Here is a 55,170-nt window from a genome sequence, read left to right as displayed (position 1 = left end):
GAAGCCGAGCAGGTGGGCAACCTGATCGCCGACGTGCTCGAGAATCCGGAAGATGCAGCGACGATCGAGCGCGTGCGCGCGCAGGTGGCCGATCTGACCAAGCGTTTTCCGGTCTATCGCTGATCCGGCATGCGCTGCCCGTTCTGCCGGCATGAAGACACGCAGGTCGTCGACTCGCGCGTGTCCGAAGATGGCGCCGCGATTCGCCGGCGCCGTCGCTGCTCGGCCTGCGACAAACGCTTCACGACGTACGAGCGGGTCGAGCTGAACCTGCCGGCCGTCGTGAAGAAGGACGGCAGCCGCACCGAATTCGACCGTCGCAAGATCGTCGCCAGCATGCAACTCGCGCTGCGCAAGCGGCCGGTGGCGGCCGACGCGATCGACGCGTCGGTTGCCCGCATCGAATATCAACTGCTCGCGACCGGCGAGCGTGAAGTACGTAGCGAGAAGCTCGGCGAACTCGTGATGAACGAGTTGCGCGGCCTCGATACGATCGCTTATGTCCGCTTTGCATCGGTTTACCGCCGGTTCGAGGACGTTTCCGAATTCGCCGACGTGATCGAAGAGTTCCGTCGCGCGTCCCCCTCCAAGCCTCCGCGTAAGCGCTGACGCGCTGCGTTCGTTCATCGTCTTCTCCGTAGATTCGGTTCGCGCCGATTGTGTCGGCCGCGGCCGCATGTCGCCAGTCGGCCGTTCGGCTAATGGCGCGGGTTCACACACGTCGCTACAGTCGTCGCATCACGTTGACGGAGGGCGATCGCGATGGAACTGCACCGGCAGACCGTTGGAAAAAGCATGCGATGGTGCGGCGGGTTCACGCTCGTCGAACTGATGGTTGCGATCGCGCTGGCAGCCGCGATCGGACTCTACGCGGCGCCCGCATTCGACCTGTGGCACATGCGCGAACGCGTGGATGCCCGCTCGCGCGCGCTGCTCGGCGCGCTTTCTTTCGCCCGCACCGAGGCGATGCGGCTCGGCGTGCGGGTCACGCTGTGCCGGGCCGGGGGCGACGGCGATTGCGTGCGCGCCGGCGAGCGGTGCGACCCCGCGGAATGGTCGTGCGGCTGGATCGTCAGCGGGCAATTCGACGGGCAATCTCGCGTGCTGCGGCGCTATCCGCGCGATGCCGACATCGTCGTCGCCGGTGCGGCGCACGATTTGGCGTTCGCGCCGCCGGCCGGGCAGGTGATCGGCGGGATCCGGCGTTTCGAGTTGCGCCCGCAGCGCGCGCTCGACGGCGACGACGCTCGCGTGTCGCGTTGCATCCGGATCGCGGCGGGCGGCCGAGCCCGCGTCGAGGCCGGCCGCTGCGACGCGGCATGACGCACATGCGAAGCCGCGGGCGGATGCACGGCACGTCGCTGCTCGAAGCCGTGCTGGCCATCGCGCTGCTCGCCATGGTGATGCTCGCCGTGGCCGGCAGTCAGCTAGCAATGGCGCGCGCACAGCGCGCGACGATGTGGCGGGAGCGCGCGCTATGGCTGGCCGATGCACGCATCGAGCGTCGGCACGCGGCGGCAGGCGTCGGCGACGACATCGCCGCGCTCGTGTCCGCATCATTGCCCGGCGGCACGATGACGCTCGACGACGGAGCAGCCGGTGTCCGCTACGTGATCGTCGGCTGGCGCGGCACCGACTCGGCCGCGTCGACGTCGGCGAGCTGCGAGCGCGCGGAGGCGATCGTCGAGCCGCCATCGTGTGTGCGAATTCCGTTTCGGGACGCCCATGCCGATTCACGCTGATTGCGGGCGCCGCAGCCGCGCACATACGCTGCTCGAAGTGCTGATCGCGATGACCGTCGGTCTGCTCGTGCTTGCCGCCGCCGGTGCGCTGTATCACGCGCAGCGCGTCGCGCAGCGGCGCGCGGAAGATGGATTCCGGATGCGCGATGCGGCCGCGACGGCCCTGACGCTGATCAGCCAGCAGATCCAGATGGCAGGGTTTCGGCCGCTCGATGTCGACGAGGCGTCGCCGCTGCCGCCGCTGTTCGGCTGTTCCGCCGGGCGTGTGCGCGGCGACGGCGCGCAGGTGCGCTGCGAAGCCGTGCGCGCGGCGTCGGATGCGGTGCTGATCCGGTATGTCGGCGATAGCGTGTCGACGTGGCCGACGGCGAGCGAGCAGGTGTCGGATTGTCTGGGGCAGGGTGTCGGCGCGCCAGCCGAGCGACCGATCGTGGAAAACCGTTTCGACGCGCATGTCGGTCCGTCGACAGGTGAACCCGAGCTGTACTGCGAAGGCAATGGTCGCCCGGGTACGCCGCAGCCCGTCGTGTCCGGAATCGACCAATTGCGCGTCCGCTACTTGTACCGCGAAGGCGGGCAGTTCGTCGACGCGAACACGATGGGCGTCGGCGACTGGCGCGATGTCGTGGCCGTGCATCTGTGCGTGCGCGCACGGGGCGAGCCGATGAACGAGCCCGCGCGTCACGTCGATTGCGACGGCCGCACCGCCGTGTCGAAAGATGGTCGCGCACGTCTGGTGCTGCATCGAATCGTCGCGTTGCGCAATTCAGCGGCTGCATTCGCCGATGCCATCCGCGATGGGGCGGAGGACCCTGAGGTGCTGCAATGATTTGCTCGAATGGAGGGGCCCGCACGTACACGGAGCGACGCATCGCACCCCGCACCAAGGGGCACGCCGACGCGTCCAGCGACATCCGGCACGCGGCGGGAGAATCGATCGGATTGAGCCGCAGGGCGACGCTCCCGTGCACGCGGTCCGCCACGCGCAACTGGCGTCGCGACGCAGGGCTTGCACTGCCTGCCGTGATCGCCGTCGGTGCAGCGGTCGCTGCGCTGACCGGTACATGGTTCGAATCCGCGCTGACGGAATCGCGTCGCACGCGTGCGTTGTCGGACCGGCTGATCGCATTCCACGCGGCCGATGCAGCGCTCGAAGCCTGTACCGCTCGATTGCTTCGTGGCGGCGCGCCGTACATCGACGCACCCGCATCGCGACGGGAGCCGGATGCGTGGCGGCGAGCGTCCGCGCTGGTCGCCGCCGAAGCGTTCAGCCCGTTTCCCGCGTGGCCGATGGCCGCGCAGCCGCCACGCTGCCTGATCGAGGCATGGCGCGGTGTGGGGCCGCAGGGTAGCCGTGCCTACCTCGTCACCGCGCGCGGCGTCGGCGGCCATGCGTCGAGTGCGGTGTGGCTGCAAAGCCAGATCGCGCTACGCGACGGACGGGTGGTCGTGCAGCGCTGGCGTCGCGTCGCGGCGGTGCATCGATGAAAGCGCTCGCGCCAATGCGCTGCGCGGCGGCGTTCACGTTGCTCGAATTAATGGTCGTGCTCGCGATCGTCGCCGTGCTGGCCGGCTGGGGTGTCCCTTCGTATCGCGAGCATGTCGCGCGTACGCATCGCGCATCCGCGGTCGCCGCGCTGTACCGTGCGGCGCAATATCTCGAAACGCTCGACGGCCCGCTGCCGCAGACGTTGCCGGACGCATACGCGCAGGCGCCGCCGGATGGGCAGCCGGTCTATCGCTTGCGGTTGACGCGACCGGCCGGCGACGATGCGCCGGCGGCCTACGAGCTCGTCGCGAGCCCGCTCGACACAGGCCCGATGCGCGACGACGCATGCGGCGCATTCACGCTGCGATCGGACGGGACGAAAGGAGCGACGGGATCGAACGACGCAGAACCGGCGGCACCGGAGCGGATGTGTTGGGGTGTGCGCTGATCAAGCGATCACGCATCGAAAAAACGCGTACCGCCGAACGGCCGTGTGCGCCCATCGTTGCGTGTCAGCCGTCGTTCGCGACAGGGCTGCGCTCGTCGCGCGCCTGCTTCCAGATCCGATAGACCTCCCACGCGGCGAAGCCGACGGTGCCCCACTTCAGCGCGGGGCCCGCGCTCGCGCGAAGCAGCGAGCGAACGGGCTTCGCCAGCACGAGCGACGCGAGCGAACTGAGCATCGGATACTGGTTGACGAGTTGGCCAAGATTCGCGTTCAGGTTCTTCGCGGACTGGCTGAACTTGTGGCTCGACAGGCCGGGGATGAGGATCTTGAGCCAACTGAACCGCGTGACGGCATGACGTACTTCGGCGGCGGCTTCGGCAAGCTCCAGCCGCTCGACCTCGGATCGCAGGATCAGCAATTCCTTGCGGAGCGCGCGATGCTGCGACGCACTCCACTTCGATCGCGACGGATGGGGGCGGGGCGGATGGCTCGTGACGTTCTGGCTCATGGCGCGTCGGCAAAGTAGGTGACAGGGGCGAACGCGACCGCGTTCATGACTTGCCGCGGAAAATCTCGCGGTCTTTCTCGAGCTCTGCGAGCGTTGCCTCGAACACGGTCGGCGCTTCGCGCAGCCCGGAGCGCGCCTTCAGCGCGCACGCGATCCCTGCGATCGCATACAACGCAGTGACCACCGCGAGCGATTGCCAGCGATAGGTGTCCCAGAACGCGATTGCGATGAGCACGGTCAGGCTGATGAGTGCCATCGTCGCGAGCATCATCGCCGCGAGCCCGAGGAACAGCACGCCCATCAGGCGTTCCTTTTCCTCGGCGAGTTCGATGCCGACCAGTTCCAGGCGCGTTTGCAGGAGGCCGATCGCGGAGCCGACGAGGCGGCGCAGCGGCCCGTGGCCGGACGGCTGCGAATGGGTATCTGTCGTCATGGATGGGGCGCTTGCGCGCGCAGTAAGCGGCTTGGTCAACGCCAGCCGGCGGCGGGCCGCGGGCAGGCTTCGGCACCCATGCGCCGCTGCGCGGCACATGGGGCGGAACGGCGCTGAGCGCGTTACTTGCGGTTGATCAGCAGACCGATCAGCACGCCGACGCCGGCGGCGATGCCGATCGACGTCCACGGATGCTCATGCACGTAATCGTCGGTTGCGCGCGCGGCCTTCTTGCCTTTCTCGACCACCACGACCTGGACGTCGGTTGCCTTTTCCTTGGCCTGCTTCAGGCGCGACATGGCTTTCTCGCGCAGCTCGGCCGCCCGGTCGCCCGTGGTGCTCGCTGCTTGCTTGAGCAGATCCTCGGCGTCCGCGAGAACGGTTTTGATATCCGACATCAGTTTCTCCTTGTTGATTTCCGACATTGCAACTCCCTTCATGCTGTCATGCTGCAGGTTCACATCGTAGCGAAACGCCTGCCTGCTGGCGAGCCGCGAAGACACACGGCGGCAGTGCAAGACTGCATGGTAAACGACTTGTAATCATCAACAGAGCCGCAAACGGTCCGAAAAGTTTCCTTCGCGGCCGCTCCACGCCGTTTCGCCGTCGGGCAAAAATGACAAAAAAGTATGAATATCAAACGTAATAATCGTTCGCATGTCCCATTGCTTCCCGTAAGCTGACGGACTGTCCCGCGCCGACAGCGCGCGGTTTCAACCAGCATCGTTCGAGGAGGGAACATCATGAGTCTGCGTCTTGGCGACATCGCACCGGATTTCGAGCAGGAATCGAGCCTGGGTCCGATCAAGTTTCACGAGTGGCTGGGCGACAGCTGGGGCGTCCTGTTCTCGCACCCGGCCGACTACACGCCGGTGTGCACGACCGAGCTCGGCCTGACCGCGAAGCTGAAGGGCGAATTCGAGAAGCGCAACGTGAAGGTGATCGCGCTGTCGGTCGACAACGTCGAATCGCACAAGGGCTGGATCAACGACATCAACGAAACGCAATCGACGGTCGTCGGCTTTCCGATCATCGCCGACGGCGACCGCAAGGTTTCGCAGCTGTACGACATGATCCACCCGAACGCGAACGAAACGCTGACGGTGCGCTCGCTGTTCGTGATCGATCCGAACAAGAAGGTGCGTCTGATCATCACGTATCCGGCCAGTACGGGGCGCAACTTCGACGAAGTGCTGCGCGTGATCGATTCGCTGCAGCTGACCGACAACTACAAGGTCGCGACGCCCGGCAACTGGAAGGATGGCGACGACGTCGTGATCGTGCCGTCGCTGCAGGATCCGGAAGAGTTGAAGAAGCGCTTCCCGAAGGGCTTCAACGCGGTGCGTCCGTACCTGCGCCTGACGCCGCAGCCGAACAAGTAAGCAGCGGCTCCCGAATCGGCCGCGCGTGACGAACGCGCATGCCGATGAAAACGGCCCGCCCGGCAGCGATGCCGGGCGGGCCGTGTCTTTTTTTCAGTATGACGGTAGCGAGGCGACGCGGACGGGCACCGCGTTCTCGCGCACGAATGCTCAGAAGAATGCCTGGATGCCCGTCTGCGCGCGACCGAGGATCAGCGCGTGGATATCGTGCGTGCCTTCATACGTATTGACCACTTCGAGGTTCACGAGGTGGCGCGCGACGCCGAACTCGTCCGAGATGCCGTTGCCGCCCAGCATGTCGCGCGCGAGCCGCGCGATGTCGAGCGCCTTGCCGCACGAGTTGCGCTTCATGATCGATGTGATCTCGACGGCCGCCGTACCTTCGTCCTTCATCCTGCCGAGCCGCAGCACGCCCTGCAGGCCGAGCGTGATTTCGGTCTGCATGTCGGCGAGCTTCTTCTGGATCAGCTGGTTCGCGGCGAGCGGCCGGCCGAACTGCTTGCGATCGAGCACGTACTGACGCGCGGTATGCCAGCACGATTCGGCCGCGCCGAGCGCGCCCCACGCGATCCCGTAGCGCGCCGAGTTCAGGCACGTGAACGGGCCGCGCAGGCCGCTCACGTTCGGCATCAGGTTCTCTTCCGGCACGAACACTTCGTCGAGGACGATCTCGCCGGTGATCGACGCGCGCAGCCCGACCTTGCCGTGAATCGCGGGCGCCGACAGGCCCTTCCAGCCTTTCTCCAGGATGAAGCCGCGGATCGCGTCCTTGCCGTTTTCCTCGAGCTTCGCCCACACGACGAACACGTCGGCGATCGGCGAGTTGGTGATCCACATCTTCGCGCCGGACAGCGAATAGCCGCCGGCCACCTTCTTCGCGCGCGTGACCATGCTGCCCGGGTCGGAGCCGTGGTTCGGCTCGGTCAGCCCGAAACAGCCGATCCATTCGCCGCTCGCGAGCTTCGGCAGGTATTTCTGCTTCTGCGCGTCCGAGCCGAACTCGAAGATGGGCACCATCACGAGCGACGACTGCACCGACATCATCGAGCGGTAGCCGGAATCGACCCGCTCGACTTCGCGCGCGATCAATCCGTAGCTGACGTAATTGAGGCCGGGGCCGCCGTATTCCTCGGGAATCGTCGGGCCGAGCAGGCCGACTTCGCCCATCTCGCGGAAGATCGCGGCGTCGGTGCGTTCGTGGCGGAACGCGTCGGTGACGCGCGGCGCGAGCTTGTCCCGCGCGTATGCGTGCGCGGCGTCGCGCACCATCCGCTCTTCCTCGGTCAGTTGCTGGTCGAGCAGCAGCGGATCGTCCCAATGAAAAGTTGCAGCGCTCATCGTGTCATCTCCTGTCCCCTGCACGCATCGCGTCGGGCTTCGTGCTGAAAGTTCGCTTGACTGGTGTTCCGCTCTGCGGAACAATGTTTTGCAAATCGAACCCAGTGTAGCATCAGATGACACGTTCAACCACCGACGAAACCACGATCGACGAACGCAAGTTCGTCGTTGCGCTCGCGCGCGGGCTCGATCTGCTGCGCGCGTTCCGGCCAGGCGAGACGATGCTCGGCAATCGCGAATTCGCGGAGCGCACCGGGCTGCCGAAGGCGACGGTGAACCGGCTCGCGTACACGCTGACCGTGCTCGGCTATCTGCGCTACGACGAGACGCTCGGGAAATATGCGCTGGACGCCGGCGTGCTGTCGCTCGGCTACGCGCTGCTCGCGGGCTCCGGCACGCTCGACGTCGCGCGGCCGCACATGCAGGCGCTCGCGCGCGAAATCGGTGCGGCCGTGTCGCTCGGCTGCCGCGACGGGCTCGACATGATCTATCTCGAAACGATCCGCAGCGAGACCGCGCTGACGCTCGGGCTCGCGCCCGGCTCGCGGCTGTCGATGCTGACGAGTTCGATGGGGCGCGCGTACCTGGCCGTGCAGCCGGAGGACGTGCGCCGCGCGCTGTATGCCGACCTGCACCGGGCGGCCGGCGGCGCGGCCGACGCGGATGCGCTCGTCGCGGCCGCGCAGCAGGCGGTCGCCGAGTTTGCGGATGGCGGATGCTGCTATTCGTTCCGCGCGTGGCACGCGGATGTGAACGCGGCGGCCGTGCCGTTTCGCGAGCCCCGCGAAGGACGCTGGCTGATCCTGAGTTGCAGCGGGCCCGCGTCGTCGATGGACGAAGACGTGTTCCGCACGCAGGTCGGGCCGAAGCTGAAGGCGCTCGCGCAGCGGCTCGGACAGACGGCCTGACCCACGCGCGGCGACCGGCGCGTCGCCGCGTTCTCCAAAGCGGGCCGCCGCCGGTTGCGCATCGCGCGAACGGCGCTCATCATCGTTCGCCAGCTTCCCGGCGATCGAGAGGTTCGCGATGCCACACCCGGAAACGATGGAAGGCGGATGCGCATGCGGCGCGATCCGCTACCGGATCGCCGGCATACCGGCCGACGCCGGCTTTTGCCACTGCCGGCTCTGCCAGCGCACGACAGGCGCGGCGGTCGTCGCGTCGGCGTCGGTGCCGATCGACGCATTCGAATACCTGCAGGGCGAGCCGACGGTCTATGCATCGAGCGCGTGGGGCGAGCGGCGTTTTTGCGGCCGCTGCGGCGCGCAGCTCGAGTACCGGCGGGCCGACGCGCCGACGACCGTGGAAATCAACTACGCAACGCTCGACGAGCCGTCGCGGCTGCATCCGGCGTGGCATGTCTGGTACGCGGATCGTTTCCCCGGCATCGACATCGACGACGATCTGCCGAAGTACGACGACGGTGGAAGAGAATAGGCGGCACGCCGGCGTGGGCGTCGAGGCGCCCGGTGTGCCGGTGCGTTGACGCCGAACCCGCACGCAAGCGCGTCGGATCCTTCTACGTGAACGAACAGGGGATCGCCTGGCGTCGAGCGGCGCTGCGTGCCGAAACCCGATTCCCGACGCAACACGACACCGCATCCGCGATCCGGCGGCGCGGCTGCTGCCGGCCCGTTCAGGCCGTGACGACCTTTGCGAACACCGGCCCCTGCATGAACCGCACGTCGTGCTGGCGCAGCAGTTCGCACTGCGTCTCGTCGACGACGCCGTCGAAGATCAGCGGAATCCGCACGCGCTGCGCATACGCGACCAGCGCCTTCACCATCCCGTCCCTCAGCGCGATGCCCGCATCCATCTTGATGTAGTCGGGCCGCGCCATGTCCGATTCCACCGCGAGGATCCGGCCCGGGTCGGGCAGCTTGTCCGCGACCTTGAAGCCGTGATGCTGGTAGCTGCGCGTCAGGTAGCCGAGGAAGGTCTTGTGCGCGACCGCGACGGCCGGCAACTCGATCACGACGCGCTCGGCCGGCAGCCCGAAGCGCTGCAGCACCGACGAGAAATGCTTGCCGTGGTCGTACTTCACGCTCTTGAGCAGCCGCTCGTGCACGCGCAGGAACAGCAACCCGTGACGTTGCGCGCCGAAGAAGTTGATCGCGTGAAGCGCGCGCGACAGCCGGTCGATCGCGACGAGCGTCTGGTCGTCGACGGCCGAGTCGACCGGGTCGTGCAGCGCGCCCGTGACGACCGTGACCGCCTGGAAGCCGAGCTCGTCGCCGTAGCGCTCGATCGCATCGGCGAACGATGTCGACTGCGGCGCGCCGGGCATCGTCACGTCGTAGATCGGCTCATACGCGCTCGTGAGCGTGCGTTCCGGCAGATTCGCGCACGCGGTGCCGCCTTCGGCAAGCGCGAGGTGTTCCCGCAGATACGGTAGTTGCCCGGCACGGGCGACCAGCTCGGGAATGTTGGGCGGAATCATCGGCGTCGAAAGGAAAAATGGCGGCCGAAAGGGCCGCCTCGTGTATCGATATTAGCAGCGCGCGCCAGACTCGGCTTGGCGTTTCGCTCATATGGTTATCCCATCCCCGAAGCATTGGCTAGGGTTTACGTTGATTTCACTATTCGTAATTGGTTTTACTATTCGTAAATCCAGCGATTTGTCGCCGATCAGGAAAAGCGGTGTTCGGCGCCCGGGACGGCGCCGTTTTTCGCATCGAATCAACAGGAAGCAAAGGAGCGAGACGTGGCGGTTGACAGGAAGTGGGCGCAGGCGCGCGGGCCGCGGCAGCGGCGGGCATCGGACACGAGCGGAACGGCGCGGCGCGCACCGGCGCGCGCGGCAGCACCGAGCGGCGGACGGCGGCCATGAGCATCGATTACCAGACGCTGAAGTTCGAATACCGGACGCGCGCAACGCGGGCCGCCGGCGACGACGCGGCCGTTCACCCGGTGATCGTCGTCGGCGCGGGCCCGGTGGGCTTGTCGGCCGCGATCGACCTCGCGCAGCAGGGCGTGCCGGTCGTGCTGCTGGACGACGACGACACGCTGTCCACCGGCTCGCGCGCGATCTGCTTCGCGAAGCGCACGCTCGAAATCTTCGACCGGCTCGGCTGCGGCCAGCGCTTCGTCGACAAGGGCGTGAGCTGGCACGTCGGCAAGGTGTTCCTGCAGGACGAACAGCTGTACGCGTTCGACCTGCTGCCCGAGGAAGGGCATGCGCGCCCCGCGTTCATCAACCTGCAGCAGTATTACGTCGAAGGGTATCTGGCCGAGCGCGCGTTCGAGCTGCCGAGCATCGACGTCCGCTGGAAGCACAAGGTGACGGGCGTCGTGCAGTCGGCGGAGCACGCGGCGCTGACCGTCGAGACGCCGGAAGGCGTCGAGACGCTGCGCGCGCAATACGTGATCGCCGCCGACGGCTCGCGCAGCCCGATGCGTGCGGCGATGGGCCTCGAGAGCCGCGGCCGAACGTTCAAGGATCGCTTCCTGATCGCCGACGTGAAGATGAAGGCGGAATTCCCGACCGAGCGCTGGTTCTGGTTCGATCCGCCGTTCCACCGCAACCAGTCGGTGCTGCTGCATCGCCAGCCCGACAACGTGTGGCGCATCGACTTCCAGCTCGGCTGGGACGCCGATCCGGTCGCCGAGAAGCAGCCGGAGCGCGTGATTCCACGCGTGCGCGCGCTGCTTGGGCGGGACGTCGAGTTCGAGCTGGAGTGGGTGAGCGTGTACACGTTCCGCTGCCAGCGCATGGATACGTTCCGTCACGGCCGCGTGCTGTTCGCAGGCGATTCGGCGCACGGCGTGTCGCCGTTCGGCGCGCGCGGCGCGAACAGCGGCGTGCAGGACGCGGACAACCTCGCGTGGAAGGTGAAGCTGGTGCTCGACGGCCGCGCGCACGATCGCCTGCTCGACACCTATGCGAGCGAGCGGGAATTCGCGGCGGACGAGAACATTCGCAATTCGACGCGCTCGACCGACTTCATCACGCCGAAGAGCGCGGTGTCGCGCGTATTCCGCGACGCGACGCTGAAGCTCGCGCGCGACTGCGAGTTCGCTCGCAAGCTCGTGAACAGTGGCCGCCTGTCGGTGCCGGCTGTGCTGACGGATTCGCCGCTGAATACGCCGGACCGCAACGGCGACACGTTTGCAGGCGCGATGCGCCCGGGCGCGGCGGCGGCCGATGCGCCGGTGCGCGCGCAGGGCGCGTCGGGCTGGCTGCTGCAGCATCTGCGCGGCGGCTTCACCGGCGTGCTGTTCGGGTTGCCGGGCGACGCGGCCGCGCTCGCGCAGGCGCTCGACGGCCTCGCGCTGCCGGTACGGCCCGTGCTCGTCGTGCCGGCCGGGCATGCGCAGCCGGTGGCCGGCGTCGACGTCGTGGAGGACGTCGACGGCTTCGCCGCGCAACGCTACGACGCGAAGCCCGGCACGTTCTATCTGCTGCGGCCCGACCAGCACGTGTGCGCGCGGATGCGCACGCTCGAGCGCCAGGCGATCGCCGACGCGCTGGCGCGCGCGAGCTGCGCACGCTGACACCATAACGACACCGGAGACACCGTCATGCCCCGACTCGACACCCGCCCGCGTCTCGCCGACCCGGACGCGTTCTACGAAGCGCTGATCGACATGCATCGCGACCTGTCGGATGCCGACAGCCAGCTCGTCAACGCGAAACTGATCCTGCTGCTCGCGAACCACATCGGCGACGCCGACGTGCTGCGCGAAGCGATGGCGCTCGCGCGTCAGGGCGTGACGCCGCCCGTGCATCCGGCCGCCGAGGTGGCGCAATGAGCGCCGCGCAAGCCGCTACGCGCGTGGTCGAAGTCGAGCGCGTGATCGACGACACGCAACGCCCGGGTTTTCACTGGATGTTGCTGATCCTGTGCGGGCTGTGCCTCGTGATCGACGGCTTCGATGCGCAGGCGATGGGCTACGTCGCGCCGAGCGTGATCGCCGAATGGGGCGTGCCGAAGCAGGCGCTCGGGCCCGTGTTCAGCGCGAGCCTGTTCGGGATGCTGCTCGGCGCGCTCGGATTGTCGGTGCTGGCCGACCGGATCGGCCGGCGCCCGGTGCTGATCGGCTCGACGCTGTTCTTCGCGGTGACGATGCTCGCGACGCCGTTCGCGGGCTCGATCCCGGTGCTGATCGCGCTGCGCTTCGTCACGGGCCTCGGCCTCGGCTGCATCATGCCGAACGCGATGGCGCTGGTCGGCGAGTTCAGTCCGGGCGCGCATCGCGTGAAGCGAATGATGATCGTGTCGTGCGGCTTCACGCTCGGCGCGGCGATCGGCGGCTTCATCAGCGCCGCGCTGATTCCGGCGCTCGGCTGGCGCTCGGTGTTCTTCGTCGGCGGCGCGGTGCCGCTCGTGCTCGCGATCGCGATGGCCGCGCGGCTGCCGGAGTCGCTGCAGTTCCTGGTGCTGAAAGGCCGCGACGCGCAGGCGCGCGACTGGCTCGCGGGTTTCGCGCCGCACGCCGGTATCGATGCGAACACGCGGCTTGCCGTGCGCGAGCGCGCGACGAGCGGCGCGCCGGTCGCCGAACTGTTCCGTGACGGCCGCCTGCCGGTCACGCTGCTGTTGTGGGCGATCAGCTTCATGAACCTGATCGACCTGTATTTCCTGTCGAACTGGCTGCCGACCGTGATGCGTGACGCGGGCTATTCGCCGGGCACGGCGGTGATCGTCGGCACGGTGCTGCAGACGGGCGGCGTGATCGGCACGCTGTCGCTCGGCTGGTTCATCGAGCGCTACGGCTTCGTGCGTGTGCTGTTCGCGTGCTTCGCGTGCGCGGCCGTGTCGGTCGGCCTGATCGGGTCGGTCGCGCATGCGCTGCCGTGGCTGCTGGTCGTCGTGTTCGCAGGCGGCTTCTGCGTGGTCGGCGGCCAGCCGGCCGTGAACGCGCTCGCCGGCCAGTATTACCCGACGTCGCTGCGCTCGACCGGCATCGGCTGGAGCCTCGGCATCGGCCGGATCGGCTCCGTGCTCGGGCCGCTCGTCGGCGGACAACTGATTGCACTGAACTGGACCAACGGCGCGCTGTTCCACGCGGCCGCGGTACCGGTGCTGTGCTCGGCGCTGTTCGTGCTGGGCCTGGCCGGCGTCACGCGGCGCGGCGGTGCGCAGGCGCCGAACGCCGCCATGAATTGATGGAGAAAGGAAACGATGACGTTTGACCTGTCGAAACCGGCGACCGCCGGCTACCTGAGCGGCTTCGCGAACCAATTCGCGACCGAGGCGCTGCCCGGCGCGTTGCCGCACGGCCGCAACTCGCCGCAGCGTGCGCCGTACGGGCTGTATGCGGAGCAGTTGTCGGGCACCGCGTTTACCGCGCCGCGCGCCCACAACCGCCGCTCGTGGCTGTACCGGATCCGGCCGGCGGCCGTGCACCGGCCGTTCGAGCCGTTCACGGGGCCGCAGCGGCTCGTGGCGGAATTCGGCGACTCGGCCGACGTGCCGCCGACGCCGCCGAACCAGCTGCGCTGGGATCCGCTGCCGATGCCGGTCGAGCCGACCGATTTCGTCGAAGGGCTCGTCACGATGGCCGGCAACGGCTCGGCGGCCGCGATGAACGGCTGCGCGATTCATCTGTATGCGGCGAACCGCTCGATGCAGGACCGTTTCTTCTACAGCGCGGACGGCGAGCTGCTGATCGTGCCGCAGCACGGGCGGCTCTTCATCGCGACGGAGTTCGGCCGCCTCGACGTCGAGCCTGCCGAGATCGCGGTGATTCCGCGCGGCGTGCGTTTTTCGGTCGCGCTGCCGGACGGCGCCGCGCGCGGCTACATCTGCGAGAACTTCGGCGCGTTGCTGCGCCTGCCGGACCTCGGCCCGATCGGCTCGAACGGGCTCGCGAACCCGCGCGACTTCCTGACGCCGCAGGCTGCGTACGAGGATCGCGAAGGCGCGTTCGAACTCGTCGCGAAGCTGAACGGGCGCTTGTGGCGCGCGGACATCGGCCATTCGCCGTTCGACGTCGTCGCATGGCACGGCAACTACGCGCCGTACAAGTACGACCTGCGCCTGTTCAACACGATCGGCTCGATCAGCTTCGACCATCCCGATCCGTCGATCTTCCTCGTGCTGCAGTCGCCGAGCGACACGCCGGGCGTCGACACGATCGACTTCGTGATCTTCCCGCCGCGCTGGCTCGCGGCCGAGGATACGTTCCGCCCGCCGTGGTTCCACCGCAACGTCGCGAGCGAGTTCATGGGCCTCGTGCACGGCGCGTACGACGCGAAGGCCGAGGGCTTCGTGCCGGGCGGCGCGAGCCTGCACAACTGCATGTCGGGCCACGGGCCGGACGCGGACACGTTCGAGAAGGCGTCGGCGAGCGACACGACGAAGCCGCACAAGATCGACGCGACGATGGCGTTCATGTTCGAAACCCGCACGCTGATCCGGCCGACGCGCTATGCGCTCGACACCGCGCAGCTGCAGGCCGACTACTTCGAATGCTGGCAAGGCATCAAGAAACACTTCAATCCGGAGCAACGATGAGCGACACCCAAGACTGGCGCGCAACGCTCGACCCGGCTCGCAAGAGCTGGGTCGACGCCGCGAACGATCCCGCGTGCGATTTCCCGATCCAGAACCTGCCGTTCGGCATCTTCAGCGATGCGAAGCAGACGGCGCGCCGTGCGGGCGTCGCGCTCGGCGATCAGATCGTCGACCTCGCCGCGCTCGCGCGTGCGGGCCTCGTCGCGCTGCCGGCAGGCGCAGACGTGTTCGCTGCGCCGACGCTCAATGCGTTCATCTCGCTCGGCCGCGACGCATGGCGTGGCGTGCGCGTGCAGCTGTCCGACCTGTTCTCGCGCGATGACGCGCGGCTGCGCGACGATGCGGCATTGCGCGCGAAGGTGCTGGTGCCGCAGCGCGACGCGGCGCTGCATCTGCCGGTCGACATTCCCGGCTACACCGATTTCTATTCGTCGAAGGAGCATGCGACCAACGTCGGCTCGATGTTCCGCGATCCGAAGAATGCGCTGTTGCCGAACTGGTCGGAGATGCCGATCGGCTACAACGGCCGCGCGTCGTCGGTGGTCGTGAGCGGCACGCCGGTGCGGCGCCCGAGCGGGCAACTGAAGCTGCCGGACCACGAGCGTCCGGTGTTCGGCGCGTGCCGCAAGCTCGACATCGAACTGGAGACGGGCTTCATCGTCGGCAAGGGCAACGCGCTCGGCGAGCCGATCGCATGCGAGGACGCGGAAGCGCATATCTTCGGGATGGTGCTGCTGAACGACTGGAGCGCGCGCGACATCCAGCAGTGGGAATACGTGCCGCTCGGGCCGTTCAACTCGAAGGGCTTCGCGACGACGATCTCGCCGTGGATCGTCACGCTCGACGCGCTCGAACCGTTCCGCGTCGCGCAGCCCGAGCAATCGCCGCAGCCGCTCGCATATCTGCGGCACGCGGGCAAGCATGCGTTCGACATCGCGCTGGAAGTGACGCTGCGCGCCGAAGGGGCCGCCGAGGCGACGTCGGTCTGCCGCACGAACTTCAAGCACATGTACTGGACGATGGCGCAGCAGCTCGCGCATCACACGGTCGCGGGCTGCAACACGCGCGTGGGCGACCTGATGGGTTCGGGCACGATCAGCGGGCCGACGAAGGATTCGTTCGGCAGCCTGCTCGAACTGACGTGGAACGGCAAGGAGCCGGTCGCGCTGAACGGCGGCGGCAGCCGCACGTTCATCGAGGACGGCGACGAGCTCACGCTCGCCGGCTGGTGCCAGGGCGACGGTTATCGCGTCGGCTTCGGTACGTGTGCGGGGAAGATCCTGCCGGCGCGCAGCGCGTAACCGCGTAGCGGTACGGGCGCGCGGCACATCGCTCGCGCTTTCGAAGACAAGGCGGCCCGCATTGCGCGGGCCGTTTTCGTTGACCGGGAAGCGGCGCGTGCGGGCCGGTGCGCACCGGTGCACGATCATCAACGCCGACTGCGACTGCGACTGCGACTCCGACTTCAGCGTCGACGCCGCTCTGCATCAGACCGCGTGCTGCACGGCGCCGCGTCGTTCCCACAGCGCGGCCGCGACGAACGCAGCGACGCAGACGATCAGCACGCCGACCAGCGCGTTGCTGCCCAGTTGCTCCATCAACGCGCCGGCAACCAGCGGGCCGCCGAAGCTCGCGGCGCTCCACGACGCCGACACGAGCGAGCTCGCGGTGACGAGCGCCGCGCCGCGGAACCGTTCGCCGCACGCGACGAGCGACAGCGTGTAGATGCTGCCGGCCGCCGCGCCGAGCACGAACAGCAGCGGCCAGCACAGCCACGGATTCGCGATCACGAACGGCAGCAGCGGCAGGCCTGCGAGCACGATGCAGCCGGCGCCGAGGTGCACGCGTTCGCGGCCGAGCTTGTCCGCGAGCCAGCCGATCGGAAACTGCATCGCGGTATCGCCGAACAGCATGATCGACGCGAGCAGCACCGCGGTCGCGCTCGCGACGCCGTGATCCATCGCGTAGAGCGGCAGCAGCGACAGCGCGAGCGTGTCGAACAGTGCGAAGAAGCCGGTGCCGATGATCAGCGCGGGCATGCGCGGCAGCACGGCGAGCCAGCTGTCGTGCGCGGCGTGATGCGCATCGTCGCCGGCGAGCGGCGCGCGCCGGATCGTCGCGAGCGTCGGCAGCGCGAGCAGAAACAGCGCGCCGCACAGCCCGAAGCGGATGCTCGCCGCACCGGCGATCTGACTGACGAGCACGGGGCCGGCCATCTGGAACAGCGTGAAATTGGTCGCGTAGATCGCGACCACGCGGCCGCGCGTCGAATCGTCGGCGAGCTGGTTGACCCACGCCTCGCCGATCGTGAACAGCAGCATCAGCGCGGCGCCGCACAGCACGCGCAGCACGGCCCATACGACGAGATTCGACGTGAACTGCATCAGCGCGGTGGCCGCGGCGAGCAGCACGACCGACACGACGATCGCGCGGCGCGCGCCGATATGCCGCGCGAGCGCGGTAACGAACGGGACGATCGCGAGGCCGCCGAGGGCCTGCGCGGCCGTCAGCATGCCGACGATGTTGGTGCCGTGGCCGGCTTCGGTCAGCGCGAGCGCGGTGAGCGGCAGCGTGGCGCCGGTGCCAAGGCCGACTACCGCGACGCTCAGGATCAGCGCGACGAAATCACGGTTGAGAATGGCTTTCATCGGCCGGGATGCTACACCGCCGACATTGAAAGGTCCATGAAGGCGATCGGGATCGAATGGCGTTGCGTGCGCAGCGCGTTCGGCCGCGCGTCATGCGCGTCAGGTCGGCACGCTCACCGGGCGGCGTTCGAGCGACGCTGACCACAGCGTGAGCGCGAGCGCCGCGACGGCCATCGCGACGCCCACCCACGGCAGGTTGACGAGCGACACGCCCGAGCCGATCGCCATCCCGCCGAGCCACGCGCCCGTCGCGTTGCCGAGGTTGAAGGCACCCTGGTTCAGCGTCGACGCGAGGTTCGGCGCATCGCTCGCGCGATCGACGATCAGGATCTGCAGCGGTGGCACGATCGCGAACGCGAGGATGCCCCACACGAAGATCGTCGCGAGCGCCGCGAACGGCATGTGCATCGTGCCGGCGAACAGCGCGAGGACGACGCCGATCAGTGCGAGCGTCGCGATCAGCGACGGCATCCGGCGCCAGTCGGCCAGTTTGCCGCCGAGCGTGCCGCCGACGGTCAGGCCGAGGCCGAACAGCAGCAGCACGTACGTGACCTGGCGCGGCGAGAAGCCCGTCACGTCCTCGAGGATCGGCGTGATGTACGTGAACACGCTGAACAGGCTCGCCGACGCCAGCACGCTGATGCCGAGCACCATCAGCACCTGCGGGTGCTTCAGCACGCCGAATTCGCGCGTGATGCTAGTGTCGGGCATTGCGAGGTGCTTCGGCAGGCACACCGCGAGCGCGGCGGCCGCGGCGATGCCGATCCCGGTGACGGCCCAGAACGTCGCGCGCCAGCCGTACGCCTGGCCGAGTGCGGTGCCGAGCGGCACGCCGAGCACGTTCGCGAGCGTGAGGCCGGTGAACATCAGCGCGATCGCCTGCGCGCGCCGGTTCGGCGCGACGAGGTTGCTCGCGACGACCGAGCCGATCCCGAAGAACGCGCCGTGGCAGAACGCGGTGACGACGCGCGCGGCCATCAGCACCGCATAGCCGGGCGCGATCGCGCAGAACAGGTTGCCGGCGATGAACAGCCCGATCAGGCCCATCAGCGCGCGCTTGCGCGGCATCTTCGCGGTGACGATCGCGAGGATCGGCGCGCCGATCGTCACGCCGAGCGCGTAGCCCGACACGAGCATTCCGGCGGCCGGGATCGACACGCCGAGGTCGCGGGCGACGTTGGGCAGCAGCCCCATGATCACGAATTCGGTGGTACCGATTCCAAATGCGGCGACGGCAAGGGCGAAAAGGGGCAGGGGCATCGCGGTGGGCTATGGAAAAAGCGCGGCCCGAGGTCGGCGCGGGATGCGCGGGACGGGCAGGGCGGAGAGGCGTCAGCCGCGATTCTACTTCAGTGAAAACCCTTATGCTTGCGGCCAAAATTGCTGTTGCCGGTGTGCGACGGCGCGCGGATCGGTGCGCCACGGAGTGGGATTTCGCGGTGTCGGGCGGCGCGATGCGCGGCGAAATATCGGGGCGGAACGAAGCGGCCAAACCGGCGTTTCGCAGGAACGCGCGCCCTGTCGGCGGCCGGGAGATTTCGATCGGCGTGGGTCGGCGCCGTGCTCCAGTGCGGCGATATCGCCGGCGGCTCCGACGCATCGCCGTCGGGCGTTCGCTCAGCGGCCGGCACGCGTTCCGATCGATGCGCGTTCGGAGTCGGCGTCCGGCGCAGCGATCGTCGTTGCGGGTGACGCGTCGCCGTCCGTCGGCCGATCAGCGCTCCGGAAGTGTTTCGGTCGGTGCGGGTTCGGCGCCTGCGTCGGGCGCAGCGATCGCCGGTGAGGGTGACGAGCCGCCGACAGCACCAACGGAAGCCGCGGCGCCATCGGCTTCGGCCGTCGCTTGCGCATCCCAGCCGTTCTCGAACAGGCACGCTTCGATCGGCATCCGGGCGGCCCAACGCTCTTCCTCGAGCATCGGCTTCGCATAGAACGCGTCGACATGCCCGACGCAAAGCACGGCGATCGGCTTCGCGCCGACCGGCATGCGCAGCAGCGTGCGCAGCGCGTCGACGTCGAACAGCGACACCCAGCCCATCCCGAGCCCTTCGGCGCGCGCCGCGAGCCACATGTTCTGGATCGCGCAGGCGGCCGACGCGAGGTCCATCTCCGGCAGCGTGCGGCGGCCGAACACGTGGCGCTCGCGGTCGTCGGTCAGCGCGACGACCAGCAGTTCGCCGCATTCGCGCACGCCTTCGACTTTCAGCCGCATGAATTCGTCCTGCCGTTCGCCGAGCGCGTCGGCGGTCGCGCGGCGCTCGGCCTCCACCAGCGCATGGATCGCGGCGCGCAGCGCGGGATCCGTGATGCGGATGAAGCGCCACGGCTGCATGAAGCCGACGCTCGGCGCGTGGTGCGCCGCGCGCAGCAGCCGCGCGAGCGTGGCCGGATCGACGGGCGCCGGCGTGAAGTGGCGCATGTCGCGCCGTTCGAAGATCGCGCGGTAGACCGCGGCGATGGCGGAGTCGTCGAAACGCATGAGCGGCAGAAGCAGGGGAAGGTCGGCGCAACGATAGCAGACGATGCGCGTGCGGCGTTACATCAATCGAAACAAAATGACGAATCGCTGATGGTTGCGGCGGCGAAACGCTGCATCGGACATCGCACCGGACGCCGTCGTTCAGCGCCCCGCCGTGACGACGTTGGCCGGCGTGCCGGCGCGCCACGCGTCGATGTTCAGCAGCGTCGTGTGCGCGATCTCGGCAAGCGCCTCGCGCGTGAAGAACGCCTGGTGCGACGTGACGATCACGTTCGGAAACGTCAGCAGGCGCGCGAGCACGTCGTCCTGCAGCGGCAGATCGGAATGATCCTCGAAGAACAGGCCGCCTTCCTCCTCGTACACGTCGAGCCCGAGATGGCCGAGCTGGCCGCACTTGAGCGCGTCGATCAGCGCGTGCGCGTCGACGAGGCCGCCGCGGCCGGTGTTGATCAGCATCGCGCCGTGCTTCATCCGTGCGAGTGTGCGCGCATTGATCAGATGGTGCGTGGACGGCAGCAGCGGGCAGTGCAGGCTGACGATGTCGGCACGGTGCAGCAGTTCGTCGAGTTCGACGTAGCGCGCGCCGAACGCGATCAGTTCGTCGTCGTAAGGCGGCATCGAATGCGCGAGCACGTGCATTCCGAAGCCCATCATGATCTTCGCGAACACGCGGCCGATCAGCCCGGTGCCGATCACGCCGACGGTCTTGCCGTGCAGGTCGAAGCCGAGCAGGCCGTTCAGCGAGAAGTCGCCTTCGCGCGTGCGCGCAACGGCACGCGGCAGCCGGCGGTTGAGCGCGAGGATCAGCGCGACCGCATGCTCGGCGATCGCGTGAGGAGAATAGGCTGGCACGCGCACGACCGCGATGCCGAGCCGCTCGGCGGCCGCCAGATCGACGTGGTTGAAGCCGGCCGAGCGCAGCGCGATCAGCCGGGTGCCGCCGTCGGCGAGCCGCTCGAGCACGGCCGCGTCGACGGTGTCGTTGACGAACGGGCACACGACGTCATAGCCGTGCGCGAGGATCGCCGTTTCCGCGTCGAGGTGAGAAGGCTGGAAATGCAGCCGATAGCCGAACTGCCGGTTCGCGGCGGTAAACGAGTCGTCGTCGTACTGCCGGCTGCTGAACAGGATCACGCGCACGCTGCACCTCCGATGGCTGTCGCGTGCAGTCTACTGCAGCCCCGTGACGATATCGGCGCGATCGGGCGTGCGCGGCGGGCGCAGGAAGCCGTACTCGGTCCGTTCGCTGGCCGCCTGCATGCCGAAATGCTCGAGCGCGTGCTCGACGAAGCTGCGCGTGCGGGCCGGCACGTACTGCCGGTTCGGGTAGACGAGCGACAGCTGCGCGTCCGGGTCGTCGATCCGGTAGCCGGGCAGCAGCCGCACGAGCGTGCCGTTGGCGAGCGCGTCGGCCGCGCACGATTCGGGTAGCACTGCGATGCCCGACCCGGCGGCGGCCGCCGCCTGCACGAGCGCGAGCTGGTTGACCGTGCAGGTCGGACGCACGGTGATCGAATGCGTGACGCCGTCGTGGCCGACGAGCCGCCACGCCGGCGCATGCTGATGCGGCGCGAGCGCGACCCAGTCGTGGCCGGGCAGGTCGTCCGGTGCGCGCGGCTCGCCGCGCCGTTCGAGATACGCGGGCGCCGCGCACGCGACGAACGGGTTCGGCGGCAGCGCATGGCCGATCAGCGTCGGGTTGCCGTCGAGCCGGTCGCCGGTGACGATGCCGACGTCGTAGCCCGAATCGAGCACGTCGAGCGGCCCTTCGGCGACCGTGAGCTGCACGCGCAATTCGGGGTAGCGGTGCCGGAACCCGCTGACGAGCGGCGTCAACGCGAGCGGCGACAGCAGGCCCGACGCGACCACACGCAGCGTGCCGGCCGGCTCGCGCACCGCATGCGCGACGGACGCCTCGAGATGATCGAATTCCTCGAGCAGCGCGCGGCAGCCGTCGAGGTAGCGCAGGCCGGCCTCCGTCAGCGACAGGTTGCGCGTGGTGCGGTGGATCAGCCGCGTGTTCAGGTGAGACTCGAGCATCGCGATCGAGCGCGTGACGAGCGCGTTGGATACGCCTAGATGGTGCGCCGCGCGCCGGAAGCTCTGCTGCTCGGCGACGCAGACGAACACACGCATGGTCTGAATCTGGTTCATGGCTCGCGGATTTCTGGCCCGGTTGAATGATTATGGTTGTGATTTTCCGTTGCACGACCTGGAAAGCCGTCGCGCGACGCCCGGTTCTCGTTCGTATCGAAAAACCGGTTTTCGATTCTGCAGACGATTGTTCATTACGAGAGCGTTACTCGTCAACCTGTGAAAAGGGGCGGGTTGCGTAAAATCGAAATCGCGGGTATCGCTTTAACGCGCCGATGCCGGGTGGTGCACCGGCGATTGCGTGCGCCGCATTCAATTCGACTGCGGGTGAGTTGAATCTTTTCTATACGAATCAATGCCTTGCGTGTTGTGCGCGGTGGTGCGGCCTGTAATTGGGTGAAATCGCTCCCCAATTGATGCCGCGATAATGGATGTTTTTCTGCCGGTCCGGTTTTCGTGGACCGATTCCATCCGCGGGATTTTTATCGTGACGGCGGGTATTCCGGGCGATACGCGCGCCGTGTCGAACGCGCGCATCCGCGACTGGTCGCAATATTGCCGGAGAAAATCGCAGGCATCGCGCCGCGCGCGGAACCGCTTCGGCTGCGCGCCGCAATGCCGCGCGAATGCGCGACACGGTCGTGCGACCCGCGCGCGGCCGGCTGGCCCGGTCCGTCTACCGGGCCACCGTCACGCTGTCCGGCCGCGCGTGCCTCTTGCGCGCCGGCGCGGAACGCGGAATGATCGATGGGTTTCGCCATCCCGTGCGGCGAACGACGTCCGTGCGTTTTTTCCTTCCCCTTTTGCCCGCCATGTCCATCGATTACTCGCCGATTCCGTGTCCCGTCGTCGTGCCGCTCGACGCGATCCTGCCCGAAGAACCGCTGCTGATGATGGGGGCCGGCCCGGTTCCGATTCCGGCCGCCGTCGCCAAGGCGAACACGATCGTGATCAACCACCTCGGCGCGACGATGGCGAAGATCATCGAGCAGGTGAAAGAGATGGCGCGCTACGTGTTCCAGACCCGCACGAAGTGGGTGCTCGGCGTCGCCGGCCCCGGCTCCGCCGCGATGGAAATGGCGATCTCGAACCTCGCATGGCGCGGCACCCGCGTGCTGTCGATCCGCAACGGCTTCTTCAGCGCGCGGATGGCCGAGATGGCGACGCGCGTCGGCGCCGACGTCGCGACGCTCGAAGTGGCCGACCGCTCGGTCGCGAGCCTCGACGAGATCGCGGACGCGATCGCGCGCGAGCGGCCCGAGATCGTCACGATCGTGCAGGGCGAGACGTCGAATACCGTGTGGAATCGCGACCTGCGCGACATCGCTGCGCTTGCGAAGGCGGCCGGCGCGCTGGTCGTCGTCGACGCGGTGTGCACGCTGTCGACGATGCCGCTCGAAATGGACGCGTGGGGCATCGACGCGGTGATCACCGGTGGCCAGAAGGGACTGTCGTCGATCCCCGGCGTGTCGCTGATCGCGTTCTCCGACGCCGCATGGGAGCGGATGAAGCAGCGTCCGGAGCCGAACGCGCACTGGTGCCTCGACATGGCGCTCGCGGAGAACTTCTGGCACAACGCGGGCTATCACTACACGGCGCCGGTGTCGGGCGTGCTCGCGCTGCACGAGGCGCTGCGGCTCGTGTGCGCGGAAACGCTCGAAAGCCGCTTCGCGCGCCACCTGCGCTGCTCGCTGGCGCTGCAGGCGGGCGTCGAGGCGATGGGGCTCTCGCTCTATGCGCCGAAGGACTGCCGGCTCAATTCGGTGGTTGGGATCGAGACGCCCGAAGGGCTCACGCCCGGGATGGTGTGCGGGCACATCTCCAAACAGTATCAGGTCGAGATTTCGGGCTCGTTCGGGCTGCCGATCGTGCGGATCGGCCAGATGGGCGAGCAGTGCCGCGAACACAACCTTTTCCGCACGCTCCATGCGTTCGGCCGCACGATGGTCGACCTGAAGGTGCCGGTCGACTTGCCGGCCGGCGTGGCCGCGCTCGAGCAAGAGCTGTCGCGGCGGGGCACGTAAGCACGGCAGTGAGGCCGCGGCACGCATCGCGCCGCCGGCCATCGAAAGAATGGCGCGCGCGGCTCAGCCGCTCTGCATCGCGCGCCGGTACGCGTTCGGCGTCGTGCCGTGCGCGTCGCGAAAGCGATGGCTGAAGTGGCCCGCGTTCGCATAGCCGCAATCGGCCGCGATCTGCGCGAGCGGCAGCGCGGTCGTGCGCAGCAGCAGGCGCGCCCGTGCGAGCCGTTGCTCGGCGACCCATGCGTGCGGCGCGCGGCCGAACGACACCCGGAACATCCGCGAGAAGTGGTATTCGGACAGCGCGGCGACGTTCGCCAGTTCGCCGAGCGTCAGCGGTTGCGACAGGTAGCTGTCGATGTAGTCGCGCACGCGGCGGCGCACGGCCGGCGCAAGCCCGCCGCGGAACGGCGTGTCGGTGCGCGTCGCGCTCTGGCCGCGCAGCAGCATGCTCAGCACGTCGTGCGCGGCCTCGTTCGCGCGCAGCCGCCCGTCCGCATCGTCCCAGCGCTCGAGCGCGAGCGAACGCAGCTGCGCGGCCATGCGCGCATCCTCGAAATAGGTTCGGTCGGCGAGCTTCAGTTCGCGCGGCTCGCGGTCGAGTTCGCGGATCGCGCGCTGCGTGAAGTGCTCGGGCAGGAAGTACAGGTGGATGAAGTGCATCTCGCCGCGCACCCACCAGCGCGATTCGTGGTCGCCCGGCAGCGCGCACAACAGGCTCGGCGCGCCGTAGCGCGGCACGCGTTCGCGCTCGGTCCGATATCCGCCGTCGAGATAGCACGACAGCGTATGGTGGCCGGGCTGGTCGTAGATCGTCTCGCTTTCGTCGGTGATGCGCGTCCATTCGGCGATCGCGAGATGGTCGCCTAGCCACGTGAAGCGCTCGAGCGTCGCGTTCGCGTCGGCGAGCGTACGGCACACCGAGTGCAGGCCGAACGGCAACGCGTCGCCGGCGAGGGCGGCGGCGTGGTCGACGGGCGGGGCGTACAGGGGCGAACTCATGATGGGACGAGTATAAGCGCGCGCGATGCACGCCGCGCGGCGCCCGGAAAAAAACCGCAATTCCGGACAATCCGCACGGACGGTGCAGCCGCATAGTCGGTGTCCGTTTCACTCGTTCCGCTTCGTTGCCGCCATGAACCTGTCGCTTTATTTCGTCACCGTGCTGATCTGGGGCACCACCTGGATCGCGATCAAGTGGCAACTCGGCGCCGTGCCGCCGCCCGTGTCGATCGCGTGGCGTTTCTGGCTCGCGTCCGCCGTGCTGTTCGCGCTGCTGCGCGTGATGCGCCGGCCGGTGCGCCCGCCGCGCGAAGCGTGGCGCTATCTCGTCGCGCAGGGCGCCGCGCTGTTCTGCCTGAATTTCCTGTGCTTTTACTATGCCGAGCAGGTCGTGCCGAGCGGGCTCGTCGCGGTGATCTTCTCGACCGCGCCGTTGCTGAATTCGATCAACGGCCGGCTGTTCATGGGCCGCCCGCTGCGGCCGTCCGCGATCGCCGGCGCGCTGCTCGGACTGACCGGCATCGCGTGCCTGTTCTGGCAGCAGATGGCCGGCCACCTCGACGATCACGCGACCTGGGCGGGCCTCGCGATCGCGTTCGCCGGCACGATGTGTTTCTCGGCCGGCAACCTGCTGTCGAGCCGGATGCAGTCGATGGGGCTGCACCCGCTCGTGACCAACGGCTGGGCGATGCTGATCGGCGCGGCGATCCTGACGGTCGGCAGCGCGGCGGCCGGGCTGCCGTTCACGATCGACCCGAGCCCGCGCTATCTCGGCGCGCTGGTCTATCTCGCCGTGCCGGGCTCGGTGATCGGCTTCACCGCGTATCTGACGCTCGTCGGACGCATCGGGCCCGAGCGGGCCGCGTACTGCACGGTGCTGTTCCCGATCGTCGCGCTCGCCGTGTCGACGGTCTTCGAAGGCTACCAATGGTCGCCGCTGGCGGTGATCGGGCTGCTGCTCGTCGTGGCCGGCAATCTCGTCGCGTTCGATCTGGCGCGGCGGTTGTTCTTGAGGACCGCTTGAGCGGCTCGGCCGCCGGAAATGCAAAACGCCCGCGCGATGCGGGCGTTTTCTTTGCAGGGCCGGGATGCTGGCCGCATTGCGCATGCGGCAACGTGCGTCACGCCGCCGCACCGCTCCCCGCGACCCGCGCCTGCCGCTGATACAGCATCATCGACAGCGCGACGCCCGCCGCAGCCGCCACGGCCGCGAACAGGAACACCTGCGGATAGCCGAACGCGCCGGCCACATAGCCGGCAAGCGGGCCGGTGATGCCGAGCGACAGGTCGAGGAAAACCGAATACGCGGACAGCGCCGCGCCGCGGCTTGCGGGCGGCACCAGCGCGACCGCTTCGACGCCGAGCGCCGGGAAGATCAGCGCGAAGCCGAATCCCGTCAGCGCCGCGCCGACGAGCGCGACGTGCGGCACCGGCGCGAGCCACAGCAGCACGAGGCCCGAGCACTCGAACGCGAACGACACGATCGCGACGCGGAAGCCGCCGTAGGTCTTGATCGTGTTCGCGAACAGCAGGCGCGCGCCGATGAACAGCGTGCCGAACACGGTCAGCGACAGCGCGGCGTTTGGCCAGTGGCGCGCCGCGTAGTACAGCGTGACGAAGGTCGCGATCGAGCCGAAGCCGGCCGAGCCCAGCGCGAGGCCGAGGCCGTGCGGCAGCACGCGCGTGAACACGCTCGCATACGACATCCGCTCGCCATGCACGACCGGCACGGGATCGATCAGCCGCGCGAGATGGAAGCCCAGCGCGGCGAGCGCGATCACGATCACGCCGATCAGCGCCGGATTCAGCGTATGCGCGATCGCGACGCCGACCGGCGCGCCGAGCGCGAGCGCGCCGTAGGTCGCGATGCCGTTCCACGAGATCACCTTCGCGTTGTGCGCGACGCCGACGCGGCCGATGCCCCACAGGATCGCGCCGGTGCCGCACAGGCTTTCGCCGACGCCCAGCACGAGCCGGCTCGCGACCAGCAGCACGAGGCTCGCGACCGGCCAGTGCGCGAGCAGCAACGCGACGAGCAGCAGCACGCCGGACACGCCGCAGCCGATCAGGCCGCGCAGCACCGTTTGCTTCGGCCCGAGCGTGTCGGCCAAGCGCCCGGCGAGCGGGCGTGACGCGAGCGTCGCGAAATACTGGACGCTGATCGCACCGCCGGCGACGATCGCCGAAAAGCCGAGGTCGTCATGGACGAAGCCCGGCAGCACCGCGAGCGGCAGGCCGATGGTCAGGTAGCAGATGAACGTGAAGCAGACGACCGACACGATTTGCAGCGTGACGGCAACGCCGCTGCGCGGCGGTGTGGCGGAATCGGTTGACATGGGGTCGGAACAGATGAGCGAAACGGAACGGAAGACGGCGAAAAACGGAATCGGGATTTTCCCATGGAACCGGTTTTCCCGCAGGGACCGTTTAGTTAATCCGGACCCGTTTCATTGACGACGGCGCGCCGGCGCATCGGCGGCCGCACGCCCGAACCGCAAGCCCCGTAACGTTCGGGAAGCCCGCCGCACGGCGCTCGCGCGCATATCGCGGCAGTTATATGGGCCGCATGCGTGATGGGCTATGGGTTGCGGAATTTGGCGGTGATAGCGTGCAAACTGTCAGAAACACGTCGGCCGAGCGCCCCGCGCAGGCCGCCTTGCCCCCGCTTGAAGAATGATAGAGACATGAGTGAGCCGATCCGCTTCTACCATCGTCACGCGATCCGCGAAGTCAGCGGCGCGGACGTCACCCGCACCGTGCTGCAGTACCTGCGCGAGGATGCGCATTGCACCGGCACCAAGGAAGGCTGCGCGGAAGGCGACTGCGGCGCGTGCACGGTCGTCGTCGGCGAGCTGACCGACGCGGGCGCCGTCGCGTTCAAGGCCGTCAACGCTTGCATCCAGTTCCTGCCGACGCTCGACGGCAAGGCGCTGTTGACGGTCGAAGACCTGCGCCAGCCGGACGGTTCGCTGCACCCGGTGCAGCAGGCGATGGTCGATTGCCACGGCTCGCAATGCGGCTTCTGCACGCCGGGCTTCGTGATGTCGATGTGGGCGCTGTACGAAAAGCATGGCCACGAACGCTGCGGCAGCGCGTGCGAGAACGCGAAGTCCGTGCCGACGCGCACGGAAATCGCCGACGCGCTGACCGGCAACCTGTGCCGCTGCACCGGCTACCGGCCGATCGTCGACGCGGCGGTGCGGATGTTCGATGCGAACGGCGAAGGCGCACCCGCTGCGTCGGCGCCGGTCGACACGGCGGCGCTCGCGCGCACGCTCGCGTCGCTGAAGCGCGACGACACGTTCACGTACACGACGGCCGACGGCGCGCAGTTCGCGGCGCCGCGCACGCTCGACGCATTGGCCGCGCTGAAGGCGGCGCGCCCGGACGCGCGACTCCTTGCCGGCAGCACCGACATCGGCCTGTGGGTCACGAAACAGCTGCGCCGCCTCGACGACCTGATCTACGTCGGCCAGATCGCCGAACTGCAGCGGATCGTGCACGGCGACGACTGGATCGAGATCGGCGCGGGCGTGACGGTCGAAAACGCGTACGCGGCGCTCGCCGGCACGTATCCGGAGCTGACCGAGATGTGGAAGCGCTTCGCGTCGCTGCCGATCCGCAACGCGGGGACGCTCGGCGGCAACGTCGCGAACGGCTCGCCGATCGGCGACTCGATGCCGGGCCTGATCGCGCTCGGCGCGCGCGTCGTGCTGCGCGGCGGCGACACGGTGCGCGAGTTGCCGCTCGAGGCGCTGTACACGGGTTATCAGCAGAAGGACATGGCGCCGCACGAATTCGTCGTCGGCGTGAAGGTGCCGACCCGCACCGGCGCGCGCGCGAAGCTGCAGTTCCGCACGTACAAGCTGTCGAAGCGGTTCGACTCAGACATTTCCGCCGTGTGCGCGGCGTTCGCGTTCATCGCGGACGGCGAGCTGATCCGCGCGCCGCGTATCGCGTTCGGCGGAATGGCCGCGACGCCGAAGCGCGCGGCGCACGCGGAAAGCGTGCTCGACGGCGCGCAGTGGCACGAAGCGACCGCGCACGCCGCGATGCAGGCGCTCGAGCGCGACTACCAGCCGCTGTCCGACATGCGCGCGACGAGCGCGTATCGGCTCGATACCGCGAAGAACCTGATGTATCGCTTCTGGCTGGAGACGCGTCCGCACGACCCGCTGCCGCCGCAGGCGCTCAACGTGCGCGAAGTGGCCGCCGAAGCCGCCGCTGACGTTGCCGACGACGCGGTGCGCGTCTGACGACGGAGAATACCGAACATGAACCAGCAAGCAGAACCGTTCCTCAACACCCTCGACCCGCAGGCCGACGCCGCACAGGTGCACGTGTCGCGTCCGCACGAATCCGCGCACCTGCACGTGAGTGGCCGCGCGACCTACACCGACGACATTCCGCTCGTCGCCGGCACGCTGCATGCGGCGCTCGGGCTGTCCGCGAAGCCGCACGCGAAGATCGTGTCGATGAATTTCGACGCGGTGCGCGCGACCCCCGGCGTGGTCGCCGTGTTCACGGCCGACGACATTCCGGGCGTCAACGATTGCGGGCCGATCATCCACGACGATCCGGTGCTCGCGAACGGCATCGTGCAGTTCGTCGGCCAGCCAATGTTCATCGTCGTCGCGACGTCGCACGACATCGCGCGGCTCGCCGCGCGCCGCGCGCAGGTCGAGTACGAAGAGCTGCCCGCGATCCTGACCGCGCAGGAAGCGCGCAACGCCGAAACCTACGTGATTCCGCCGCTGAAGCTCGCGCGCGGCAATGCGACCGCAAGGCTCGCCGCCGCGCCGCATCGCGAGTCGGGCGAGATGCTGCTCGGCGGACAGGAACAGTTCTACCTGGAAGGGCAGATCGCATACGCGGTGCCGAAGGACGACGACGGGATGCACGTGTACTGCTCGACGCAGCACCCGAGCGAGATGCAGCATCTCGTCGCGCACGTGCTCGGCGTCGCGTCGCACAACGTGCTGGTCGAATGCCGGCGGATGGGCGGCGGGTTCGGCGGCAAGGAATCGCAGTCGGGCCTCTTCGCGTGCTGCGCGGCGCTCGCCGCGTGGAAGCTGCTGTGCCCGGTGAAGCTGCGGCCGGACCGCGACGACGACATGATGATCACCGGCAAGCGGCACGACTTCCATTACCGCTTCGACGTCGGCTACGACGACGACGGCCGCATCGACGGCGTCGCGCTCGACATGACGTCGCGCTGCGGCTTCTCCGCCGATCTGTCGGGCCCGGTGATGACGCGCGCCGTGTGCCACTTCGACAACGCGTACTGGCTCGGCGACGTCGACATCGCCGGCTACTGCGGCAGGACCAACACGCAGTCGAACACCGCGTTCCGCGGCTTCGGCGGCCCGCAGGGCGCGTTCGCGATCGAATACATCCTCGACGACATCGCTCGCTCGCTCGGCCGCGATCCGCTCGACGTGCGCTACGCGAACCTGTACGGCAAGACCGAGCGCAACGTGACGCCTTACGGGCAGACGATCGAGGACAACGTGCTGCACGAGCTGCTCGGCGAACTCGAGACGACGAGCGACTACCGCGCGCGGCGCGCCGGCGTGCGCGAATTCAACGCACGCAACACGGTGCTGAAGAAGGGCATCGCGCTCACGCCGGTGAAGTTCGGGATCGCGTTCAACGTCACGCACTTCAATCAGGCCGGCGCGCTGGTGCACATCTACACGGACGGCTCGGTGCTCGTGAACCACGGCGGCACGGAGATGGGGCAGGGGCTCAACACGAAGGTCGCGCAGGTCGTCGCGCACGAGCTCGGCATCCGCTTCGGCCGGATCCGCGTGACGGCGACCGACACGAGCAAGGTCGCGAACACGTCCGCGACGGCCGCGTCGACGGGTTCGGACCTGAACGGCAAGGCCGCGCAGGATGCGGCGCGCCAGCTGCGCGAGCGGCTCGCGGCGTTCGCGGCCAAGCAGTTCGGCGACGGCAACGTCGCTGCGGCCGACGTGAAGTTCGGCAACGACTTCGTGTGGGTCGGCGGCGCGAGCGTGCCGTTCGGCGAGGTGGTCGCGAAGGCGTATCTCGCACGCGTGCAGCTGTGGTCAGACGGTTTCTATGCGACGCCGAAGCTGCATTGGGACCAGTCGAAGCTGCAGGGCCGGCCGTTCTACTACTACTCGTACGGCGCGGCGGTATCGGAAGTCGTGATCGACACGCTGACGGGCGAAATGCGCACGCTGCGCGTCGATGCGCTGCACGACGTCGGCGCTTCGCTGAACCCGGCGCTCGACATCGGCCAAGTCGAAGGCGCGTTCATCCAGGGGATGGGCTGGCTCACGACCGAGGAGCTGTGGTGGAACGCGGCCGGCAAGCTGATGACGCACGCGCCGTCCACGTACAAGATCCCGACCGTCAACGATACGCCGCCGGAGTTCAACGTGCGGCTGTTCCAGAACCGCAACGTGGAGGACAGCATCCACCGCTCGAAAGCCGTCGGCGAGCCGCCGCTGCTGCTGCCGTTCTCGGTGTTCTTCGCGGTGCGCGATGCGATTGCCGCGGTCGGCGAGTATCGCGTGAATCCGCCGCTCGACGCGCCGGCCACCGGCGAGTCGATCCTGCGCGCGGTGCAGGCGGTGCGCGCGGCGAGTGCCGCGAAGGCAGGCTGAGATGAACGGCGTCGCCACGTTCGCGCCGGGCACCGGCCAGCGCAACCGCGCGATCGCGGCGCCGGCGCCGATGCACATCGTGCTGTTCGGCGCGGGGCACGTCGGTCACGCGCTCGTCACGCTGCTCGGCGCATTGCCGTGCGTCGTACAATGGGTCGACACGCGCGACGAGCTGTTTCCGGACGAATGTCCGCCGAACGTGCAGCCGGAGCCGACCGACACGCCGGAGGCGATCGTCGACGCGGCCCCGCCCGGCGCGTACTTCCTCGTGATGACGCACAACCACGCGCTCGACTTCTCGCTCGCCGCGCAGATCATGCGGCGGCGCGATTTCGCGTACTTCGGGATGATCGGCTCGCGCACCAAGCGCGTGAAGTTCGAGCGCCGCCTCACGGCGCGCGGTGTCGATCCGGCGCGGCTCGTGGAGATGGTGTGTCCGATCGGCGTCGCGGGGATCGTCGACAAGGCGCCGGGCGCGATCGCGGTGGCCGTCTGCGCGGAACTGCTGCAGGCCCGCTCGGGGATGCCGGTGGCCGATGCGAAGGCCGCGGCGGCGGGACGCGCGCGCGACGACGTCAGCTGTGCGCGATGACGCCGAGCGGCCGATACGTTACGCGCACGTCCGCGGACTTTTGCCTACACTGCACGGATCGCGCGGCATCGGGCCGCGCGCCTTTCGCGCACCCGCCATGTCCGATCATCAGGTCTATCTCGACGCGCTCGATGCGAGCGTCGCCGCCATCGAGCGCTGGCTGTCCGGCGCCGATACCGCGCCCGCGGCGCTCGACGCGCTGCTCGCGTCCTTCTCCACGGATTTCACGATGATCCTGACCGACGGCCGCCTGCTCGACCGCAACGGCCTGCGCGCGCTGTTCGCGCAACTCGGCGGCGCGAAGCCGGGGTTGCGCATCGCGTTGTCGGACCTCCGCGTGCTCGCGGCCGACGCGTCGCACGTGACGCTCACCTACATCGAAGCGCAGCATGCGGCATCGGGAGAATTGCCCGCGCGCCGCGCGACGGCCGTGTTCGAACGCGACGCGGCAGGCGTCGTGCGCTGGACCCATCTGCAGGAAACGTTCTGCACGGCCTGAGCGGCCGCGCTTCGTGAGCGGGAGCGGTCGTCGTTGCGCGCCGCGTCCGCTTCAGCGCTTGCGCGCGCGTGCGGCCGTCAGCTCGTCGGACACGCTCTGCATCAGCGCGCACAGCCACGCGATGTCGGTCGGGCGATCGGGCTGCGGGTGCGTGAGCAGGTAGCTCTTGATGCGCGGAAACGGCACGGGCGGCGCGACGACGACGAGCGGCAGCAGTTGCGCATAGTGCGTCGCGAAGCGGCGCGTCGTCGTGAAGATCAGGTCCGACTGCAGCAGCACCTGCGGCACGATGCCGAAGTACGGCAGCGTCGTCACGATCCGCCGCGTGAGGCGCGCGCGTGCCAGGCCGATCTCGATCGCATTGCGCTTGTCGCCGGTGTACGGGGTCGGCGCGACGTGCGCGGCTGCCGCGTAGGCGTCGCGGGTGAGCGGTTCGCGCGCGAGCGGATGTGCGTCGCGCATCAGGCACACGATCGTGTCGGAGAACAGGTCCTGGCGTGCGAAGTGCGGATCGGGCTTCGGCCAGTTGCCGATCACGAGATCGAGCGCGCCCGATTCGAGCGCGTCCGCGTGATCGAGCGCGGGATTCAGCGAGTCGATTTCCAGATGCGCATGCGGCGCCGCGTCGCGAAAGCGCTCGATCAGCGTCGGCATGAAGAAATCGTTCAGGTAGTCGGGCGCGGCGACGCGGAACGTGCGCCGCGCGGACGACGGATCGAAGTCGCCGTGCGGCGTCGCGATGAAGTCGACCTCGCGCAGCGCGCGCGACGCCGCGCCGAGCAGCGACGCGCCGTATTCCGTCGGCACCATCCCGGATTTGCCGCGCACGAGAATCGGGTCGTTCAGCGTCTCGCGCAGCTTGCGGAGCGCGGTGCTGATCGCCGGCTGCGTCTGGTTCAGCCGCAGCGCGGTTTGCGTGACGCTGCGCTCGAGCAGCAGCGTGCGCAATACGCGCACGAGCCAGATATCGAGCGAGGCGGTACGGTCGTCGTCTTCCATCGATGGAGCGTGATTCGGGGGACGCGTAACCTTACCGCAGCCGCGCGTCGCCGTGCGTGATACCGGCCATCACGCGCGGCCCTTCGGCAGCGCGCTGATCCGTTTCACCTCGCGCGACTCGAGCCAGTTCGGCGTGCGCGCGCAATACAGCACCATCGGCAGCGCGTCCTCGCCCCAGAACAGCTGCTTGTTCATCCAGAACGTCGGCACGCCGAACACGCCGAGCGCGATCGCATCGTCGGTGTTGCGGCGCAACTGCGCGCCCGTCTCCTCGAATTCGATCAGCTCGTCGCCGTGGCCGACGCCGACGCGTTCGCACAACGCCGCGAAGCCGTCCGGCGTCGACGGATCGTTGCCGTCGTGCCAGATGAAGCGGAACATCTCAAGCACGGTCGCGATGTCGGCGCGCAACGCGATCGCGAGACGCAGCACCTTGTCGGAATCGAACGGATGCGCGGGCGGCATCTTGAAGCGAATGCCGAGCTGCTCCGCGCGAAACAGCGCGTGGCGGTACGTGAACACGCGCTTGGCCGGCACGTCGGCGCTCGGGCGCTGCCCCCAGTGGCGCTGCAGGTCGGGCAGCGACACGGGAACGGGTTCGAACGGCACGTCGGGCCATTTGTCATGCTGTTCGAGCAGCAGATAGGAGAACGGCGACACGAAGTCGAAGAACCACGCGGGCTGGGTAGTGTCGAGGCCGGTTGTCATGACGATCTCCATAAGGTGGGGCGTGCGCGCCTCGCGGCGGCCTTCATGTTACGCGGCGGCGCGCGGATGCAGCAATGATCGCGGATCGGCCGCTCACGCGGAACCGGGAGTCGCCCGAGGGGGCTCGCCGCCCGGCGGCGGCGCGTCGTGTTCGTTGTGTTGCGCCGCGGCGGTGCCGGCGCCCGGCGTGGCCGAGGTGGTCGGCGGCGTCGCGGTGGTCGCGGTCGTCGGATTGGCCGCCGCATCGAGCTCATGTGCGGTCAGCCGTTCGCGCACGAAGCCGATGTGCTCGCGCAACACGTAGAACTGCCCCGCGTACGCGAGCGGCATCTTCATCCGGTTCACGGCTTCCTCGATGTCGTCGAGCTCGTTGAGCAGCCGCACGCGCTCGTCGGCCGTATGCTCGCCGAGCGCGCGGCGCTCGAGTGCGATCAGCGCGCCGTACCAGCGGTAGATGCGCGAGCGCACGCGCCAGCCGTACAGCGACGGCACGAGCCGCAGCCCGGGGATCAGCACGACGATCAGCGGCACGACCACGACGAGCAGCCGGTCGACGAGGCTCGCGACCCAGAACGGCAGCCGCCGGTACAGGAACGTCTTGCCCGACTTGTAATAGCGGGCGGCATCGTCGGACAGCGGGAAGCCGCGCGTGACGGCCGACGGGAACTCGCCCGCGTGCTGCAGGATCGTCGCGTGGCCGTGCACTTCGCGCGCGGCTTCGATCAGCAGGTCGGACAAGGCGGGATGCAGCGAATCGCGCGCGACGAGCTCGATCGTCGGCGCGACCGTGTGGATGTCGGCGGGCGGCAGGTTGCGGCCGAGATCGTAGACGCCCATCGGCAGCGTGATCGCGGTCAGGTACGGAAAGCGCCGCGCGTACGCCTCGGCCTGCGTGAACGAGTACACGTGCACGCCCGGCGCGCGGAACAGCTTCGCCATCACCGGGATCTGCGTCGAGTCGCCGGACAGGAACGCGGCGTCGATCTTGCCGTCGAGCAGCGCGATCGCGGCATCCTCGCCGGCGGTCGGCAGCAGTTCGGTCGAACCGCCCGGCACGATGCCGTTCATCTTCAGCAGCGCGAGGCTGAGTTCGCGCGCGCCGCTGCCTTCCGCGCCGAGCGCGAGCCGCTTGCCGTTGAAGTCGGACAGGCGTGCGACGACCGGCCCGCGGTACATGATCGCGAGCGGCACGTAGCCGATGCTGCCGAGCGAAACCAGGCGTTCGTCGCGCTCCTTCGGGCCGATGCCGCTCTGCACGAAGCCGACGTCGACCGGCGCGTTCGGGTTCGACAGCCGCGCGAGGTTCTGCGCGGATCCTTCCGACGACTCGACGTCGAGCGTGACGCCGTTCTTCGCGAGAATCGCCTTGTATTTCTGCGCGGCGTTCCAGTAGGTGCTGCCGGGCGGCCCGGCCGAGATCACGAGCGTGGACGGCGGCGCCGGCTGGATCAGCCTGACCGCGAGCCAGACCGCCGCGGCCGCGAGCAGCACGGTCGGGCCGATCGACAGCGCGAGGTCGCGCCACGACACCGCGACGAAGCGGGCGAGGATGCGGCGGGGCGGGCGGGGGCTGGCTGGCTTCATGGAATCGATGGATGACACGCGCGTGACGTGCCGATGACGACCGTCTCGGGCGATGCGCACGATGCGCGTTCTGGCGGCGATGGTACCCGGTTTCGCATCGCGTGCGCGAGTCGGCGGCCGTCGCCGGCGCGCATGCGTGGGCACCCGGGCAGGCCCGCGCCGGCAGGCTGCGCGTCAAAAGCTTTGCGCTTCCGCGGGCGCTGGATTACATTGTGCGACGCAGCCGCGCCCGAATTCGCGCGCGACCCGGCACGCAATGAGACCGGGCGCGTCCGGGCGGCGGCTGTCCGGCCCGGCCGGCCCGCATTCGCGTGCGCCGGCTGCCGGCCCGTGCCGCCTCTCTCGCATCGCCGTGGAAATCATCGGCCGTCCCGCCCGTTCGCGCGCGGGCCGGCTGCCTTTGGGGGTATCCGGCCGTACTGTGCACGGCCGTTCCGAAGTCATAAGGAGATAGCATGAAGTCGATCGTGTTGAGAGCGTTGGGTGTTGCAGCCGTGGCAGCCTGTCTGACGGGCAGCGTGTACGCGCAGTCGAGCGATGCGGCGGCCACCGAAGCGCCGGCCGCGGCGGCGAGCTCGCCGAAGGCCGCGGCCAAGACCGCGAAGAAGGCCAACCGCCAGCTCGGCTACGCGGTGCGCAAGGCCATTACGAAGGCAGGCGGCATCGACGTGTCGAACCTCGTCGTGCGTTCGAAGGGCGGCGCGATCACGCTGGAGGGCACGGTGCCCGACCAGGCTCAGATCGACAAGGCGGAAGAGGCGGCGAAGGGCGTGAAGGGCGTGACGTCGGTCTCGAACAAGCTGACGGTCCAGCAGCAGTAACGTCGGCGGCGGCGCGCGAGCGTTGCTCGCGCCCGCTTCCACGCGGGCCCCGGCGTGCCGGGGCCCGTTTGCGCTTCAGACGGGCCGGACCTGTCGTTGCGCGACAGGCTTCGCGACCGGCGCCTTTCGGAGGGCGCTCTCCGGGTGCAAAACCGCAGTCGGCCCGGCGTTTTCTTCAGAGCCCGCGCGCCGCGCACGACACGGCGGCCGGCTGATAACGATATCCATATCGGGAGGCGGCAATGACGACGCACGGGTGGGGGAGTCGAATTCTTGTCGGCGCGGCGCTGGCCGCGCTCACGTTGCTCGGCGCCTGCAACGGCGACGAATCGGCCGAACGCAACCGGCTGCCCGGCTTCGTGTCCGGCAGCGTGCGCACGACCGCGTATGACGGCACGAGCGACGACCTGCTGACGGCCGGCCTCGGCAAGACGGGCCTTGCCGCCGCCACGGCGCCCGCATTCGCGAATCCGGCGCGGCCGACGAGTGCCGAGCTGCGCCGCGTCGCGATCTGGTCGAATTACCGCGCGCTCGTCGACATGAGCGCGAACGGCGGCTACGGCCGCTTCTGGGGGCCGAACGTCGACCTCGACGGCAACGACACGCTCGGCGAAGGCAAGATCCCCGGCACCGAATATCTCGCGTATTCCGACGACGGCAGCGGCCGCAAGAACGTGACGCTGCTCGTGCAGGTGCCCGCGAGCTTCGATCCCGCGCAGCCGTGCATCGTCACCGCGACGTCGTCGGGTTCGCGCGGCGTGTACGGCGCGATTTCGGCGGCCGGCGAATGGGGCCTCAAGCGCGGCTGCGCGGTCGCGTACAACGACAAGGGCAGCGGCAACGGCGCGCACGAGCTCGGCTCCGACACGATCACGCTGATCGACGGCACGCTCGCCGACGCAGTGCTGGCCGGGAGCGCCAGCCTCTTCACCGCGAACGTGACGAGCGGCGACCTGGCCGCGTTCAACAACCGCTTCCCGAACCGCTACGCGTTCAAGCACGCGCATTCGCAGCAGAATCCCGAACAGGACTGGGGCCGATCGACGCTGCAGGCGGTCGAATTCGCGTACTGGGCGCTCAACGAACGGTTCGGCCCGCAGCTCGACGCGACGCATCATGGCGTGCGCTACCGCCCCGGCGACATCACGACGATCGCCGCGTCCGTCAGCAACGGCGGCGGCGCGGCGCTCGCGGCGGCCGAGCAGGACACGCGCCGCTGGATCACCGCGGTCGTCGTCGGCGAGCCGCAGGTCAACGTGCGGATGGCGCCGAACGCGGTCGTGCGCGAGGGCGGCCAGCCGGTGCCGTCGTTCGGCCGGCCGCTCGCCGATTACGCGACGCTCGCGAACCTGCTGCAGCCGTGCGCGGCCGCGTCGGCGTCGCTCGCGGGCGAGCCGTACCTGAGCGGACTGCCGCTGGCGACCACGCAGGCGATCCGCACGCAGCGCTGCGCGACGCTCGCGGCGGCGGGGCTCGTGTCGGGCGCCGATACGCCGAGCCAGGCCGCCGACGCGCTCGCGCAGCTGCATGCGGCCGGCTATCTCGCCGATTCCGACCTGCTGCAGGCGTCGATGTGGGATTCGCAGGCGATCCCGGCGATCGCCGTCACCTATGCGAACGCGTACACGCGCTCGCGCGTGACCGACAACCTGTGCAATTTCAGCTTTGCGACGACCAACGCGGCGACGGGCGCGGTCGCGGCGCCCGCCGCGTCGCCGATGCCGGCCGTGTTCGGGCTCGGCAACGGCGTGCCGCCGACGGCCGGCATCAATCTGGTGTTCAACACCGGCGCGGGCGTCGATCACCGGCTCGCGACGCCCGACGCGAGCTTCGCGGGTGCGCTGTGCCTGCGTCAGCTGTGGACCAACGGGATGCTCGACATGCCGGCGAACGTCGACGCGGTGCGCGTGAACGCGAACCTGCAGGGCAAGCCCGCGATCATCGTGCAGGGCCGCAGCGACGCGCTCGTGCCGGTGAACCACGCGTCGCGCGCGTACGTCGCGCAGAACAGCATCAGCGAAGGCGGCCGCAGCCAACTCGTGTTCTACGAGGTGACGAACGGGCAGCACTTCGATGCGTTCCTGCCGGTCGCGGGCTTCGACACGCGCTTCGTTCCGGTTCATTACTACGACCTGCAGGCGCTGAATCTGATGTGGCGGCACCTGAAGAGCGGCACGCCGCTGCCGCCGTCGCAGGTGATCCGCACGGTGCCGCGCGGCGGCACGCCGGGCGCCGCGCCCGCGCTGACGAGCGCGAACCTGCCGCCGATCGCGACCGCGCCGGGCGCGAACGCGATCACGGCCGGGGCCGGCGCGATCGACGTGCCGCTCTGACGGCGTGCGTCGCGCCGCAGGCCCGGAGCCGGACAGTCGTCCGGCTTTTTGTTTTCACGTCCGGAATCGCTTTCCGTCGGCTTTTGTCGGCACGGCACGCGCTACGACGGCATCCTCGCGCACCGCACCGCTTTTAGCGCATGCTGAAGCTGCAGGCGCGCACGCCGCAGACGAAGCAGCAGCAACCGAAGCAGCTGGGGCAGCAAGCACCACGCCGCGGCTCCGGCGGCCTGGCTGTATGCGGGGCAGCGCGGGTTCGGTATACCGGATGGACGACATCCCGATCGGGGTGAGCCGGTCGCGCTGTTTTTTCAGATGAATCGCCGGCGCACGATGCGCGGGCTTGCGGTGGGGGATCGCCGCGCGTGCGGCGTTGGCGAGCCGCCCCGCCGCGCTTATGCGAGCACGAGCCGCACGCCGACCGCGACGAGCGTCGCGGCGAGCAGGTTGCGCAGCAGCCGCTCGGGCGCGCGCGCCGACAACAGGCTGCCGATCACGATGCCGGGCAGCGAGCCGAGCAGCAGCGACAGCAGCATCGACCAGTCGACCGAGCCGAGCAGCCAGTGGCCCATGCCCGCAACGAGCGTGAGCGGCACCGCGTGCGCGATGTCGGAACCGACGATGCGGGTCGTCGCGAGCAGCGGATACAGCAGCAGGAGCACGGTCACGCCGATCGCGCCGGCGCCGACCGACGTCATCGACACGAGCGCGCCGAGCACGGCGCCCGTCAGCACGGTCGACCACAGCGTGCGTGCAGGGCTCGGCGCGAGCGGATTGCGCGCGGCGAGCGCCGTCAGCTGAGGACGGAAGATCAGCGCGACCGACGTGAGCAGCAGCGCGAAGCCGAGCACCAGCTGGATCATCCGCGCGGTGCACGGCGAATTCATCCCGTGCGTGTGCAGCAGCCACAGCGTGACGGCCGCGGCCGGGACGCTGCCGGCCGCGAGCCGGCCGGTGATGCGCCAGTCGATCGACCCCTTCAGTCCGTGCACGAGCGTGCCCGTGGCCTTGGTCGCGGCGGCATAAAGCAGGTCGGTGCCGACTGCCGTCGCGGGGTGGACGCCGAACAGCAGCACGAGGATCGGCGTCATCAGCGAACCGCCGCCGACGCCCGTCAGCCCGACGAGAACGCCGACGAACAGGCCGGACAGGGAGTACAGCAGATCGATATGGGGAAGCGACATCGGAAGCAGGCGGTTATGCGGTGGTCGGCGGCGGTGCGCGGCCGCGGCGCGCGCGTCAAAGTCTGCCATTGTCGCAAAAGTGACGCTCCGGTGTACGACTACGTTAAAAATCGGCCGGAGGGGCCGCAGGCCGCGTCGCCGGCGGCAGGTAAAACGGTTGTTTGAACGTGCGCCGCGGTGCGGTCGGGCGTGCCATCGACGCCGGCCGGGATTCGGTCCAACGCCCCGCCGGCGGGGCAGGCCGGGGCAACGAACGAGGGGCGGCGCACGCCCGGGCTCAGGCCGGGACGGCCGTCAGTGCATCGCCGGCCCGACGTCCGACACGGCGTCCTCGCGGCGGACGCGCAGCGCAAGCCCGAGCAGCCCGGCTGCGGCCGCGAATGCCGCGCCGACCGCGAACGCCGCGTGATAGCCGCCGTTCAGCGCGTCGAGCGGTGTCGCATGGGCGGCCGCGAGCGCGTCGGTGCGCGCGGCCGCGAGGCTCGCGAGCACTGCGAGGCCGAGCGCGCCGCCCATCATGAACGCGGTGTTGACGATGCCCGACGCGAGCCCGGAATCGGCCGGATCGACGTCGCTCATCGCGGCGAGCAGCACCGGATTGAACGCGACGCCCGCACCGATGCCGAGCAGCGTCATGCCGGGCAGCACGTGCCACACGAAGCTGCCGTCCGCCGGCGCGCGCGAAAACAGCGCGAGGCCGCAGGCGGCGATCAGCAGGCCGGCCACGATCGGGCCGCGGATCCCGAAGCGCATCACGATCCGCGCGGACAGCCCGAGCGAGAACGCGGCCATGATCAGGTTCGCCGGCAGGAACGCGAGCCCGACCTGCAGCGGCCCGTAGCCGAGCACGCGCTGCATGTACAGCGCGGACAGGAAGAACCACGCGAACATCGCGGCCGCCCACAGCACGCCGATCACGTTCGCGAGCGCGACGTTGCGCGCGGCGAACAGCGTGAGCGGCATCAGCGGATGCGCGACGCGCGCCTCGATCGCGACGAACAGCGCGAGCAGCGCGGCGGCCGCGCCGATCAGCACGATGGTCTGCGCCGACAGCCAGCCGGCCTCGTTGCCGCCGACGATCCCGTAGACCGCGAGCATCAGCGACGCGGTCACGGTGATCGCGCCGGCGACGTCGAGCCGCGCGGCGCCGGCCGGCGCGCGCATGCGCGGCAGCAGCGCGACGCACATCGCATAGACGGCGATGCCGATCGGCAGATTGACGAGGAAGATCCAGTGCCACGACAGCGAGCTGGTCAGCAGCCCGCCGAGCAGCACGCCGATGCTGCCGCCGCCCGCGCAGACGAAGCCGTAGACGCCCATCGCGCGCGCGCGTTCGCCCGGCTCGGTGAACAGGTTCATGATCAGCGACAGCGACACGGCCGACACGATCGCGCCGCCGAAGCCTTGCACCGCGCGCGCGGCGATCAGCATCGTCTGCGATTGCGCGAGGCCGCAGCCGAGCGATGCGAGCGTGAACACGACGAGGCCCGCGAGGAACATGCGCCGCTGGCCGTACAGGTCGCCGAGCCGGCCGCCGAGCAACAGGCAGCCGCCAAACGTCAGCAGATACGCGTTGACGACCCAGACCAGCGCGGTTTCGGTGAAGTGGAGGTCGGTGCTGATCGACGGCAGCGCGACGTTCACGATCGTGCTGTCGAGCACGATCATCAGCACGCCGAGGCAGAGGGCGATCAGCGCGTACCAGCGCTTCTCGCCGTGAATTCCGTGGGTCATGAGCTGCAGCCCTCGCTGTGTTTGTTATTTGAAAGGCTGCATTGTAGACGTCGTCCGAGCACGCTTCCTGCCGGTTTATGGCAGCAGCGGCACGTAGCGGCGGCGCGCGTCGCGCGCGCCCGGCGTTATCCGCGCGGCGGCAGTTCGCAGCCGTCGGGGCCGCACGCGGCCGCGTCGTCACCGGCGAGTTCGACGATCGCGCCGTCGCGCCACGCGTGCTCGAGCGCCTGCGCGAACACGTCGGTCGGCTGCGCACCGGACACCGCATAGCGGCCGCCGAACACGAACAGCGGCACGCCATGCCCGCCGATCTGCGCGGCACGCGCGATGTCGGCGTCGACTTCGTCGCGGTACGCGTCGCTGCTCAGCACGGCTTCGGCCGCCGAGCGCTCGAGCCCTGCCTCGACCGCGAAGTCGAGCAACGACGCGTGGTCGAACAGCGAACCGTGCTCGCAGAAATACGCACGGTACAGCCGTTCGGTCAGCGCATGCGCGCGGCCGGTGGCTTCCGCGAGCTTCACGAGGCGGTGGCCATCGAGCGTGTCGCCGACGAGCGTGCCGGGCAGGTCGTAGCGCAGCCCGACGCTCGCGGCCGCGTCCGTGACCTGCCGCAGCATCTGACCGACCTGCGCGGCCGACATCCGATACTTGCCCGCGAGCATCGCCTCGACCGGTTCGACCGGCCGGCCCGGCATCAGCCGGTATGCACGCAGCGCGACGTCGACGCGGTCCGCGTGTGCGAATGCGGCGAGCGCGTCGTCGAAGCGCCGCTTGCCGATCCAGCACCACGGGCAGATCAGGTCGGACCAGATTTCGACGGTAAGCGTCGGGCGGGCGGTCGGGGCGGAGGGCGTCGTCATGGACAGTTCGGGCGGCAAAAAAGTGTAACCGAGACTATAGCATTTTGTGCTTCGACACTTCCTTTCGCGGCAGGCCGGCCCAGGCGGAAAGGGCTGTCCCGCGACGTATCACGAAGCATAGGCACGGACGCCGAATACCGGTGGCGCGTGCCGCTTACGCGTCGCCCTGCGTTTCCTTCAGATGCTTCAGGTGCTTGTAGACGGTCGCGCGGCCCATCCCGAGCACGTTCGCGACGTAGTTGGCGGCGCTTTTGCCGCGGAACGCGCCTTCCGCGTACAGCGCCTCGACGAGCTCGCGGCGATGTTCGCGCGTGAGGCCATTCAGGCCGACCTGCCGTTCGCGCAGCCAGCCGTGCAGGAACGTGTTGATCCGCTCCTGCCAGTCGTCGCGGAACAGCTCGTCCGGTTGCGCGACGATGCCCGCGCCCTTGATGAACACGTCGAGCGTCGCGCGCACGTCGTCGAATACCGCGATGTTGAAGTTGATGCACATCATCCCGGCCGGGCGGCCTTCGTCGTCGAACAGCACGTTGCTCACGCAGCGCATCCGGCGGCCGTCCCAGTTCAGCTTCTCGTACGGGCCGATCACGCGCTCGCGCGCCGAATGGTCGATTTCCTCGAGCGCCGAGTCGTCGCCGACTTCGCGCTTCGACAGGTTGTTCGCGAGGTACAGCACCGTCTGGTCGTGCAGGTCGTGGATCACGACTTCCGCATACGGGAAGAACAGCGCCGCGATACCGTCGGCGATCGGTGCATAGCGGGTGAGCAGCAGGTCTTTGACGGGGGATTGCTTCTTGCGCATCGGAATCGCCATCTCGGGTGAGCGGGGGCCGCGCAGCGCGTCGGCGCGGCGCGCGGGCGTACCGTCGATCGGCCGGCCCGTACGCCCGCGCGCTGCCGCGGCGGTTGCGCCATTGTATCGGCCCCGCATGCGCGTGCCGCTCATGCGCGCGTCAGGTGCGCGTACAGCGCGTGCGCGATCGCGATGTCCTCGAGGCCGAGGCCGATCGAGCGGAACAACGCATGACGCGTGCGCGACGGCGCCGCACACGTGCCGGTGACGAGCTCGGGCAAATCGCCGACGATCCGCTCGGGCGTCCAGCCGTGCTCGGCCGCCGCGATCAGCATCTCGCCCGCGCTCGCGGGCGTCGTGTGCCGGTAGTCGCAGTACACGTCCATGTCGGGCAGCCACGCGGGCGGAATCTCGTGTGCGCGTGCGACGTTGGTGCTGATCGACGTGACGAGCGCCGGGCGGGTGAGCATGCCGTCCGCGAGCACCGGCGTGCCCGACGACGTGCACAGCATCACGACGTCCGCGTCGCGCACGCACGCGCCGACGCTGGCGGCCGCACGGGCGCGCGGATCGATCCGCGCGAGCGTGGTCTGCAGCGCCGGGTCGCCGGCAAGCGCCGGGGAATGGACGCTGATCGACGCCCAGTCGCGCAATGCGGCGGTGTGGCGCAGATGCGCGAGGCCGACCGCGCCCGTGCCGATCACCGCGAGCCGGCGCGCGTCGCGCGGCGCGAGGCAGTCGACCGCGAGCGCCGTCGTGCCGGCCGTGCGCTCGACCGTCAGCAGCCCGGCGTCGCACCACATCAGCGGCTGGCCGGTGCGCATCGACATCAGTGCGGTCCATGCGGTGACGATCGGTTTGGCGCCCGTCACGACGTACGGCGACAGCTTCGCGCCGAACACCTGTTCGTCGGCGAGCGCGCCGAGGTACGTGATGAAATCGCCGGCCTGGTCGGGGAACGGCGTCAGCGTTTGCGGCGGCTGCACCGCGCGGGCCGACGCGAGCGACGCGAACATGCGGCGCAGCGTGCCGAGCACGTCGAGCGACGGCAGCGCCGCGCGCACCGCGGCTTCGTCGACGGTCAGCGGCGGGGTCGGGGCGGGTTGCGTCATCAGAGTCTCCGGTCGGGGCTGGACAGCACGGTCTCGAAAGCGCGTGTCCGGCGGGGTTCATTGTGGATTAAAAGTCTAATATAGACAAAAGAAGGCGGGTCGATTTTTCTTTTGGGGACACGGTCGCGTCGCATCCGTGAGGGAAAATCCCGACAATTCAGCGATGTAGACCACGTTCGCCGATTTTGCGACGTACACCAGTGCCGGGATTATCGTATCCCCTATAGTCTATAGTAGACTAAGAGTCTATATTTCAGCTGCGGACCGATGTGTCGCCGCGCGACCGGTCTTCAACGCCCCAACAGGAATCGAAGGAATTCGTCATGAACTGGAAGCTTTCCCTCTGCGCCGTTGCGGCGCTTGCGTGCGCGGCCGTCACCGCGCACGCGGAACAGACCGCGCTGCGCTTCGGAATCGAAGCCGCGTACCCGCCGTTCGAGAGCAAGACGCCCGCCGGCCAGCTTCAGGGTTTCGACGTCGACGTCGGCAACGCCGTGTGCGCGAAGCTGAACATGAAGTGCGTGTGGGTCGAGAACGCGTTCGACGGGTTGATTCCGGCGCTGCAGGCGCGCAAGTTCGACGTGATCAACTCGGCGATGAACATCACCGCGAAGCGCAAGCAGAGCATCGACTTCACGCCGCCGATCTACGTCGTGCCGATCGTGATGGTCGCGCGCCGCGGCTCGCCGCTGCGGCCGGATGCCGCCAGCCTGCGCGGCAAGCACGTCGGCGTGCTGCAGGGTTCGTCGCAGGAAGATTTCCTGAAGGCGCACTGGGCGAATGCGGGCGTGGACGTCGTGTCCTATCAGGATCAGGACCAGATCTACGCCGATCTCGTCGCGGGGCGCCTCGACGCGGCCGTGCAGGAAGCGCAGACCGCGCAGGACGGTTTCCTCGACAAGCCGGCCGGGCGCGACTACCAGATCGTCGGCGAGCCGCTGAAGGATCCGGCGACGCTCGGCGAAGGCACCGGCTTCGGGCTGCGCAAGGGCGACAAGGCGCTGCAGGCGAAGATCGCCGGCGCGCTCGACGCGCTGAAGAAGGACGGCACGCTGAGCGCGCTGTCGCAGAAGTACTTCAAGCGCGACATCGTCGCGAAGTAAGCGTGGCCGCGCGCCGGCCGCGGTGCCGCCGCGTGGTGCTTCCGATCTCGCACCGCATCTCGACGCAGTACGGAAAAGCATGGATTTCGACGTCATCGTTCTGGGAGCCGGCATCGTCGGCGTGTCGTCGGCGCTGCATCTGCAGGATCGCGGGCTGCGCGTCGCGCTGGTCGACCGGCGCGCGCCCGGCGAGGAAACGAGCCACGGCAATGCGGGGCTGATCGAGCGCTCGTCGGTCGTGCCGTATGCGTTCCCGCGCCGGCTCGGCACGCTGCTGCGCTATGCGCGCAACCGCTCGGTCGATCTCTATTGGGACTACAAGGCGCTGCCCGCGTATGCGGGCTGGCTCGCGCGCTTCTGGCGCGAATCGTCGCCGCAGCGGCTCGCGGCCGCCGCGCGCGACATGCTGCCGCTCGTCGCGGCGAGCGTCGTCGAGCACGACGCGCTGCTCGCGCGCACCGATGCGCAGCCGCTCGTGCACGACGGCGGGTGGATCGAGGCGTTCCGTTCGCCCGCGCTGTTCGACGCGGAAGCGCGCGCGCAGCAGCAGGTGGCCGACGCGCACGGGTTGCGGATGAGCGTGCTCGACGCGCGCGCGTTGCGGGCCCGCGAGCCCGGTATCGGCGACGCATTCTGCGGCGCATTCCACTGGCAGGATCCGAAGACCGTGTCGAGCCCCGGCGGCCTGACGAAAGCGTACGCGCGGCTGTTCGAGCGCGACGGCGGCACGTTCATGCGCGGCGACGCGACGACGCTCGTTCAGGTGGATGACGGCTGGCGGGTCCGCTCCGAACACGGGCCGATCTCGGCACGCTCGGCCGTGGTCGCGCTCGGCCCGTGGTCCGATCAGGTGTTCGCGCCGCTCGGCTACCGGATTCCGCTGCGCGCGAAGCGCGGTTATCACATGCATTACCGGCCGACCCGCACGCCGCTGAACGTGCCCGTGTGCGATACCGAGTCGGGTTTCGTCGTCGCGCCGATGGAAGGCGGCCGCCTGCGGCTCACGACGGGCGTCGAGATCGCGTTGCGCGGCGCGCCGCCGACCGGTGTGCAGCTCGCGCGGGCCGAGCCGCTGGCGCGCGACGCGTTCGGCCTCGGCGAGCGGCTCGACGCGCAACCGTGGCTCGGGATGCGGCCGTGCACGCCGGACATGCGGCCGGTGATCGGGCCGGCGCCGCGTCATCGCGGTTTGTGGTTCGCGTTCGGCCATTGCCACCACGGACTCACGCTCGGGCCCGCGACCGGCCGTCTGCTCGCCGAAATGATGACGGGCGCGCCGACCTATATCGATCCGCGTCCGTACCGGCCCGCGCGTTTCGGTTGAGCGGTGCATCGCGGCGCGATGGCTGCCGCGCGTGCGGCCGTCGCGGTGTGTCGTTTGGCCTGCGCGTAGCCGAAATGCCGCGCGGCCGGGATGATCTGCGTAATCGGCCGGAAAGAAATCGCGGAACACGAAAATCACACAACCCGCGATTGACGAGGTCGTCCGGGCAATCCGCAGACGTTCGTTGGCCGACCGCTCCGATGTTTCGCCGAAGTACCGGAACACTTGCATGCGCGCGGCGCGCCACGCGGGCGCGACCTGGGCCGCATGGCATGGAATAACCGGCCGGCCCGTCCGTTTACATACCGAGTCGCGGCGCAACCGGACGGCGGGATAATGATCATGACGAAGTCGCCCGTCCCGTCGGGCAGCACCGTGCCGCGATGCCATGCCAAGGAGAACGGGAATGAAGACGATGCTATTGGCCGTCGCGCTGACCGCGGCGATCGCGCGGCCGGCAGCCGCGGAGCCGCCGCAGGCCGGCGACGGAAAGCTGGTCGACGAAGATCACATGACGCTGTACGTGTTCGATCGCGACGCGCCGGGCAAGAGCAACTGCAACGGCACGTGCGCGGTGAACTGGCCGCCGGCGCTCGTCGACGGCTACGACAACCCGTCGGGCGCGCTGAGCGTCGTCGTGCGCGACGACGGCAAGAAGCAATGGGCATATAACGGCCGCCCGCTGTATCGCTGGAAGATGGATCACAAGGCCGGGGACGCCGGCGGCGACGGGATCGGCGGCCTATGGCACGTCGCGCGTCCGTGAACCACGGACTGACGGACTGATGGACTGACGTACGGCGTGGCGACGCGCGAGGCATCCGGATGAGCTACGAATCGGATCTGCTGGTGTGGCTGCCGCATCTCACGCGGTATGCGCGCGCGCTGACGGGCGACCGGGCGTGGGCCGACGATCTCGTGCAGGACACGCTCGAGCGCGCGCTGAACCGGCCGCCGCGCGACGGCGGCAATCTGCGCGCGTGGCTGCTGACGCTGCTGCGCCACCGTTTCATCGACCAGTTGCGCGCGCGGCACGAGATCGCGGTCGACGACGCGACCGCGCCGTGGCAGACGATGGCCGCGCCCGCCGACGAGATCGGCGGCCTGCTGCTGCGCGACGTGCAGCGCGCGTTGTACCGGCTGCCGGTAGAGCAGCGCGAGGTGCTGCTGCTGGTCGCGCTCGAGGAATTGAGCTATCGCGATGCCGCCCAGGTGCTCGGCGTGCCGATCGGGACGGTGATGTCGCGGCTGTCGCGGGCGCGGGAACAGATGCGCGCGCTGCTGTCCGGCGAGCCGCCGGCGCACGGCGCGGCCGCGTTACGGGTGGTCGGGAAGACATGATGGACGATCCGCACAAATCTTCGAACGACCGGGACGACGGCGCCGATGCGTCGGCCCAGCTGCTGTCGGCGCTGCTCGACGGCGAGCTGTCCGGGGACGAGCGTCGCGAGATGCTCGCGCGGCTGCAGTCCGATCCGCGTGAAGCCGAGCGATACGCGCATTACCGTGCGCAGCGCGACGCGCTGCACGCGCTGTTTCCGCTGCCGGCCGCCGCGCCCGCGCTGTTCGTGCAGCGGCGTGCGCCGCGCCGGCGCGCGCTCGCGTATGGGTTCGCGGGGCTGGCTGCCGGCGTCGTACTCGGCCTCGCGCTGCATGCGGGCTGGACGGCGTTCGGCGTCGAACCCGCGTTCGCCGCGCGCGCGGACGTCGCGTATGCCATGTACGCGGCCGATCGCGACCATCCGGTCGAAATCGACGCGCGCGATCCGGCGCGCTTCGCCGGATGGCTGTCAGCGCGTCTCGGCCGGCCCGTGCGTGCGCCGTCGCTCGACGAATATGGTTACGCACTCATCGGCGGCCGGCTGCTGCCGGGCGACGGGGGGCCCGCCGCGCAACTGATGTACCAGCGCGCGGACGGCGCGCGCGTGACGCTGTACATGACGGCCTACGACGCGCGGCACCTTGCGCCGCGGGCGATGTCGGCGGACGGCCGTCATACCTATTTCTGGTCGGATCGCGGCATGGGATTTGCGCTGTCAGGGCGCGGCGACGAACGGCGTCTGCGCGAGCTCGCGATCGACGCGTGCGGCGCGCTCGGCGGGTCGACCGACGCATGGAAGGGATGACGCGGCGCATCGGCAGGGAGCAGGCATGAACGCGAAGGCTGCGATGGTAACGATGGCGCTGCTGGCCGGCGCCGGATTCGCGCGGGCGGACGGTGACGCACCGGCGCGCGTGCCGGTCGACGCCGACGGCGTGCAGCGGGTGACGATCGTCGGCGGCAGCTATTTCTTTCGGCCGAATCACGTGATCGTCCGCGCGAATACGCCGGTCGAGCTGACCGTATCGGCCGAACCGGGCGTCGTGCCGCACAGCTTCGAGATCGATGCGCCGCAGGCCGGCATCGCGGTGCACACCGACCTGGCCGCGACGCCGCGCACGTTCCGCTTCACGCCGACGGCGCCCGGCCGCTTCGCCTACTATTGCACGCATCGGCTGCTGTTCATGCGCAGCCATCGCGAGCGCGGAATGGAAGGCGTGTTCGACGTCGAGGCGGCGCCATGATCGCCGCATTGATGGCCGCGAGCCTGATAGGAGCAAGCATGACAGCCGACCCGGTGACCGTTGCGCAGGCCCATTTCGACCAGGTGCACTCGTACCGCGCGACGATCCGCTCGTCCGCGCGAAGCGGCGAGCACACCGAATTCCACTATGCGTACCTGAAGCCCGGTTTCGTCCGGATGGACTTCGTGTCGCCGCATCGCGGCGCAGTGCTCGCGTACGATCCCGGCGACGGCAAGGTGAGGCTGCGCCCGTTCGGCGAGCATGCGCTGCCGGCGCTGACGCTGTCGCCGTCCAACCCGCTCGTGCGCGACCGCAGCGGCCATCGCGTGGACCGGTCGGACGTCGGCGCACTGCTGCGCAACGTGCATGCGCTGCAGCAGGGCGGCGCGACGGTGACGGAAGGCGAGGAAAGCGTCGGCGGCCGGACCGCGCTGCGCGTGTCGGTGACGGGTGCGCCCGCGCACGTGGTCGACGGCGTACATCGCTACCGGCTGTGGCTGGACGCCGACGACGGCTTTCCGCTGAAGGTCGTCAGCTTCGCGGACGGCGACGGCGAGCCGCTCGAAACGGTGACGCTCGACGACGTCGAGATCGACGTCGCGTTTCCCGCCCGCTTTTTCTCGCCCTGATCGCGCTGCCGATCCCTCGGATTCCGATTCCTGCCGGAGGTCGCATGGCGAAGTACCGGTTCTCGACGACCTGGCGCGTGGATGCGCCGCTCGCTGCGGTGTGGGATGCGATCTACCAGGTCGACCGCTGGCCCGAATGGTGGAAGAGCGCCGTGCGGACCGTCGAGATCGAACCCGGCGACGCGCGCGGCATCGGCGCGCTGCAGCGATATACATGGAAGGGCGCGCTGCCGTACCGCCTCACCTTCGACATGCGCGTGCTGCGCGTCGAGCGGCCGCACGTGCTCGAGGGCCGCGCGAGCGGCGCGATCGAGGGCGACGGCCGCTGGTCGTTCACCGCCGACGGCACGCGCACCGTCGTGCGCTACGACTGGCGGATCCGCACCTGCGAGCGCTGGATGAACTGGCTGGAACCGGTGGCGCGCCCGCTGTTCATCTGGAACCACGACGTCGTGATGCGCGAGGGCGCGAAGGGCCTCGCACGGCTGCTCGGCGCGACGGTCGAGACCGACGGCCGCACGTTCCAGCCGGTCGCCGGCTGCCCCGACACGTGACGGATCCGCCGCGGCGCCGCGCCCGGCTGACGGCGCTCGAACAGCCTTTTTCACGCGGTGCCGGACGATCGCGGGAACTCGGTGCTTACCCCGTGTCAAACCCGGGCGATGGTCGGGAAATCCCGTATCGTGCCCGCTCCCGGAGTGCGGGATTGGTGTATATCTATTTGTTTCAAAAGGGATTTCTTCGGTAGATCCCCGTTTTTTCGCTGCTCCGCGCAGCGTAAAAAAACCTCCGGCTCCCCTTCTTGAATTTGTCAAAACCCGTCCATATAATTAGCACTCGCTGCACGAGAGTGCTAACAATTCTCTGCCGGGCGTCAAGCCGGGCAGGTTCCCTAAGCGTTCTTCAATCTCAGTCAAGAGAGGAGTGAATATGAACCTTCGTCCTTTGCACGATCGCGTGATCGTCAAGCGCCTGGATCAGGAAACCAAGACTGCCTCGGGCATCGTGATCCCCGACGCAGCTGCTGAGAAGCCGGATCAAGGCGAAGTCCTGGCCATCGGCCCGGGCAAGCGCGACGACAAGGGCGCCCCGATCGCGCTCGACGTGAAGGTCGGCGATCGCGTGCTGTTCGGCAAGTACGCTGGTCAGACCGTCAAGGTCGACGGCCAGGAGCTGCTGGTCATGCGCGAAGAAGACATCATGGCCGTGGTCAACGCGAAGTAAGCGTCCACTGACGGTACATATTCCCAAGAATTCAAGGAGTTAGAAGATGGCAGCTAAAGACGTCGTATTCGGCGATTCCGCCCGTTCGAAGATGGTCGAAGGCGTGAACATTCTGGCCAACGCGGTCAAGGTCACGCTGGGTCCGAAGGGCCGCAACGTCGTGCTCGAGCGCAGCTTCGGCGGCCCGACCGTGACCAAGGACGGTGTGTCGGTCGCGAAGGAAATCGAGCTGAAGGACAAGCTCCAGAACATGGGCGCGCAAATGGTCAAGGAAGTTGCTTCCAAGACCAGCGACAACGCAGGCGACGGCACGACGACGGCAACCGTCCTCGCGCAATCGATCGTTCGCGAAGGCATGAAGTACGTCGCATCGGGCATGAACCCGATGGACCTGAAGCGCGGCATCGACAAGGCAGTCGCAGCGGCTGTCGAAGAGCTGAAGAAGATCAGCAAGCCGTGCACGACGAACAAGGAAATCGCTCAGGTCGGCGCGATCTCGGCGAACAGCGATTCGTCGATCGGCGATCGCATCGCTGAAGCGATGGACAAGGTCGGCAAGGAAGGCGTGATCACCGTCGAAGACGGCAAGTCGCTCGCCGACGAGCTCGACGTCGTCGAAGGCATGCAGTTCGACCGCGGCTATCTGTCGCCGTACTTCATCAACAACCCGGACAAGCAAGTTGCCGTGCTCGAGAACCCGTTCGTGCTGCTGCACGACAAGAAGGTCTCGAACATCCGTGACCTGCTGCCGGTGCTCGAGCAAGTCGCGAAGGCTGGCCGCCCGCTGCTGATCATCGCTGAAGACGTCGAAGGCGAAGCGCTCGCGACGCTGGTCGTCAACAACATCCGCGGCATCCTGAAGACCGTTGCGGTCAAGGCGCCGGGCTTCGGCGATCGTCGCAAGGCGATGCTGGAAGACATCGCGATCCTGACCGGCGGCCAGGTCATCGCGGAAGAAACCGGCCTGACGCTCGAGAAGGCAACGCTGGCGGAACTGGGCCAGGCGAAGCGCATCGAAGTGGGCAAGGAAAACACGACGATCATCGACGGCGCTGGCGAAGCGACCAACATCGAAGCGCGCGTCAAGCAGATCCGCACGCAGATCGAAGAAGCAACGTCGGACTACGACCGTGAAAAGCTGCAAGAGCGCGTGGCGAAGCTGGCCGGCGGCGTGGCAGTGATCAAGGTCGGCGCTGCGACCGAAGTCGAAATGAAGGAAAAGAAGGCACGCGTCGAAGACGCGCTGCACGCAACCCGCGCTGCCGTTGAAGAAGGCATCGTCCCGGGCGGCGGCGTGGCGCTGATCCGCGCTCGCACCGCGATCGCAGGCCTGACCGGCGTGAACGCCGACCAGAACGCCGGCATCAAGATCGTGCTGCGCGCGATGGAAGAGCCGCTGCGCCAGATCGTCACGAACGGCGGCGAAGAAGCGAGCGTCGTGGTGGCGGCAGTTGCTGCAGGCAAGGGCAACTACGGCTACAACGCAGCGACGGGCGAGTACGTCGACATGGTCGAAGCCGGCGTCGTCGACCCGACCAAGGTCACGCGCACCGCACTGCAGAACGCAGCTTCGGTCGCAGGCCTGCTGCTGACGACGGACGCAGCTGTCGCCGAACTGCCGAAGGAAGACGCACCGATGCCGGGCGGCATGCCGGGCGGCATGGGCGGCATGGGCATGGACATGTAATCGACTTCGGTCGATGATGTCCGGAGCGCGCAGCGATGCGCGTTCCAGCCAAAGGAAAAGACCCGCAGCGATGCGGGTCTTTTTTATGCGCGCGCGAAAAAGGCGGACGTGCCGCCTCGCAGCGAACGCGAACCGCCCGCCACGGCAGCACAGGGGCCGCCGGGCGGGCGTCGCCGGTCAATGCCGATGCGACGTCCTCGGCACCGGATCGGCCTTCACGGCCGGCGGCGTGTCCGCATCCTCATTGCTGCGTGCCCAGAAGAACCGATCCGGCAGATACGCGCCCATGCCCGGCCGGAACGCGTCGCGCACGGCCTGGTACAGGTACTCCTGCGCTTCGCGCACCGCTTCGGGCGGCTCCTGGCCGTTGGCGAGCAATGCGGCGATCGCCGCGCCGAGCGTGTCGGTGATGCCCATCAGCCGGTGCGGCGAGCGATCCCACATGTCTTCGCGGAGCTGGCCTTCCTCGCCGTACAGCGTGTTGACGAGCCGGTGCGAGCCCGTCTCCGACGACAGGATGTATTCGCAACCCTGCGACAGCAGGTGCGACACGGCCGCGTCGAGGTTCGGCGCCTCGGCATCGCCGTCCGGCTGCGCGAGCGCGATCAGCGTCGCGTGGTCGGCGACGAGCAGCGTCGTCTGCGGCGCGAGCAGGTCGGCGATCGATTCGCGCAGGTCATCCGCGGCGAGCACGTGTTCGTCGTCGAGCGTGAAGTCCGGTGCGAGCACCAGCGGCACGCCGTCGTAGTCGGCGACCACTTCGGCGATCGCGCTCACGACTTCCGCGCGCGTCGCCGCGCCGATCTTGAACGCGGCAACCGGCATGTCCTCGAGCAGCATGCGCGCCTGCGCGGCGACGACGTCGGGATCGAGGCCGGTCACTTCGTCGCAGGCGGCCGAGTCGCGCACGGTATAGCCGGTCAGGACCGACACGCCGTGACAGCCCATGCTCGCCAGGGTCATCAGATCGGCTTGGAGGCCGGAGCCGCCGGTGGGATCGGACAGGCCGAAGGTGAGGACGATCGGAGGGGCGTTGCTGGACATGTAGAAATGGGGCAAGAAAAAACGGGGAAGCGACGGAGATGCGGACGGCGAGGCGAAATGGGCGGTTTTTGCCCTGTGTTGCCCGGCAGGCCGCACTGTGCAGCCATTATGCGGCGGAATCCGGCCGGCACGACGGATTTTTTAGCGCGGCGTCACGTAGTCGCTGCGCTCCAGTGCGATTGCTAGGCAGTCCGGCCCCGACACGGTACCATCATGGCTCCCGAATTTACCGACTTTCCCGACGCGGCTTAAGATGGAATACAAGAGCTGGATGTGCCTGATTTGTGGCTGGATTTATGACGAAGAAGCCGGGCTGCCCGAAGAGGGCATCGCCCCGGGCACGCGCTGGGAAGACGTCCCGATCAACTGGACGTGCCCCGAATGCGGTGCTCGCAAGGAAGACTTCGAGATGGTCCAGATCTGACCGGACCTTGGCCCACGGACACCCCGCTCCGGCCTCGCGACCGCCTGGCGCTTGCGCGCCGCGGCTCGCGCGAGCGACTTGACGATGACAGGCGCGCGTGTCCATGACGTCCGATCCGGCCAACCTTCCCCCACCTGACGCACTGCCGAACGCGCGCGGCGGCGTCGTGCGCGCAGCCGACGCGTGGCTCGCGGCGGCCGTCGACGCATTCGCGCGTCGCGACGATGCGGCGGGGCCGTTGTCGGCCGCGGCCGCCGTGCTGGCGGAAG

At 68.7% G+C, this 55,170-nt stretch carries 54 protein-coding genes; 33 read left to right on the top strand and 21 right to left on the bottom strand.

The window, feature by feature from the left end; genetic code table 11:
• Positions 1-129 precede the first annotated feature (129 nt).
• The 6 genes from nrdR to BSE24067_RS27625 all read left to right on the top strand — a co-directional run bounded on the left by nrdR (position 130) and on the right by BSE24067_RS27625 (position 3,679).
• Complete coding sequence (gene nrdR / locus BSE24067_RS27650; protein WP_151065043.1) at positions 130-609, top strand: transcriptional regulator NrdR; 480 nt, start codon at positions 130-132, stop codon at positions 607-609.
• 153 nt (positions 610-762) lie between these two features.
• Positions 763-1,323 carry a GspH/FimT family pseudopilin gene (locus tag BSE24067_RS27645; protein WP_151065044.1) on the top strand — a complete coding sequence of 187 codons (561 nt, stop codon included), beginning with the start codon at positions 763-765 and terminating at the stop codon, positions 1,321-1,323.
• A 5-nt stretch (positions 1,324-1,328) separates the two neighbouring features.
• Entirely contained in the window at positions 1,329-1,742 is a 414-nt protein-coding gene (locus BSE24067_RS27640) for a type IV pilus modification PilV family protein (protein WP_151065089.1), read from the top strand.
• Entirely contained in the window at positions 1,726-2,571 is an 846-nt protein-coding gene (locus BSE24067_RS27635) for a PilW family protein (RefSeq protein WP_151065045.1), read from the top strand. The genes BSE24067_RS27640 and BSE24067_RS27635 overlap by 17 nt, the downstream gene beginning before the upstream one ends.
• A gap of 197 nt (positions 2,572-2,768) precedes the next feature.
• Positions 2,769-3,230 carry a pilus assembly PilX family protein gene (locus tag BSE24067_RS27630; RefSeq protein ID WP_151065090.1) on the top strand — a complete coding sequence of 154 codons (462 nt, stop codon included), beginning with the start codon at positions 2,769-2,771 and terminating at the stop codon, positions 3,228-3,230.
• Complete coding sequence (locus BSE24067_RS27625; protein WP_151065046.1) at positions 3,227-3,679, top strand: type IV pilin protein; 453 nt, start codon at positions 3,227-3,229, stop codon at positions 3,677-3,679. Before BSE24067_RS27630 ends, BSE24067_RS27625 begins: the two co-directional genes overlap by 4 nt.
• Before the next feature lie 64 nt (positions 3,680-3,743).
• Here the strand turns inward: BSE24067_RS27625 and BSE24067_RS27620 are convergent, their stop codons facing one another.
• From BSE24067_RS27620 to BSE24067_RS27610, 3 genes are all read right to left on the bottom strand, one after another.
• Complete coding sequence (locus tag BSE24067_RS27620; protein ID WP_151065047.1) at positions 3,744-4,187, bottom strand: DUF3318 domain-containing protein; 444 nt, start codon at positions 4,185-4,187, stop codon at positions 3,744-3,746.
• Positions 4,188-4,230: 43 nt separating this feature from the next.
• Positions 4,231-4,620: a phage holin family protein gene (locus BSE24067_RS27615; RefSeq protein ID WP_151065048.1), complete on the bottom strand. Its 390-nt coding sequence runs from the start codon at positions 4,618-4,620 to the stop codon at positions 4,231-4,233.
• 122 nt (positions 4,621-4,742) lie between these two features.
• A complete protein-coding gene (locus BSE24067_RS27610) occupies positions 4,743-5,045 on the bottom strand; it encodes an ElaB/YgaM/YqjD family protein (RefSeq protein ID WP_151065091.1) in 303 nt (100 codons plus the stop codon).
• Positions 5,046-5,363: 318 nt separating this feature from the next.
• Here BSE24067_RS27610 and BSE24067_RS27605 point away from each other — a divergent pair, with 318 nt between their 5' ends.
• Complete coding sequence (locus tag BSE24067_RS27605; protein WP_151065049.1) at positions 5,364-6,002, top strand: peroxiredoxin; 639 nt, start codon at positions 5,364-5,366, stop codon at positions 6,000-6,002.
• A 150-nt stretch (positions 6,003-6,152) separates the two neighbouring features.
• On the opposite strand, the gene BSE24067_RS27600 is transcribed toward BSE24067_RS27605, so the two are convergent.
• A complete protein-coding gene (locus BSE24067_RS27600; RefSeq protein ID WP_151065050.1) occupies positions 6,153-7,340 on the bottom strand; it encodes an acyl-CoA dehydrogenase in 1,188 nt (395 codons plus the stop codon).
• Between the two features lie 116 nt (positions 7,341-7,456).
• Here BSE24067_RS27600 and BSE24067_RS27595 point away from each other — a divergent pair, with 116 nt between their 5' ends.
• Together BSE24067_RS27595 and BSE24067_RS27590 are read left to right on the top strand one after the other, a co-directional pair.
• Complete coding sequence (locus BSE24067_RS27595) at positions 7,457-8,248, top strand: IclR family transcriptional regulator (protein WP_151065051.1); 792 nt, start codon at positions 7,457-7,459, stop codon at positions 8,246-8,248.
• 118 nt (positions 8,249-8,366) lie between these two features.
• A complete protein-coding gene (locus BSE24067_RS27590; RefSeq protein ID WP_151065052.1) occupies positions 8,367-8,777 on the top strand; it encodes a GFA family protein in 411 nt (136 codons plus the stop codon).
• Between the two features lie 199 nt (positions 8,778-8,976).
• Here BSE24067_RS27590 and BSE24067_RS27585 read toward each other — a convergent pair whose 3' ends face one another.
• Positions 8,977-9,780 carry an EAL domain-containing protein gene (locus BSE24067_RS27585; protein WP_151065053.1) on the bottom strand — a complete coding sequence of 268 codons (804 nt, stop codon included), beginning with the start codon at positions 9,778-9,780 and terminating at the stop codon, positions 8,977-8,979.
• Between the two features lie 386 nt (positions 9,781-10,166).
• On the opposite strand from BSE24067_RS27585, the gene BSE24067_RS27580 reads away from it, so the two are divergent.
• The 5 genes from BSE24067_RS27580 to fahA are packed head-to-tail and all read left to right on the top strand — an operon-like array spanning position 10,167 to position 16,101.
• Positions 10,167-11,834, top strand: coding sequence for an FAD-dependent oxidoreductase (locus BSE24067_RS27580; protein ID WP_151065054.1), 1,668 nt, complete (start codon positions 10,167-10,169; stop codon positions 11,832-11,834).
• Positions 11,835-11,861: 27 nt separating this feature from the next.
• Positions 11,862-12,092 (top strand): DUF2783 domain-containing protein, encoded by a 231-nt coding sequence (locus BSE24067_RS27575; protein WP_151065055.1) that lies wholly within the window; start codon positions 11,862-11,864, stop codon positions 12,090-12,092.
• Entirely contained in the window at positions 12,089-13,450 is a 1,362-nt protein-coding gene (locus BSE24067_RS27570) for an MFS transporter (RefSeq protein WP_151065056.1), read from the top strand. The genes BSE24067_RS27575 and BSE24067_RS27570 overlap by 4 nt, the downstream gene beginning before the upstream one ends.
• A 15-nt stretch (positions 13,451-13,465) precedes the next feature.
• Positions 13,466-14,800 (top strand): homogentisate 1,2-dioxygenase, encoded by a 1,335-nt coding sequence (gene hmgA, locus BSE24067_RS27565; protein ID WP_151065057.1) that lies wholly within the window; start codon positions 13,466-13,468, stop codon positions 14,798-14,800.
• Positions 14,797-16,101, top strand: coding sequence for a fumarylacetoacetase (fahA, locus tag BSE24067_RS27560; RefSeq protein ID WP_151065058.1), 1,305 nt, complete (start codon positions 14,797-14,799; stop codon positions 16,099-16,101). The genes hmgA and fahA overlap by 4 nt, the downstream gene beginning before the upstream one ends.
• A gap of 186 nt (positions 16,102-16,287) precedes the next feature.
• Here fahA and BSE24067_RS27555 read toward each other — a convergent pair whose 3' ends face one another.
• From BSE24067_RS27555 to BSE24067_RS27535, 5 genes are all read right to left on the bottom strand, one after another.
• Positions 16,288-17,448 carry an MFS transporter gene (locus BSE24067_RS27555; protein ID WP_151065059.1) on the bottom strand — a complete coding sequence of 387 codons (1,161 nt, stop codon included), beginning with the start codon at positions 17,446-17,448 and terminating at the stop codon, positions 16,288-16,290.
• A 99-nt stretch (positions 17,449-17,547) separates the two neighbouring features.
• Positions 17,548-18,708 carry an MFS transporter gene (locus tag BSE24067_RS27550; protein WP_151065060.1) on the bottom strand — a complete coding sequence of 387 codons (1,161 nt, stop codon included), beginning with the start codon at positions 18,706-18,708 and terminating at the stop codon, positions 17,548-17,550.
• Between the two features lie 454 nt (positions 18,709-19,162).
• Positions 19,163-19,927: a 5,6-dimethylbenzimidazole synthase gene (gene bluB, locus BSE24067_RS27545; RefSeq protein ID WP_151065061.1), complete on the bottom strand. Its 765-nt coding sequence runs from the start codon at positions 19,925-19,927 to the stop codon at positions 19,163-19,165.
• Positions 19,928-20,068: 141 nt separating this feature from the next.
• Complete coding sequence (locus BSE24067_RS27540; RefSeq protein WP_151065062.1) at positions 20,069-21,067, bottom strand: 2-hydroxyacid dehydrogenase; 999 nt, start codon at positions 21,065-21,067, stop codon at positions 20,069-20,071.
• Between the two features lie 30 nt (positions 21,068-21,097).
• A complete protein-coding gene (locus BSE24067_RS27535) occupies positions 21,098-22,081 on the bottom strand; it encodes a LysR family transcriptional regulator (RefSeq protein WP_151065063.1) in 984 nt (327 codons plus the stop codon).
• Positions 22,082-22,833: 752 nt separating this feature from the next.
• Here BSE24067_RS27535 and BSE24067_RS27530 point away from each other — a divergent pair.
• Positions 22,834-24,045, top strand: coding sequence for a pyridoxal-phosphate-dependent aminotransferase family protein (locus tag BSE24067_RS27530; protein WP_059450894.1), 1,212 nt, complete (start codon positions 22,834-22,836; stop codon positions 24,043-24,045).
• Positions 24,046-24,108: 63 nt separating this feature from the next.
• Here BSE24067_RS27530 and BSE24067_RS27525 read toward each other — a convergent pair whose 3' ends face one another.
• A complete protein-coding gene (locus tag BSE24067_RS27525; RefSeq protein WP_151065064.1) occupies positions 24,109-25,044 on the bottom strand; it encodes a helix-turn-helix domain-containing protein in 936 nt (311 codons plus the stop codon).
• A gap of 133 nt (positions 25,045-25,177) precedes the next feature.
• Here BSE24067_RS27525 and BSE24067_RS27520 point away from each other — a divergent pair, with 133 nt between their 5' ends.
• Positions 25,178-26,068 (top strand): DMT family transporter, encoded by an 891-nt coding sequence (locus tag BSE24067_RS27520; protein WP_151065065.1) that lies wholly within the window; start codon positions 25,178-25,180, stop codon positions 26,066-26,068.
• A gap of 97 nt (positions 26,069-26,165) precedes the next feature.
• On the opposite strand, the gene BSE24067_RS27515 is transcribed toward BSE24067_RS27520, so the two are convergent.
• Positions 26,166-27,380 carry an MFS transporter gene (locus BSE24067_RS27515; protein ID WP_151065066.1) on the bottom strand — a complete coding sequence of 405 codons (1,215 nt, stop codon included), beginning with the start codon at positions 27,378-27,380 and terminating at the stop codon, positions 26,166-26,168.
• 348 nt (positions 27,381-27,728) lie between these two features.
• On the opposite strand from BSE24067_RS27515, the gene xdhA reads away from it, so the two are divergent.
• From xdhA to BSE24067_RS27495, 4 genes are all read left to right on the top strand, one after another.
• Positions 27,729-29,300 carry a xanthine dehydrogenase small subunit gene (gene xdhA, locus BSE24067_RS27510; RefSeq protein WP_151065067.1) on the top strand — a complete coding sequence of 524 codons (1,572 nt, stop codon included), beginning with the start codon at positions 27,729-27,731 and terminating at the stop codon, positions 29,298-29,300.
• An 18-nt stretch (positions 29,301-29,318) separates the two neighbouring features.
• Positions 29,319-31,682, top strand: a complete 2,364-nt coding sequence (gene xdhB / locus BSE24067_RS27505; protein ID WP_151065068.1) for a xanthine dehydrogenase molybdopterin binding subunit — start codon at positions 29,319-29,321, stop codon at positions 31,680-31,682.
• Position 31,683: 1 nt separating this feature from the next.
• Positions 31,684-32,274, top strand: a complete 591-nt coding sequence (xdhC, locus tag BSE24067_RS27500; protein ID WP_151065069.1) for a xanthine dehydrogenase accessory protein XdhC — start codon at positions 31,684-31,686, stop codon at positions 32,272-32,274.
• A gap of 97 nt (positions 32,275-32,371) precedes the next feature.
• A complete protein-coding gene (locus BSE24067_RS27495; RefSeq protein WP_151065070.1) occupies positions 32,372-32,773 on the top strand; it encodes a polyketide cyclase in 402 nt (133 codons plus the stop codon).
• Positions 32,774-32,824: 51 nt separating this feature from the next.
• On the opposite strand, the gene BSE24067_RS27490 is transcribed toward BSE24067_RS27495, so the two are convergent.
• From BSE24067_RS27490 to BSE24067_RS27480, 3 genes are all read right to left on the bottom strand, one after another.
• Entirely contained in the window at positions 32,825-33,772 is a 948-nt protein-coding gene (locus tag BSE24067_RS27490) for a LysR family transcriptional regulator (RefSeq protein ID WP_151065071.1), read from the bottom strand.
• 69 nt (positions 33,773-33,841) lie between these two features.
• Positions 33,842-34,480, bottom strand: a complete 639-nt coding sequence (locus BSE24067_RS27485; protein ID WP_151065072.1) for a 2-hydroxychromene-2-carboxylate isomerase — start codon at positions 34,478-34,480, stop codon at positions 33,842-33,844.
• A gap of 93 nt (positions 34,481-34,573) precedes the next feature.
• Positions 34,574-36,064, bottom strand: a complete 1,491-nt coding sequence (locus BSE24067_RS27480) for a TAXI family TRAP transporter solute-binding subunit (RefSeq protein ID WP_151065073.1) — start codon at positions 36,062-36,064, stop codon at positions 34,574-34,576.
• A 455-nt stretch (positions 36,065-36,519) separates the two neighbouring features.
• Here BSE24067_RS27480 and BSE24067_RS27475 point away from each other — a divergent pair, with 455 nt between their 5' ends.
• Positions 36,520-36,885 carry a BON domain-containing protein gene (locus BSE24067_RS27475; RefSeq protein WP_151065074.1) on the top strand — a complete coding sequence of 122 codons (366 nt, stop codon included), beginning with the start codon at positions 36,520-36,522 and terminating at the stop codon, positions 36,883-36,885.
• A 242-nt stretch (positions 36,886-37,127) separates the two neighbouring features.
• The gene (locus BSE24067_RS27470) at positions 37,128-39,218 is read left to right on the top strand and encodes a D-(-)-3-hydroxybutyrate oligomer hydrolase (protein WP_151065075.1); all 2,091 of its coding nucleotides are present in this window, start codon (positions 37,128-37,130) and stop codon (positions 39,216-39,218) included.
• Between the two features lie 395 nt (positions 39,219-39,613).
• Here the strand turns inward: BSE24067_RS27470 and BSE24067_RS27465 are convergent, their stop codons facing one another.
• The 5 genes from BSE24067_RS27465 to BSE24067_RS27445 form a co-directional block, all read right to left on the bottom strand.
• On the bottom strand, positions 39,614-40,402 hold the full coding sequence (locus tag BSE24067_RS27465) for a sulfite exporter TauE/SafE family protein (RefSeq protein WP_151065076.1): 789 nt from the start codon (positions 40,400-40,402) through the stop codon (positions 39,614-39,616).
• Between the two features lie 294 nt (positions 40,403-40,696).
• Positions 40,697-42,136 (bottom strand): DHA2 family efflux MFS transporter permease subunit, encoded by a 1,440-nt coding sequence (locus BSE24067_RS27460; protein WP_151065077.1) that lies wholly within the window; start codon positions 42,134-42,136, stop codon positions 40,697-40,699.
• A gap of 125 nt (positions 42,137-42,261) precedes the next feature.
• The gene (locus BSE24067_RS27455) at positions 42,262-42,996 is read right to left on the bottom strand and encodes a DsbA family oxidoreductase (RefSeq protein ID WP_151065078.1); all 735 of its coding nucleotides are present in this window, start codon (positions 42,994-42,996) and stop codon (positions 42,262-42,264) included.
• A 154-nt stretch (positions 42,997-43,150) separates the two neighbouring features.
• The gene (locus BSE24067_RS27450) at positions 43,151-43,942 is read right to left on the bottom strand and encodes a helix-turn-helix transcriptional regulator (protein ID WP_151065079.1); all 792 of its coding nucleotides are present in this window, start codon (positions 43,940-43,942) and stop codon (positions 43,151-43,153) included.
• Positions 43,939-44,901, bottom strand: a complete 963-nt coding sequence (locus BSE24067_RS27445) for an ornithine cyclodeaminase family protein (RefSeq protein WP_151065080.1) — start codon at positions 44,899-44,901, stop codon at positions 43,939-43,941. Before BSE24067_RS27445 ends, BSE24067_RS27450 begins: the two co-directional genes overlap by 4 nt.
• A 323-nt stretch (positions 44,902-45,224) precedes the next feature.
• On the opposite strand from BSE24067_RS27445, the gene BSE24067_RS27440 reads away from it, so the two are divergent.
• The 10 genes from BSE24067_RS27440 to groL all read left to right on the top strand — a co-directional run bounded on the left by BSE24067_RS27440 (position 45,225) and on the right by groL (position 53,433).
• Entirely contained in the window at positions 45,225-46,004 is a 780-nt protein-coding gene (locus tag BSE24067_RS27440) for an ABC transporter substrate-binding protein (RefSeq protein WP_151065081.1), read from the top strand.
• A gap of 79 nt (positions 46,005-46,083) precedes the next feature.
• A complete protein-coding gene (locus BSE24067_RS27435) occupies positions 46,084-47,328 on the top strand; it encodes an NAD(P)/FAD-dependent oxidoreductase (protein WP_151065082.1) in 1,245 nt (414 codons plus the stop codon).
• Between the two features lie 406 nt (positions 47,329-47,734).
• The gene (locus BSE24067_RS27430) at positions 47,735-48,094 is read left to right on the top strand and encodes a COG4315 family predicted lipoprotein (protein ID WP_151065083.1); all 360 of its coding nucleotides are present in this window, start codon (positions 47,735-47,737) and stop codon (positions 48,092-48,094) included.
• Between the two features lie 59 nt (positions 48,095-48,153).
• Positions 48,154-48,669, top strand: coding sequence for a sigma-70 family RNA polymerase sigma factor (locus tag BSE24067_RS27425; RefSeq protein ID WP_151065084.1), 516 nt, complete (start codon positions 48,154-48,156; stop codon positions 48,667-48,669).
• Positions 48,666-49,454 carry an anti-sigma factor family protein gene (locus tag BSE24067_RS27420; RefSeq protein WP_151065085.1) on the top strand — a complete coding sequence of 263 codons (789 nt, stop codon included), beginning with the start codon at positions 48,666-48,668 and terminating at the stop codon, positions 49,452-49,454. The genes BSE24067_RS27425 and BSE24067_RS27420 overlap by 4 nt, the downstream gene beginning before the upstream one ends.
• A gap of 25 nt (positions 49,455-49,479) precedes the next feature.
• Positions 49,480-49,893, top strand: a complete 414-nt coding sequence (locus tag BSE24067_RS27415; protein WP_151065086.1) for a cupredoxin domain-containing protein — start codon at positions 49,480-49,482, stop codon at positions 49,891-49,893.
• On the top strand, positions 49,890-50,522 hold the full coding sequence (locus BSE24067_RS27410; RefSeq protein ID WP_151065087.1) for a LolA family protein: 633 nt from the start codon (positions 49,890-49,892) through the stop codon (positions 50,520-50,522). Before BSE24067_RS27415 ends, BSE24067_RS27410 begins: the two co-directional genes overlap by 4 nt.
• Before the next feature lie 44 nt (positions 50,523-50,566).
• Positions 50,567-51,076, top strand: coding sequence for an SRPBCC family protein (locus BSE24067_RS27405; RefSeq protein WP_151065088.1), 510 nt, complete (start codon positions 50,567-50,569; stop codon positions 51,074-51,076).
• 376 nt (positions 51,077-51,452) lie between these two features.
• Entirely contained in the window at positions 51,453-51,746 is a 294-nt protein-coding gene (groES, locus tag BSE24067_RS27400; RefSeq protein ID WP_004186661.1) for a co-chaperone GroES, read from the top strand.
• Between the two features lie 46 nt (positions 51,747-51,792).
• Positions 51,793-53,433 (top strand): chaperonin GroEL, encoded by a 1,641-nt coding sequence (groL, locus tag BSE24067_RS27395; RefSeq protein ID WP_040143543.1) that lies wholly within the window; start codon positions 51,793-51,795, stop codon positions 53,431-53,433.
• Positions 53,434-53,610: 177 nt separating this feature from the next.
• Here the strand turns inward: groL and BSE24067_RS27390 are convergent, their stop codons facing one another.
• Positions 53,611-54,477, bottom strand: a complete 867-nt coding sequence (locus BSE24067_RS27390) for a hydroxymethylpyrimidine/phosphomethylpyrimidine kinase (protein WP_059529244.1) — start codon at positions 54,475-54,477, stop codon at positions 53,611-53,613.
• A 253-nt stretch (positions 54,478-54,730) separates the two neighbouring features.
• On the opposite strand from BSE24067_RS27390, the gene BSE24067_RS27385 reads away from it, so the two are divergent.
• On the top strand, positions 54,731-54,901 hold the full coding sequence (locus tag BSE24067_RS27385) for a rubredoxin (protein ID WP_004186709.1): 171 nt from the start codon (positions 54,731-54,733) through the stop codon (positions 54,899-54,901).
• The last annotated feature ends 269 nt before the right edge of the window (positions 54,902-55,170 follow it).

The sequence above is a fragment of the Burkholderia latens genome (assembly GCF_902499045.1).
GTDB lineage: Bacteria > Pseudomonadota > Gammaproteobacteria > Burkholderiales > Burkholderiaceae > Burkholderia > Burkholderia latens.
Note: the sequence above shows the minus strand (reverse complement) of the source record. Positions and strands in the feature narration are given on the sequence as shown.

Excerpts from the sequence above, each read along its gene's own strand:
- BSE24067_RS27475 (WP_151065074.1), top strand. The coding sequence starts at position 36,520 with ATGAAGTCGATCGTGTTGAGAGCGTTGGGTGTTGCAGCCGTGGCAGCC.
- BSE24067_RS27575 (WP_151065055.1), top strand. The coding sequence starts at position 11,862 with ATGCCCCGACTCGACACCCGCCCGCGTCTCGCCGACCCGGACGCGTTC.
- BSE24067_RS27425 (WP_151065084.1), top strand. The coding sequence starts at position 48,154 with ATGAGCTACGAATCGGATCTGCTGGTGTGGCTGCCGCATCTCACGCGG.
- BSE24067_RS27485 (WP_151065072.1), bottom strand. The coding sequence starts at position 34,480 with ATGACAACCGGCCTCGACACTACCCAGCCCGCGTGGTTCTTCGACTTC.
- BSE24067_RS27405 (WP_151065088.1), top strand. The coding sequence starts at position 50,567 with ATGGCGAAGTACCGGTTCTCGACGACCTGGCGCGTGGATGCGCCGCTC.
- BSE24067_RS27455 (WP_151065078.1), bottom strand. The coding sequence starts at position 42,996 with ATGACGACGCCCTCCGCCCCGACCGCCCGCCCGACGCTTACCGTCGAA.
- BSE24067_RS27470 (WP_151065075.1), top strand. The coding sequence starts at position 37,128 with ATGACGACGCACGGGTGGGGGAGTCGAATTCTTGTCGGCGCGGCGCTG.
- fahA (WP_151065058.1), top strand. The coding sequence starts at position 14,797 with ATGAGCGACACCCAAGACTGGCGCGCAACGCTCGACCCGGCTCGCAAG.
- xdhB (WP_151065068.1), top strand. The coding sequence starts at position 29,319 with ATGAACCAGCAAGCAGAACCGTTCCTCAACACCCTCGACCCGCAGGCC.
- BSE24067_RS27490 (WP_151065071.1), bottom strand. The coding sequence starts at position 33,772 with ATGGAAGACGACGACCGTACCGCCTCGCTCGATATCTGGCTCGTGCGC.
- BSE24067_RS27530 (WP_059450894.1), top strand. The coding sequence starts at position 22,834 with ATGTCCATCGATTACTCGCCGATTCCGTGTCCCGTCGTCGTGCCGCTC.
- BSE24067_RS27435 (WP_151065082.1), top strand. The coding sequence starts at position 46,084 with ATGGATTTCGACGTCATCGTTCTGGGAGCCGGCATCGTCGGCGTGTCG.
- BSE24067_RS27515 (WP_151065066.1), bottom strand. The coding sequence starts at position 27,380 with ATGTCAACCGATTCCGCCACACCGCCGCGCAGCGGCGTTGCCGTCACG.
- BSE24067_RS27610 (WP_151065091.1), bottom strand. The coding sequence starts at position 5,045 with ATGTCGGAAATCAACAAGGAGAAACTGATGTCGGATATCAAAACCGTT.
- BSE24067_RS27445 (WP_151065080.1), bottom strand. The coding sequence starts at position 44,901 with ATGACGCAACCCGCCCCGACCCCGCCGCTGACCGTCGACGAAGCCGCG.
- hmgA (WP_151065057.1), top strand. The coding sequence starts at position 13,466 with ATGACGTTTGACCTGTCGAAACCGGCGACCGCCGGCTACCTGAGCGGC.
- BSE24067_RS27605 (WP_151065049.1), top strand. The coding sequence starts at position 5,364 with ATGAGTCTGCGTCTTGGCGACATCGCACCGGATTTCGAGCAGGAATCG.
- groES (WP_004186661.1), top strand. The coding sequence starts at position 51,453 with ATGAACCTTCGTCCTTTGCACGATCGCGTGATCGTCAAGCGCCTGGAT.
- BSE24067_RS27520 (WP_151065065.1), top strand. The coding sequence starts at position 25,178 with ATGAACCTGTCGCTTTATTTCGTCACCGTGCTGATCTGGGGCACCACC.
- xdhA (WP_151065067.1), top strand. The coding sequence starts at position 27,729 with ATGAGTGAGCCGATCCGCTTCTACCATCGTCACGCGATCCGCGAAGTC.
- BSE24067_RS27585 (WP_151065053.1), bottom strand. The coding sequence starts at position 9,780 with ATGATTCCGCCCAACATTCCCGAGCTGGTCGCCCGTGCCGGGCAACTA.
- BSE24067_RS27535 (WP_151065063.1), bottom strand. The coding sequence starts at position 22,081 with ATGAACCAGATTCAGACCATGCGTGTGTTCGTCTGCGTCGCCGAGCAG.
- BSE24067_RS27480 (WP_151065073.1), bottom strand. The coding sequence starts at position 36,064 with ATGAAGCCAGCCAGCCCCCGCCCGCCCCGCCGCATCCTCGCCCGCTTC.
- BSE24067_RS27595 (WP_151065051.1), top strand. The coding sequence starts at position 7,457 with ATGACACGTTCAACCACCGACGAAACCACGATCGACGAACGCAAGTTC.
- nrdR (WP_151065043.1), top strand. The coding sequence starts at position 130 with ATGCGCTGCCCGTTCTGCCGGCATGAAGACACGCAGGTCGTCGACTCG.
- BSE24067_RS27590 (WP_151065052.1), top strand. The coding sequence starts at position 8,367 with ATGCCACACCCGGAAACGATGGAAGGCGGATGCGCATGCGGCGCGATC.
- BSE24067_RS27450 (WP_151065079.1), bottom strand. The coding sequence starts at position 43,942 with ATGAGCGGCACGCGCATGCGGGGCCGATACAATGGCGCAACCGCCGCG.
- BSE24067_RS27465 (WP_151065076.1), bottom strand. The coding sequence starts at position 40,402 with ATGTCGCTTCCCCATATCGATCTGCTGTACTCCCTGTCCGGCCTGTTC.
- BSE24067_RS27440 (WP_151065081.1), top strand. The coding sequence starts at position 45,225 with ATGAACTGGAAGCTTTCCCTCTGCGCCGTTGCGGCGCTTGCGTGCGCG.
- BSE24067_RS27415 (WP_151065086.1), top strand. The coding sequence starts at position 49,480 with ATGAACGCGAAGGCTGCGATGGTAACGATGGCGCTGCTGGCCGGCGCC.
- BSE24067_RS27620 (WP_151065047.1), bottom strand. The coding sequence starts at position 4,187 with ATGAGCCAGAACGTCACGAGCCATCCGCCCCGCCCCCATCCGTCGCGA.
- BSE24067_RS27420 (WP_151065085.1), top strand. The coding sequence starts at position 48,666 with ATGATGGACGATCCGCACAAATCTTCGAACGACCGGGACGACGGCGCC.
- BSE24067_RS27385 (WP_004186709.1), top strand. The coding sequence starts at position 54,731 with ATGGAATACAAGAGCTGGATGTGCCTGATTTGTGGCTGGATTTATGAC.
- BSE24067_RS27495 (WP_151065070.1), top strand. The coding sequence starts at position 32,372 with ATGTCCGATCATCAGGTCTATCTCGACGCGCTCGATGCGAGCGTCGCC.
- BSE24067_RS27460 (WP_151065077.1), bottom strand. The coding sequence starts at position 42,136 with ATGACCCACGGAATTCACGGCGAGAAGCGCTGGTACGCGCTGATCGCC.
- BSE24067_RS27580 (WP_151065054.1), top strand. The coding sequence starts at position 10,167 with ATGAGCATCGATTACCAGACGCTGAAGTTCGAATACCGGACGCGCGCA.
- BSE24067_RS27645 (WP_151065044.1), top strand. The coding sequence starts at position 763 with ATGGAACTGCACCGGCAGACCGTTGGAAAAAGCATGCGATGGTGCGGC.
- BSE24067_RS27600 (WP_151065050.1), bottom strand. The coding sequence starts at position 7,340 with ATGAGCGCTGCAACTTTTCATTGGGACGATCCGCTGCTGCTCGACCAG.
- xdhC (WP_151065069.1), top strand. The coding sequence starts at position 31,684 with ATGAACGGCGTCGCCACGTTCGCGCCGGGCACCGGCCAGCGCAACCGC.
- BSE24067_RS27640 (WP_151065089.1), top strand. The coding sequence starts at position 1,329 with ATGCGAAGCCGCGGGCGGATGCACGGCACGTCGCTGCTCGAAGCCGTG.
- groL (WP_040143543.1), top strand. The coding sequence starts at position 51,793 with ATGGCAGCTAAAGACGTCGTATTCGGCGATTCCGCCCGTTCGAAGATG.
- BSE24067_RS27625 (WP_151065046.1), top strand. The coding sequence starts at position 3,227 with ATGAAAGCGCTCGCGCCAATGCGCTGCGCGGCGGCGTTCACGTTGCTC.
- BSE24067_RS27635 (WP_151065045.1), top strand. The coding sequence starts at position 1,726 with ATGCCGATTCACGCTGATTGCGGGCGCCGCAGCCGCGCACATACGCTG.
- BSE24067_RS27555 (WP_151065059.1), bottom strand. The coding sequence starts at position 17,448 with ATGAAAGCCATTCTCAACCGTGATTTCGTCGCGCTGATCCTGAGCGTC.
- BSE24067_RS27390 (WP_059529244.1), bottom strand. The coding sequence starts at position 54,477 with ATGTCCAGCAACGCCCCTCCGATCGTCCTCACCTTCGGCCTGTCCGAT.
- BSE24067_RS27550 (WP_151065060.1), bottom strand. The coding sequence starts at position 18,708 with ATGCCCCTGCCCCTTTTCGCCCTTGCCGTCGCCGCATTTGGAATCGGT.
- BSE24067_RS27430 (WP_151065083.1), top strand. The coding sequence starts at position 47,735 with ATGAAGACGATGCTATTGGCCGTCGCGCTGACCGCGGCGATCGCGCGG.
- bluB (WP_151065061.1), bottom strand. The coding sequence starts at position 19,927 with ATGCGTTTCGACGACTCCGCCATCGCCGCGGTCTACCGCGCGATCTTC.
- BSE24067_RS27615 (WP_151065048.1), bottom strand. The coding sequence starts at position 4,620 with ATGACGACAGATACCCATTCGCAGCCGTCCGGCCACGGGCCGCTGCGC.
- BSE24067_RS27570 (WP_151065056.1), top strand. The coding sequence starts at position 12,089 with ATGAGCGCCGCGCAAGCCGCTACGCGCGTGGTCGAAGTCGAGCGCGTG.
- BSE24067_RS27525 (WP_151065064.1), bottom strand. The coding sequence starts at position 25,044 with ATGAGTTCGCCCCTGTACGCCCCGCCCGTCGACCACGCCGCCGCCCTC.
- BSE24067_RS27410 (WP_151065087.1), top strand. The coding sequence starts at position 49,890 with ATGATCGCCGCATTGATGGCCGCGAGCCTGATAGGAGCAAGCATGACA.